The following is a 57,318-nucleotide window of genomic DNA, read 5'->3' as shown; positions in this document are numbered from 1 at the left end:
ATACGATTTTTATTTTCAAAATCCCCCCCCCCGTAAGAAAATTCCTATATTCTTGTCTTGCATAACTTCCGCCCCCTGACACAAGTATATCGAACTTGGGTGTTAGGGTATAAATGAAAGTTTGAGTTAAAAACACTTGCTTTGTATCATTCCAAATTTTAGGATCTCCACCTACAATGATGTTAGGATAAAGTGTATAAGAATTTGCATTTCCTGTACTAAGCAAAGAAAAGCTTGTGATACTTCTTAAGCCTATTTGCTTTTTAAATAAACTGTCTATACTTAGTTCATCACTAGCAAAAACACAACTAAGTAAAACCATAAAAGTTAAGAAAATCTTTTTCATTGTTACCTTTCTAAATATTTTTAGATTTTTTCCATTAAAACAATAAATGTTTCAAATAACAAATTGATTTTAATATGTAATAAGTGATAATTCTCAAGGGGTTAAAGCTCTTAATTTAGATGAAATGAAACAAGTTAAGGGTGGGTATAGAGTTAGTTTTAAGCTAGTTGCAAATGATGAGCTTTTAGCTTTTGCCAAAACTACACCGAGTGAAATAGGATACTATGCAGATAACAATGGCGATACATATTATTGGGATAGCCAGGGATTAAGGCAATTTGGTGGAATGTGTGGTATAGAAGTCACAAATTGTATGGTAAATAATAAACATACATATGCTAACCAAAAAAGACTTTGGGAAACTATGAGCATAGTGGGCGATGATCCATACCACTATTATCTTGGTTATACAGTAAAAAGAAATATAGGTGTATCAAATTTAGGACAAAGATTTGTATATTTTTCCTATGGCATAGCTGTTATTAATGAGCAATTAGGTTCTTGGTATAGGGTGAATTCAAGTGCTGTTTTAAATAATTACCAAGTTATTAAAGAAATTAGTTCCAAATATAAAAATGATATGGAAATGGCTCTTAGTGGTAATTATTCGAGATATAGGAATAAGCCATGATAAATAGTATAAATTCAAATTTAAACTATAACTATAATACTTCAAAATTTAAGCAAGATAAAAATATTGACTTTAAAATAAACAAGCATGGAGTAGCTGTTGTAACAGGAGAAGGTGCTTTGCCTTATCGTGGAAAAAATTTGAGTATAATCCTAAAATATTCAGACTTGATGAAAATATTAGCAAAAAAGATATGCAAGAATTTAATAACTTTATGAAGTCAAATGCTTTAAAAGATCCAAATAAAATAGAAAAGTCTTCACTTAAAAATCTTGGTAAAGATGATAATTGGGATATAAAAGATGAAGATATTAAATTGATGAACTTTTCTTCTTACTCTCAAATGTTTAATCTTGGATCTGATATTACTATAAAAGCATCTAATTTTAGGAATGAATTTAATAAACTTTTACAAGAAGATTTAACCCTAGAAGAATGTAAAACTAAATATCTTGACTTCAAACAAAGACACGATGAGTTTGTAAAAGAATTTGAAATGACTATGGGCGATAAAATGCTACTTGCTAATAATAATGATATTAGTATGCAAGAAGACAAAGAAAAACCCTTTAAACCTATACAAGCAGAAAGTAAAAACAAAGAAACTTACAAAGATGATAATATAAGAAATGATCTTGTAAAAAACTATTAGAAGGTAAATTTAGTACAAGCGATGAGTTGAAAATTCTTTTTGGTGTTAAAATAGATGTAAAGATTTAAATAATAACGAATTTATTAAAATCTTTTTATAATTAAGTGTGCATAATATATAAAAGTGTGAATTTGAAAGTTTAGAAATTTAAAAAAATCTAATTTAATGCAGTTTGCAAAAGAAAATTATTTAAAAATTACATAAAAGATTATTATAAAAATTTAGCTAGAATGGAATTTATTTTAACTAAAGGTTATAAAATGAATGAAAAAATAATCCAAGATTTAGAAAAATTTGCTAACATGCCAAACCTAAAAAATGCTATAACTTTTTTTGGTTCTGCAAGATTAAAAGAAGACAATGAGTATTGTATTTTGGCTTCAAAATTAGCTCAAAAGTTAGCTGATGAGGGTTATAGCATCATCAGTGGTGGTGGCGGTGGTATTATGCAAGCTGCTAATCATGGCGCTATGCAAAGTCAAACTTCCCACTTAAAATCTTTTGGATTTAATATACATTTACCATTTGAGCAAAAAGCAAATGACTTTTTAGAGTATAATATCACTTTTAAGAGCTTAGCCATTCGCAAAATGGCTCTTATCCAAAAGAGTCTAGCTTTTGTGATTTTCCCAGGCGGCTTTGGAACATTAGATGAATTTTTTGAAATTCTTACTCTTAAGCAACTTAGTTTTAAAAAAGATGTTCCTATTATTTTAGTTGGGCAAAAATTTTGGCAACCTCTTGATGAATTTATCAAAACTTCTTTACTAGAACTTGGAACTATATCTAAAAATGATGAGTTAAAGTATAGTATAAGTGATGATTTAGATGAAATTATAAGAATGATAAAGGAAAAAGATGAAAATTCTTGTTGCAATGAGTGGGGGTGTAGATAGCACTGTAACTGCTTATAAGTTAAAGCAAGCAGGACATGAGATTATAGGTTGTTATATGAAGCTTCATGGAAAAGCTAATTATCATGAAGAAAATATACAAAAAGTTGAAAAAGTTGCTAAATTTTTAGACATCAAATATCATATTTTAGACTTACAAGAAGATTTTAAAAATCAAGTTTATATGCCTTTTGTTAATACCTACAAAGAAGGAAAGACGCCAAATCCTTGTGCTTTGTGTAATCGCTTTATTAAGCTTGGCAAGCTTTTAGAATTTGCTAAGAGTTTGGGTTGTGAGAAATTAGCCACAGGTCATTATGCAAGGATAGAAAATGGTTTGATTAAAATTGCAGTTGATGAGAGTAAGGATCAAAGCTATTTTTTAGCAAATGCAGAGAAAGAGGCTTTGGAATATTTGATTTTCCCTCTTGGAGAGATGAGAAAAGAAGATGTGAAAAAATTTGCTTCTACAATTGATGTTTTAAAATCTTTTGCAACACAAAAGGAAAGTTCTGAAATTTGTTTTGTGGAAGATACTTATGTGCAAGTTTTAGATCAGTTTATGGATACTAAAATTCCAGGTATTGTAAGAGATAGTAGTGGTAAAGAAGTAGGAAAACACGAAGGTTATATGCACTATACCATAGGTAAAAGAAGAGGTTTTGAGGTACGCGGGGCTCATGAGCCACATTTTGTGTTAAAAATTGATCCTAAAAAAAATGAAATCATAGTAGGTAAAAAAGAAGAACTTAAGATAAGTGAATTTAATCTTGATAATATTAATTTATTTGTTGATGCTAAAGAGCTAGATTGTGAAGTAAAAATACGCTATAGATCAAGATCGACCCCATGTAAAGTTTTGATTAATGAAGATAAAAGTGCAAAAATCATTTTACAAGAGCCTGTTTATGGGCTTGCTAGCGGACAAATGGCGGTATTTTACGATAAAGATTTGGTTCTTGCAAGCGGATTTATTAAATAAAAAAGCTAAAGGGTTGCACCCTTTATACTAACTTTTTTTAAAAATTAAAATTATTTTATTGTAATAAAAAATAAGAAAATTGCGGTTGAGGTTTTTCTAAGATAGATTAAGCAAATCTTGTCTTAGAAAAATTATATTGCATTTGATAAGTTGATCTTATTCAGTCATATCAACAATTGCTCCACGATCTTCACATCTTTCTTGTTTTACCTATTTTCGGTATGTTTATAGTTACTTTAGACTGTGTTTTTAAAGCTAAAATATCTCCATAATGCTTATATCAAACCATAAAAGATCAAATTTAAGTAAAATTCCATAAATTACTGCACTAAATAATCCTGCGAAAATTCCTGCTAAAACATCATCTAGCATTACGCCTAAACCACCTTTAGTTTTTTTGTCAATTTTACCTATGATAGAAGGTTTTGTGATATCAAAAAATCTAAATAAAACAAAAGAAAGCAAAAAAGTAAAAACACTCTGTCCGCAAATTGCCAAGGCTAAAAATACCCCAACAACTTCATCTATTACAATATGCTTATCATCGTGTATGCCTGTTTGTTTTTCATATTGATCGATGATTTTTATAGAGATTAAAAAAAGTAAAATTGCAAGCAAGATTAAAGTTCCTATACCCAAATACCTTAAAATAAAAAAAGCAGGGATTAGCGCTGCTATTGTACCAAAGGTTCCTGGAGCTTTATTAACACTACCTGAATAAAAAAAAGTTAAAAATAATTTTTGCATGATTACACCATATATGACATTTGATGAAGTTTTATAAGTTGCTCATAAAATTCTTTATCGCTTCGATACTCTAAAATACCATGTGTAGGGAAAAGATTACTATAGATATTTTGTTTATTATGAAAGCGATTTGGGAAAAGCTCAGATAAAATCAAAGCTGAAATTTCTCTTCTTATAAAAACTGCTGGTGGAATGATACCAAGTCTAAGTAAATTTTTTAAAGAATCACCATGGTATTTCATATGATGATGAGCTCCATGGGGACATGATTTGGTACTTACTACCATTTTACATTCATCACAAAATACAAATTCAGGAAGTATGGTAACTTCTATATTATAATCTTTTGCAAAATCATCAAGCACGGTAAAGGTTCTGTTTTGATTAAAATACATTCCAAGTCCTGCATGATTTTGTCCTACAAAAAGTTTATTGCAATCAAAACTTTTAGCCAAAGCGCACTCAAGCACAGGGTTTAAATGCGAGGCAAAAATTTTGATATTATGTAAAGGTATGAGTAAAACCCTAGAAGATGGTAAGTAATTTTGCGCAAAAACATCAAAACAACGCTTTTTGAGTTTTAAGCTCAATCCGTTGTTTTCATAGGATTCTATAAGGAAAATAATCACTAAATCAGATTGTTCTATAGCCCATCTTAAAATTCTCTCATGTGCTCTATGAAAAGGATCAAAACTTGAAACAATGGCTGTGATATTAGAAGGATTTAATCTTTTTTTGATTTTTTCAAAATCTTCTTTAATGGCTTTGATATTATTGTGATAAATTTCAAATTCACCACTTATACAAATTTTTCCAAAATCTTGGATCAAGCAAGCATTAGGTCTAAAAATATCATTGCTATTTTTATCATTTTCAAATTTGCTTTCTAAAATGATATGTCCTATGGGTTTATCATTGCAAATAAAGTCTATTTTATCGCCAACTTTTGCATTTTCTAAAGCAGTATTATTTTCTTTTGTACTTGCAGGTGCAAAGGTAAGAGTATAAGGAATTTTTTGTTTATGTATCATTCCTGTGGCTATAACTTCATCTCTTTCTTTTTGATTCATTAATTTTGTAAAAGAACCAAAAACTCCTTCTTTGATAAAACATAAAACTTCGTATTCTTCTTCTGAGATTGTAATACTATTTTTTCTTTGTAATGCCATATTTTTTCCTTTTTTCCCATAAAGATTTTCTAGAAATTCCTAATTTTTTTGACAAATCTGTATCAGGAAAGACATTTTGATAACTAATGATAATATGTTTAACATAATTATCAATAGTTAAAATTCCATTACTTTCGAAGTTTTTCTCATCCTCACCCAGTTCTAAAATTTGAAAATCACTATGTTCAACATTTGTACTTGTATGTATAATAACAGCTTTTTTTAAAGCAAGGTTTAACACTTTTTCTTTGTCTGATGATTTTAGAGTTTGGAAATTTACAAGATAGTATAAACAATTATCTTTAAAGATTTTATCTAAATTTTGTTGATGTGAAAGATCTATGTAAATATTTGCGACATTATGCTCATTGGTATAGTTAAATACAAAATGATCTGCAAAATTTTGATTATTAGTTTTTAAAATCAAAGGCAATTTGAATTTTTTATAATCAAAAGTTGGTAATTTAGCTGTCTCAAATTTATGTTTTAAATAAGACTGATAAGTATGATTTAAAATATTTATTTTCTTAAATTCTTGAAAATGTTTGATTTTTCGCGTTAATTCTTCTATCATAAAAGGCTTTTGTATATAATCACTCGCACCGGCTTTTAGTGGCGCTAAAACTGTATCTGAGCTTATATAAGATATGAGTAAAATAATAATTTTATGCTTAAAAATTTCTACAATATGTTCAAAATTAGCCATACTAGTAGAAAGCAAAATGATTTCATAATCATGATGAGCAAGCTCATTAACATTTGCAATAATATCACAATCATAACCTATAGAATTAAGTTTTGAACCTATGCTTTGAGCTAAATAAAATTCATTTTCTACTATTAAAACTTTCATAATTTCATCCAATCAAAATATTTTAAATTCGCACTTACTAAAACAGCAATTCCTTCTTTTCTTCCTACAAAACCTAAATGCTCTGTGGTGGTGGCTTTGATATTGATTTTATTTGGTGTTACTTTTAATATTTTGGCTATATTAAAAGCAATATCTTCTTTAAAATCTTTCATCTTGGGCGTTTGTGCAATGATTGTAATATCAGCATTCACAAGCTCAAATCCATAATTTTGCACCAAAGTATAAGCATTTTGCAATAAAAGCATAGAATCTGCGTTTTTATATTGTATATCATTATCTGGAAAAAGTTCTCCAATATCTCCAAGTCCTGCTGCACCTAAAAGCGCATCAATTAGTGCATGAGCTAGCACATCTCCATCAGAATGAGCTTTCAAGCCCATATTTTCATGTACTTTTACTCCGCCTAAAAGTAAGGCTCTTTGCTCTCCAAATTCATGCACATCAAAACCATTTCCATTAAAAATTTCCCAAGATGGTTTTGGTAAATTTAAGCTTTTTAAATCTTCTTTAAAGGTAATTTTTTTAGCTAACTCATCACCTTGTACATACCAAATCTTACCACCAATAGCTTGTATTGCTGTGCTATCATCGGTAAAATTTGCATTTTGCTCTAAAGCTTTTTTGAGCATACTTGTGCGCGAAAGTTGAGGGGTTTGTATGAGTTTTATTTTATCTCTGTCGATAACTTCTTGAGCATAAATTGCTGTATCGCTTACTTTTAAAACAGGTGTAATACAATCTGCTTTATCGTAATTTTCTATAATATTATTAAAAAGGTTTTTAGAAATCAAAACCCTTGCGACATCGCTAACTAAAACATATTCACTTTGTACTAAATTTAAAGCATTAAGTAATGATTGTGCTCTTGTATTACCGCCTTTAACAAAATGATACTCAGGTGCAAATCTTTTCATATAAGAAATATTACCAGAAGTAACAATTACTTGTTTAAAAGGGTAAAAAGAACTTAAATTTTTAGTTGCATAAAGCCATAATGGATGTTCACCTAGTCTTAAAAACTGCTTTTTTACTGGAGCATTAAATCTTGATGACTCCCCTGCTGATAGCATAATCAAGGAAATATCTAACATTTGTTACACCTTAATTTTTTATTAATGTTACGATATTATACACCATAAAAGCCAAAATTTATATTTAAGTTAGTAGAATTAATCATTTTAAACAACAAGGAGAAAAATTGAAGGAAAAAATCGAAGAAAGACTAAAACAAGTTATATATCCGGGATTTAAAAAAGATATAGTAAGTTTTGGTTTTGTAAAAAAGATTGATTTGAATGAAAAACAAGCTCATATTGTAGTCGAAATTGTTTCGGCTAATGCTCAAATTGCACAAGAACTTAGACTAAACATTGCAAATGTTTTAAAAGATTTAAATTTAGAGCTTAATTTAGAAATCATACAGCCAAAAATTCCTGAAGAAAAAAGCAATTCAAGAAGTGGTAAAAATATCGCTCCGCAAATTAAAAATTTTCTTATGATTTCAAGTGGAAAAGGTGGGGTAGGTAAAAGTACTACAACTTTAAATTTAGCGATTTCTTTGGCTAAAATGGGTAAAAGGGTAGGGCTTTTGGACGCAGATATTTATGGGCCAAATATACCAAGAATGCTAGGTGAGAGTAAAAGCAAACCTGAAATTGTAGGTCAAAAAATTCGTCCTATTTTATCTCATGGGGTTTATATGATGAGTATGGGTGTGTTGATAGAAGAAGGTAAGGGTTTAATGTGGCGTGGCTCTATGATCATGAAAGCGATTGAACAACTTTTAGCTGATGTGCTTTGGCCTGAACTTGATGTATTATTGCTTGATATGCCTCCAGGAACAGGTGATGCACAAATTACCCTAGCTCAAAGCGTGCCAGTGAGTGCAGGTGTGTGTGTAAGTACTCCTCAAGTAGTGTCTTTAGATGATAGCAAAAGAGCGCTAGATATGTTTGAAAAATTGCACATTCCTGTTGCAGGTATTATAGAAAATATGAGTGGCTTTTTATGTCCTGATAATGGTAAAGAATATGATATCTTTGGTAAAGGCACCACAGAAGAAATGGCAAAAGCTTATAAGTGTGAAGTTTTAGCTCAAATTCCTATCGAAATGAGTGTAAGAGAAGGTGGAGATAGCGGTAAGCCTGTAAGTTTTTATATGCCTGAGAGTGTAAGTTCAAAAAGATATTTACAAGCTGCTGAAAAAATCTGGGAATTTATAGAAAAGGTTAATCAAGAAGGTAAAGTAGATAATTCAGCTATTCAACCTATAATGAATGGCAAAAGCGCGTGCTCGCAATAAGGAGGAAAATATGCCAATAGAAAGTAAAGAAGAATTTTTAAATTTAATCAAGCAAATCGAACAAAGGATTAATTATAAAAAGCCTAAAGCTTTTGCTATAGCAAGACTTGATCTAAGTCAAGTTGATCCTAGTAAAAAACTTCAAGCTAATTTTGGTGTGATTAATTTTGAGCAAAATTATGCCGCTGCAGCTGTTATGTTTGAAGCTTTTTTTAGAAGAGGGGTTGATGTTGATTTTAATGAAAGTGAGTTTGTGGCTACTTTGATTAAAGAAGATTTGGATTTTGCACTTGAATGCTTTGCGCCATTTTTACAAGAGCAAGGTCATAAAAATATAGAAGCAATCAAAGCAGCAAAGGAAAATTTTAGAGAAAATGCTTTTTCTTTTGTTTGTATTTTTGAAGATGAAGCACCAAAAAGCTTAGAAAGTGTGTATTTAAAACTTTATTTGCTTTCAAATAAAAAAGTACCTTTAAGAAGCTTAAATTTAACAGGTGCTTTTGGGATTTTACCAAATGTTGCATGGAGTGATAATAAGCCTATTGATTTGGACTTTTTAAGAGAAAATGAGATTGATTTAAAAATGAGTGGAAGGTATCCAAGGATTGATTATGTAGATAAATTTCCAAGATTTTTAGCTCATGTTATTCCTGAGGATAATACTAGAATTTTAGAAAGTTCTAAAGTAAGAATGGGGGCGGTTTTAGCTGCAGGTACTACTATCATGCCAGGGGCTGCTTATGTGAATTTTAATGCAGGTACAACTGGAGCTTGTATGGTAGAAGGGCGTATTAGTTCTTCAGCTGTTGTGGGTGAAGGTAGCGATGTAGGAGGCGGTGCTTCTATACTTGGTGTTTTAAGTGGTACAAGTGGTAATGCTATTAGCATTGGTAAAGCTTGTCTTTTGGGTGCAAATTCGGTTACGGGAATTCCTTTAGGGGATAATTGTATCGTTGATGCAGGCATTGCTGTTTTAGAAGGGACTAAATTTGCTTTAAAAAATAAAGAAGAACTTCAAAAAATCAATCCTGATTTTAAATTTGACAAAGATATATACAAAGGTTTAGAATTAGCAGGGCTAAATGGCTTGCATTTTAGACAAGACTCTCAAAGTGGAGTGATGATAGCAGCTTTAAATAAAAAAGCTGTAAAACTTAATGAAGATCTACATTAAATTCTTAGCCCTTATGGGTTAAGAATTTTAAAACTCATGTTGTAGATTTTAAATTAAACTATAGATATTGTAAAAATGATTTTTAGTATTTAGCTTTTTTAGTGAAAATTCCTACATAAAAGCTTGGGCTGAATACTTATCTAAATAATATTTTGTGATGATCATTTTTCAATGATATATTTTTGTTTAAAAATACATTGAGTTGCTATAAACTATAATTATTAAATAGTACTTAAGCGAACTTGGAATTTTATAAGAGTAGTTTCTCTTGGGAAGTTAAATTTGTTTTTTGACTTAAAGCAATAAAGCTTTGCAAGTCAAAAAACATTATAAATTCTTACATAGAGCAAGTATTTTGGATAGTTGAATTAAGCATCCAAAGAACTTTTTCATATTTTGCGATATTTTCTTGAGCAAATGCTGCAGTTGTAGTATCGCTTGCTTTTTCAGCTTCTTCATTTAATTTTTTAAATTCAGCTAAAAGATATTTATAATCTTCTCTAATAAATTCTAAAACTTCTACAGGAGTAAAGCAATCTTTACCATTTTCTAGTTTTGGGCTTTTTGCATTTTCCATTAAAACTTTTTGGCAAGTAATAGCTTTTTCTCCAAGTTGTAAAACTCTTTCGGCGCAATCATCAAAAAGTTCTGCCATTTCTTCATAAGCTTTTTCTGTATATTCATGAATTGAAAAAAACTGTAAACCTTTTACATTCCAATGATAATTATGAAATTTAACCCATAAATGATGAGCATCTGCTTGTAATTGTAATAATTGTTTTGTTACTGACATGTTATCTCCTTTTTTTATTTTTAAAATTATAACATAAAATTCTTAAATAATAATAATTATTATCTAATAAATTTTAATGTTAATAATTATTATATTTTCATTATACTCTTTTTTTACAATAAAGCAAATTTATTTACTTAATATATTTTTGAGTATTAATTTTCCTACCTCTACGCCAGGTTGATCATAAGTGTTAATTCCAAGCATAATGCCACATGCAGAAGTAAATAACTCATAATAATACATCAAATACCCACAGTGATAAGCATCTAATTTCTCAAGTTCTATTACATCAACACTTAAATTTTCAGCAATTAATGCATGCATGGTTGCATCGCATTGCGCGTTTAAAAGATTATGTAAATTAACTTCATTAGTAAAATCACAATTTTGTAAATGATTAAAGCTTATATTCGGGATACTAGGAGATTTTTGACTATCTTTGATTTTTAAAAAAGTAACAGTTTTATCTTTGGGTCCATCCATGATAAGTTGTAAAAAGCTATGCTGATCTCTAGCACCAATTAAAGCAATAGGAGTTAAACCTATGCGTTTAAAGCCTTGTTTTTTACCTAGACTTTCAGCAATTAGTTGAATATACCATTCATTAAAACCTTTAAAAGCATCTCCATAAGAAAAAAGCACATTAATATGTGCACTTTTATGTGTGCAGTAATGATAAGCCTTTTGCAAAATTTGATCACATTTTTTCTCAAAAAAATCCACATAACAAGCTTTTGCACCTTCTAATAAGGCTTTAGTATCATAGCCACAAAAGCTCAAAGGAACAATACCAATAGCAGATAAAACACTAAATCTACCACCGACATTTTTAGGTATAAAAAAGCATTTTATGTTTAATTCTTCTCCTAGTTTGTGAAGTTTTGACTCAAAATCAGTAATAAACACAAAATTTTTGTGTAAATTTTCATTTTTAAAATCAAAATGAGCAATGATGAGTTTAAATAAAGAAATCACTTCTATAGTTGTACCTGATTTGCTTGCTATGATGAAAAGTGTTTTTTTTGGATTTATTTTTTGCATAGTTTGGGTAAAAGTATGTGAGGAAGTATTATCTATGATGAAAAGTTTTTTTTCTTCTACTTGATCAAATAAAAGCTCTTTTAAAGCTTTAACCCCACAACTTGATCCACCCATGCCCACTAAAACGATATTTTCTATATGAGTTTTAGTTGCGATAAATTCTTTACTTTCTTTGATTAAATCAAAGCTTGTATCTACTAAGTGATAATACCCTATATCGCCACTTTCTAACTCATCATTCATTCTATTTGCATAAGCGGTAATTTTTTTAAAATCTTGGGTTTTAAAAAATAAAGTATTATTTAGCATTTTTACTTTTCTCATAAAAATAATTTGTCGCCTCAACAAAGCCTTCTACGCTTCCACAATCAAACCTTTTTCCTTTAAATTTATAAGCTAAAACCATATTATTAGTTGCTTGTGAAAGTAATGCATCAGTTAGTTGAATTTCTCCGTTTTTACCTGCTTTAGTATTTTCTAAAATACCAAAAATATCAGGCGTTAGAATGTATCTTCCTATGATAGCTAAGTTGCTTGGAGCATCTTTTGGATCAGGTTTTTCTACCATAGAATTTACCATGATCAAATCCTCTTCCACAGCATTTCCTGCTATAACCCCATAGTTTGAAACTTGATCAGCTTCAACTTCCATCACAGCTATAACAGAGCAGCGGTATTTTTCATAAATTTTTACCATTTGAGCTAAGACATTTATCCCATCTTCATTTACACATAAATCATCTGCTAAAATAACTCCAAAAGCTTCATCTTGCACTAAAGGCTTTGCTTTTAAAACCGCATCTCCTAAGCCTTTCATTTCATTTTGTCTTGTAAAAGTAAAAGTGCAGCGATCTATGAGTGTTCTTATTTCACTTAAAAGATATTCTTTTTTAGTACCTGCGATTTGGTGTTCAAGTTCATAAGAAATATCAAAATAATCCTCCAAAGCCCTTTTTCCACGCCCTGTAACAAAGCCCATGGTTTCCATACCAGCTTCTAAAGCCTCATCCACACCATAATGAATTAAAGGCTTAGTTAGTATAGGTAGCATTTCTTTAGGTAGGGTTTTTGTAGCAGGTAAAAATCTAGTACCATAACCTGCTGCAGGAAAAATACAAGTTTGAAGCATAGTTTATCCTTAAATTTTTATAAGTTGTTTTGATTATAATTTTATTTAAATATTATAACTAATTTAAGGAAAAAATGAAAACTATTGATCAAATTTATCAAGCAAAAATAGAAATCAAAAAATCAACTTTTTTGTCTTTTTTATGTCCTTTTGAAGATTTTCAAACTTTAATGCAAAAGCTAAGAAATGAGCATTTAAAAGCCGTGCATTTTGTATATGCTTATAGGTATTTAAATGAATTTGATCAAATCATAGAAGATAAAAGCGATGATGGTGAGCCAAAAGGAACTTCTGCTATGCCTTGTTTGAATGTATTAAGAGGGGCTTTGCTTGTTAATTGTGCGGTGATTGTGGTGCGTTATTTTGGAGGGATTAAACTTGGTACAGGTGGTCTTGTAAGAGCTTATAGTGAAGCTACAAATGAAGCTATTTTAAATGCAATGCTTTTAGAATTTGAAGCTAAAAATATTTTAAGTTTAAACATTCCTTTTTATCTTTATGCAAGATTTGAGCATTTTTTAAATAAAAATAACATTTCTTATGAAAAAAAATTTCAAGAAAATGTTGAATTGATTTTAAGTGTTAATGCAAAAGAAGAAGAGGAATTTAAAAAATTTGCAAAAGAGTTTGAATTTAGTGGACTTATTTGGAAGTAAGCGTTTGCTTACTTCATTTTCATAAAGAATTTAAAAGATCTTTTACCATATCTTTTTGTGGCTCTTGTTTTTCTTCTATATTAACTTGCATAGGAGTTTCGTTTTGTCCTCTAAAACGATAATTGTAAATATTTGACATATTTGAGCTAAAAATTCCTGTGCTAAATTGATCTTGACTCATGGCTTTTGAAAAAAGCTCATCAAGTTTTATACTTTGCTCGTTTAAATTTTCGCTATTGTTTTGACTAAGTAAAGACATAAAGTCTTCATTAGCTCCTTGAGTGCTTTTATAGGCACTACTTTGACCATATCCATACTCTTTAACCGATAAATTATCATGGTTAACTTGCATGTTTTCTCCTTTCAAAATATTACAAGGAAAAAACAAGCAAAAATCATTCCTTAATCACCATGAGTTGGGTAGTATTCAGCTTCTATTTCATTGTTTTTGATAAACTCTTCTCTAGCTTTATTACAGCGCTCATCTCTTAGTTTTCTATAAGCATTTCTACTTTCTAATTCTTGAGAAGTTAAAGGGCGATCTTCTAAAAATGAAATGTGAAAATAAGTATCATCTTCTTTGCTGAATTTTTCATAAAATTCAACATAGTCAAAATAATCTTTTTCACTTTGAAAATCAATACTTTCTTCTACATAAATAGTTGGGCCAAAACCTCTGTGATTTTGAGTAAAATGTCCAAAACCAGCTGCATATTTTATCTTAAACGAATTCATTCTAAACCTCCTAAAAATTCGTCATAATTTCCTTTAAAGTCTGTTAATTTCCCATCTTCTAAAAACCATATACGATTAGCAAAAGCACTAATTAGCTCTCTATCGTGGCTTATGCATATCACACAACCTTTGAAATTATACAAGGCTTCACCTAATGCAATGATACTTTCAAGATCTAAATGATTATCCGGTTCATCTAAAAGCAAGAAATTTCCGCGTTCTAACATTAATCTTGAAAGCATTAAGCGGTGTTTTTCACCTCCACTTAAGCTAGAAGCCATTTTTTCTTGATCACTTCCGCTAAAGAGCATTCTACCAAGACATTTGCGAATTTCATCTAAATCTTTGAATTTTTCACTCATTAACCATTCATAAAGTTTCAAATTTTCATTGATTAAATTTGTCGTATCTTGTGAAAAATATCCCATTTCTATGGTAGCACCAAGGTGGATGTGGCCACTATCAGGTTCTAATTTTGATGCAATGATTTTAGCTAAAGTGCTTTTTCCAACACCATTTGCTCCGATTAAGGCTATTTTATCACCTTTTTCTAATTTTAATTCTAAATTCTCAAATAAAGTTTTATCATAAGCTTTGCTAATACCTTTTAATTCTAAAACTTCATTTCCTATTTCTCTATTTGTTCTAAAAACTATACTAGGATCACGCCTACTTGAAGTTTTAATCTCTTCAAGCTCAAGTTTTTCTAAAGCTTTAGCTCTACTTGTAGCTTGTTTGGCTTTTGAAGCATTAGCACTAAAACGGCGTATGAAATTTTCTAATTCTTCTCTTTCTTTTAAGGTTTTATCGCGTTTGAGTTCAGCTTGTTTAGCAAGCAAGGTTGAAGCCATATACCAATCATCATAATTTCCAGCAAAATCGCGTATTTGTTTAAAATCCACATCTAAAATTCTTGTACAAACTTTATTTAGAAAATGTCTATCATGGCTAATTACTACTAAAGTTCCCTCATGTCTTAAAAGTTCATTTTCAAGCCAAGAAATAGCTTCTAAGTCAAGGTTGTTTGTAGGTTCATCTAAAAATAATACATCAGCACCTAAAAATAATACTTGAGCTAATAAAACTTTAAATTTATCCGCACTTTGTAAAGTACTCATGAGAGCATTAAAATCTTTAATATTTAAAGAGCTAAGAATTTTTTCACATCTAAGTTCGCAATCATAGTTTGGATCTTCTTCTGCTGTTATGATTTCAAGCTCGCTTAATCTATCATTGATTTCATCGGTAAATTCTTCACTCATATAAAGTTTTTCTTTTTCTTTTAGTGCATCATATAATCTTTTATTTGCACACATTACCGCATCTTTGATAGTGTAGTTTTCAAAAGCAAATTGATCTTGTCCTAACACTGCGATTTTTAAATTTGGATCTATGCAAATTTCTCCACTGCTTGATTCTATTTCACCTGAGAGAATTTTTAAAAAGGTTGATTTTCCTGCGCCATTTGCACCTATAAGTCCATATCTTTCACCACGGTTTAATTTTAAATTTACATCTTCAAATAAAAGTTGATTTGCAAAACGCATAGTGAGATTTTTTATTTCTACCATAATTTTCCTTAAGAATTTTCTAGATATTGTAGCGAAAAACTTTTGAATGAAGAAGGGCTTGAATCAAGTCAAACCTAAAATATCATACTAAAGAAAAGATTTAATCGTTTTGTAAAGCTCTTCAGAACACTGCTCTACATATTTCTCCATTTTTGTCTGTAAAAATTTCCCATTTTCCTCATAAAACTCACTCTTAATTAGGCTTTTAAACTCTTTAACTCTCGCTTGAGTATTTTGCTCTAAGTATTGTTTTATAATTTCACAAGTTTTACCCCTTGTGCGATATGCAACTATAAAAACATCGAAGCACTTTACACCTTGCTCCAAAGCTTCCTTATTTAAGAGCTCAAATTTATTTACAAGTTCCAAATCATCACCAGCTGAGCAAAAAGACACATATTGATCTTTAAATTCTACTATGGCTATAAAATCTCCTTTTTCATAATATTTAAAATATCTTATCAAAGGCTTCTTTTCTAAGGTACGTAAAAATGCACGAGAAATGCTTGCAGTTTTTCCTGTGTTAGCTGCACCTTGAAGTGTAATTAACGCGTTAAAATTCATCATTATTTATTCTTGTTTATCTTCATTTTCTATATTTTGTATCAAATCCATAATTTGATAAAAATTATAACTATAAGCCAAATCATCAGCTCTTGTAATATCCCAAATCCATAAAATTATAATTAAGATTTTTAAACCGATTAAAATTGCACCTCCAAATACAAATGCAATCCCTGCGAATTCACTTTGGAGTCCATTAAACACAATCCGTGGAAGAATAAGTATAACAACCAAAAGAAATATTCTTATCCAACCTGCAACTTTTCGCCCAGTCATAAATCTAGCAATTCCAAAAGCACCGAAAAAAAATGTTAAAAATCGTAATTTTGGTGCTTCTTTTAAATTTAGTTTATCTATCCTACTATCAAATTGCTTTAATTGTTCGCTAGAAAATTTTCCAAGCTTTTGTTCAATTAAATCTAATTCATAATCACCACCAATAGCCCACGCAATGTTTGCTATCGAATCCACTTTATCCATAAAAAACTCCTTTTTAAAAAATGATATTAAATTATTCCACAATTTAGCTTAATTAATATTGAAATAATCAATATTAATTAAATAAAACATAGAATATTTCAATTGTTTTTAATAAAGAATTTTTAATGTAAAATCAGCCCATAAGTATTTAAAAATTTAGGGTAGCTTATGGCAAAAAAGAGCAAACGCGATATGGCATATGAATTAGATATTGATGTTAGCACTTTGTATAATTGGAGAAAATACAAACCTAATTTATATCGCATCGTTATGCTTGGCTTTAAATTTGATGAACTTTTGGAAAAAAATAAAAAAAATTATGAAGAGCTACTTGAGATAAATCAAACCATACAAGATGAAATTGCAAAATTTAAATAAAAACAATTTAATGATTTTAATATATTTATTAGCTTTTTAATTTCATAAAGTTTTATTTTAAAAGTTTTTTCGTGTTATTATTTGTTGCTTTGAAATTTAACTATCTAAGATAAATTACATTATTTTTTACTAAGCATATTTCAGGCATATTTATTTTAATTTCTATTTTTATTTTACTTATAATATGTATTAAAAAAATAATTTAAAATTGTTGTATAATTTTTAAAATTATTTTTAAATTAAGGTTATTTGATTGAGTTTAGTTTTATTATCTTTTTTACCTTCTTTTAGTTTTGTTTTGGAATTTTTAGCTTTATTTTTAGCTTATTTTTTTAAGCAAAATAAGATTTTTTTCTTGCTTTTGTTGATTTTATGTGCTAGGGCTTTATCTTTAGTGGCAAGTGAATATCAAGCGCATTTGTTTATCTCGGTATTTTTACCTTTTTCTTTTGTGCTTTTTGTTTTTTTGCAAGATAGTAAGCTTGTTTTTGAAAGAATTAATTTTATTAAATTTGCGTATTTAGCCTTTATGGGTTTTGTAGCGTTAATACTTAGCACAAGTACTAATTTTAATGCAAGCATTACAAGTGAAATTTTTGGCCTTTCAACGCAATTTTTTAAGCCTATTAGTGAGTTAAGCTTTTGTGTGTTTTGGGTAGGAATGATATTTTTATTATTTTCATATTTTAAAAATAATGATTTTCATTTTTTGCTAGCTTATATGGGCTTGAGCGTGCAATTTTTATTTTACAATAGTGTTGATTTGGGTTATTATGAATTTGCTTCTTTGGTGTTGATAGGATTTTTAGTGTATAAAGCTTATAAAATAGCCTTTTTTGACACTTTAACCAATTTGCCAAATTTAAAGGCCTTAAGAAGATATGCTCAAGGACTTGAAAATTTTCATTTAGCCTTGATTGAAGTAAAAAATATCAATGAAATTTATCATCAAAAAGACTCAAAAATGGGTGAGTTTATAATGCATGAATTTGCTAGGATTTTAAAAAAAGCTTTACATGCTAGGGTTTTTAAAGATGATAAGGATTATTTTATTATTGTATTTGAAAATGAAAATATAGCCTTTGTGCAAAGCAAGCTTCAAATGCTTGAAAATTTTATGCAAAAATATTGTTTTGAATTTAAAGAACAAAATGTAAAGTTAGAAATTAAACTTTGTTTATCAAGTAAAAATGAAAACATAGAAGAAAGTTTAAAACAAGCAAAATTAGAACTTAGAAGACAAAAGGATTAAAATGTTAGATTTGATTTTTAGAGAGTATGATATAAGAGGGCTTTACCCAAGTGAGTTAAATGAAAAAAGTGTAAAAGCTATAGGCTATGCTTTGGGTTTAGAAATGAAATCAAGGGGTTGTGAGAAAGTAAGCGTAGGCTATGATGCAAGATATAGTGCAAATGAACTTTTTAACTATTTAATCAGCGGTTTAAATAAAGCTAATATGCAAGTTTTCAATATAGGCTTAGCACCAACTCCTATGGGGTATTTTAGTCTATTTTTTGATGAAATTTTTGATGCAAATATCATGATAACAGGTTCGCATAATCCAAAAGAATACAATGGCTTTAAAATAACGATTAATAAAGAAAGTTTTTTTGGTGCTGATTTGAAAAAGCTTTCTTTAAAAGTGCAAGAGTATTTAGAACTTGAAATCAATGATGATTTAAGATATGAAAATTATGATATTAAAAGCTTATATATAGACTTTTTAGCTAAACATTTTTCACATCTTAAGGGCTATAAAGAAAAAATCATTATTGATTGTGCAAATGGAGCTACTGGAGTGATTATAAAGCCTTTGGTGGAAAAATTAAATCTTAATGCACAAATTTTATTTGAAAATCCTGATGGAAATTTCCCAAATCACGCGCCCGATCCAACAGAGCTTGAAAATTTACACGCATTGCAAGTTGCGCTAAAAGAAAATGAAAATGCAAAAATGGGCTTTGCTTTTGACGGAGATGGAGATCGCTTGGTGGTTGCAAGTAAAGATTATGTATTTAAGGGCGATGAGCTTTGCTATTTATTTGCTAAAAATATAAAAAATCCTAGAGTTTTAGGTGAAGTAAAATGTTCTAAAAATCTTTTCGATGAGGTAGCTAAATTTGGTTTTATCATGATGGGTAAGACCGGGCATTCTAATATTAAAAAAATGATGAAAGAGCAAAATATCGACATAGCAGCAGAGCTTAGTGGGCATATTTTCTTTAAAGATAGATATTTTGGTTATGATGATGGAATTTATGCATTTTTAAGAACTTTAGAGCTTTTAGTAAATGGTTTTGATATAGAAAAATTAGTTAAAGAATTACCAAAACTTTATGCAAGTGAAGAGATTAAGCTTAAGGTTAGTGAAGAAAATAAATTTCAAATCATAGAAAAATTTAAAGAAAAAGTAAAAGCAAATGCTTTTGAAAATGTGCTTGATTGTAATGAAATTGACGGAGTTAGAATTACCTTTAAAGAAGGCTGGGCGCTTTTGCGTGCTTCTAATACAAGTCCATATCTTATCATGCGTGCTGAAGCTACAAGTGCTGAATTTAAAGACTTTTTAGAAACAAGATTAAAAGAACTTTTTGAAGAAATCATAAAAGAGCTTGCATAAGTTCTTTTACATCAATATTTTTTGTGTATAAATATGCTCTTAAGAGTTTAGGGATTTTTGCTTTTCTATAAATTTCTTTAAATTCTTTTGGCATTTTCTCACAACTTACAAAAGGAAAAATCAAAACTTTTTCTTGTATGTAAACAATGCCTATTTTATGCGAAATTACTCCATCGCCTTTTAAAGTTTCTTGTCTTTGTTTAGCACTTAAAAGTACTCCAAGTTTTTTAAAACATTTTGCGATTAAACTTTCATCTTTATGAGTAATGTAAATATTTTTAAATTCACAAATATTTTCTTCTTTTAAGTCTTTTTCTAGGTATTTAAAGCTCTTTTTTACTCCATTTGGATAAAGCTTTAAAAACTCATTGGCAAAATTTTTGCGTATGAAATTTCTAAAATATTTTTCATCATCATTACTCTCATCATGAAAATAAGCGATATTGTTGTTTTTTAGGTAGTTTGAAATTTCTTCTTTTGGAATTTCAAGCAAGGGTCTTATGATGGTAAAATATTTTCTTTTTTCAATATCTTTAAAACCAAGTAATTCTCTAAGTCCTGCGCCTTTGGAAAATTGCATTAAAAACCATTCTAGTTTATCATTTAAATGATGAGCTAGTAAAAGATTATCATAAGAGTGGTTTTTGCAAAGTTCTTCAAAAAATTCATAACGCAAAGCTCTTGCACAAGCTTCGAAATTTTTTGTTATCTTGGGTGCAGTTTTGATGTAAATTTTTTTATGAAAATGCTTGGCTAATTCTTTGGCACTTTGCTCTTCTTTATCGCTATTTTTGCGAGTTTTGTAGTTTATAAAAGCAAGGTCAAAATCTACATTTTTTTCTAAAAGTATGAAAAATAAAGCACTAGAATCACTCCCATGTGAAAATGCTAAAAGATTTTTCCCTTGCTTTAAATGATTTAAATATTTGCTATCAATCATTAAACTTTCTTAAGGCTTTTGCAATGAGTTTTTTATCTAAACTTTGTGTGATTTCACACTCATAAAGCTCACCCATTTCTAAATCGCCACAATCACTTTCATTGATGAGAATTTCTCCATCAATATTTCTATCCCAACGCAAATCTTTTGCACCGATGAAAAATTCTCCTTCAGAGCTTTGACCTTCACAAAATGCTAAGGTTTTTTTGCCAACTTGTTGATTAAAGCTTTTTTCTATGCAATCATCAACAATTTTTTCTATCACTTTTAATCTTGCATTGATGATTTTACTAGGAATTTGTTCCATTTCAAAAGCTGCGGTATCTTCTTCTTTAGAATAAGCAAAAACACTAATTCTATCAAAACCAAATTCTTTTATAAAAGTGCATAATTCTTCAAAGTCCTCATCACTTTCTCTAGGATGTCCTACTATAAAACCTGTGCGTAAAAATGAATTTGGAGCTTGTTTCATTAAATTTAAAAGCTCGATTAATTTAGCTTTGTTAGCTCCGCGTTTCATGATTTTAAGCATATTATCACTGATGTGTTGTAAAGGCATATCAAAATAATTTACAAAAACTTTTGACTGAATGATTTTTTCTATCACTTCTTTACTAATGCTTGTTGGATATAGATATAAAATTCTAGCAGCCTTTACACCTTGGATATTTTCTATAGCTTCAATAAGCTTTAAAAGTCCATCTTTTTGACCTTGATCAAACAAATACGAGCTTGTATCTTGAGCAATAAAAGAAAAGTCTTTATAGCCTTTTTTAACAAGTTCTTTTACTTCATTTATAATACTTTCTAAGCTTCTTGATTTAAGTTTGCCTTTAAAACTTGGTATAGCGCAAAATGAACATTTTTGATTGCACCCTTCAGCTATTTTGATAAAAGCATGATAGTTTGATCCTGTGATCACACGATTAGTATTTTTATCTTGCAAGTAAGTAGAATTTGAAAATAGATTAGTTTTTTTAAGTATCATTTCATCAATTTTTTCATAATCTCCCACACCGGTAAAAAGATCAACTTCAGGTAGTTCTTTCATTAATTCTTCGCGGTAGCGCTGCATTAAACATCCTGTTACAACCAGCAACGAGTCCTTTTTTCTTTGCTCGTGTAAGTCTAAAATCGCATTTATGCTTTCTTTTTTAGCACTATCTATAAAACCACAGGTATTTACAATCAAAACATCAGCTAAGCTTGGCTCATCACAAATTTCATAATTACTTAATCTTCCAAGCATGATTTCACTATCAACTAAATTTTTATTACAACCTAAAGACATTAAAAAAAGTTTTGGCATATTTCTCACTTTAAATGTTTTATTTTTTGCTAAAATTATAAGATTAAATTATATCAAAATTAGAAAGAAAATTTTTATGGATAATTACGAATACAGCGAACTTTTAAAAAAATTAAAAAACAAAGTTGGAAATATCGCTTCTATCATTAAGCCTGAAGAGATAAAAGCAAGATTAAAAGAAATAGAAAATTTAGAAAATTCCCCTTCTTTTTGGAGTGATGTAAAACAAGCAGGCGTTATAGGTAAAGAAAAAACTAAAATTTCAAATTTACTTAAAAATTATGAAAATGCAAATAATGCTTTAAATGATGCAAGCGAGCTTTTTGATCTTGCTAATAGTGAAAATGATTTAGACACCATAGAAGCTTTATTTGAAGATGCAAATAAGCTAGAAGATCTTATTGTAAATCTTGAAATTTCTATGCTTTTAAGCGGGGAGAATGATGGTAAAAATGCCATAGTTTCCATTCACCCAGGAGCAGGCGGAACGGAGAGTAATGACTGGACTAGCATGCTTTATAGGATGTATTTGAGATTTTGTGAAAGAGAAGGTTTTAAAGTAGAAACGCTTGACTTTCAAGAAGGCGAAGAAGCAGGGCTTAAAGATGTTAGCTTTTTAGTAAAAGGTGAAAATGCTTATGGGTATTTAAAAGCTGAAAATGGCATTCATCGTTTAGTAAGAACTTCTCCTTTTGATAGTGCAGGGCGTCGCCATACGAGTTTTTCTAGCGTGATGGTTTCGCCTGAACTTGATGATGATATTGAAATAGAAATTGAAGAAAAAGATATAAGGATTGATTATTATAGAGCAAGCGGAGCGGGTGGACAGCATATTAATAAAACTGAATCAGCAGTGCGCATAACTCATATGCCAAGTGGTATAGTAGTGCAATGTCAAAATGATAGAAGCCAACACAAAAACAAAGCAACTGCTTTTAAAATGCTAAAATCACGCCTTTATGAGCTTGAGCTTATGAAACAACAAGATGAAGCAAATTCAAGCGAAAAAAGTGAGATAGGTTGGGGTCATCAAATCCGCTCTTATGTGCTTTTTCCTTATCAACAGGTCAAAGACACGCGCTCAAATGAAGCTTTTTCACAGGTTGATAATATCTTAGATGGGGATATTAAAAAAATCATAGAAGGTGTTTTAATAGCGCAAAAAGCACAAGATTAATACTACAAAAGGATATTAAATGGAAAAAATTCTAGTTTGTGTAGATGTTTTAGAGCCTTGTAGGGAAAGTTTGCATTATGGGGTGTATTTAGCTAAAAAGCTAGATTTACCTTTAATGTTTTTATATACTATAGAACCAAATTTTACTAATGCTGAATTAGCTTGTAGTTTTGGCATAGGTGCTAGTGGGTGTGTGATTGAAGATTTAGTAGAAGAGCAAAGCCAAAAAAATGAAAATCTTTGCAAAAAAGGGCAAAGAATTTTAGAAGAATTTTGTGCTTATGCAAAAGAACAAGGCGTAAAAGAATGCTTTAGTGTGCAAAGAGATGGAGACTTAGAAGAGGTTTTAAAAGAATATAATGATCAAATAAGATTAGCCATAGCAGGTTTAAAAGGCGGGGGTAAGAAAAATAAAATAGGTATTCATACAGAAGAATTAGTAAGAGCTTTAAATGTGCCTATTTTGCTTGTAAATTCTGCTTTTAAAGAGATTAAAAGTGTAATGATGGCTTATGATGGGAGTAATTTAGCTAAAAAGGCCATAGAGCAAGCCATTAAAAGACCTATTTTTAAAGAAGCAAAGCGTTATGTAGTAAATGTTTCTAAAGATGAAAAAGCTTCTTGTGAGTTATTAGCTCAAGTAGGTCAAATTTTTAAAGAAGCAAATTTAAATGTACAAACTCAATATTTAAATGGAGAGATTACTCAAGCTTTATTTGATTTTGGTGAGCAAAATGATATAGATTTATTGATCATGGGAGCTTATTCACATCATTGGGTAAAAAGTATTTTATTTGGTAGTTTGACAAATGATATTTTAACTAAGGCTAAAAAACCTTTATTGTTGATTCGCTAACATTAATCTATTTTGATTAAAGATTATAAAATAAATACATGAAGAATTTTCATGTATTTATAAATTTAATAATAAAATAAAACTAATTGATATAAAGATTAACCATATAAAAAGAAAAAATGCCATTAAAAATGGTTTAAAACCTGCATTTTTTAAAACATTTTTATGGATATTTACTCCTAAAGCTACCATAGCCATAGAAAGCAAAAGTGTGTCTATAGTTTGTATGCTTGGTTTTATATAGTTAAGCGCAAAATCTGTATTTAATATTTCAAGTGAGCTAATACCGCATGCAAATAAAAACCACAAAGCAAAATAAGGAATATTTGCTTTAATGGAGATTTTTTCATTATTTTTACTTAGAAATTTCAATGAAAAAAGACTTAAGAAAATCAAAAAAGGCACTAGCATTAAAACACGCATCATTTTTTCTATGACAGCACTATCTCCTGCTTTTACAGCTTCACCTGCTGCAACAGCATGTGCAACTTCATGCAAGCTTGCTCCCATGAAATACCCTATTTGCTTTAAATTAAAAAAATCAAACCAACCTAAATTCCAAGCCAAAGGATATAAAAACATCCCTAAAGTTCCAAACACAACCACAGTGCAAACTGCTACGCCAACTTTAGCAGAGCCACCTTTAACAATGCTTTCACTAGCCATCACAGCAGCTGCTCCACAAATGCTTGAGCCACTACTTATAAGTATGCTTTCTTTAAGATCAAGTTTGAATAATTTTCCTAGTAAAAGCCCTATAAAAAAGGTAGAAAACACCACTAAAAATGCTAGCAAAATCCCATTTAATCCAACTTTTTCCAAATCATTAAAAGTAATTCTAAAACCATAAAGTATAATTCCAAGTCTTAAAATTTCTTTTGTTGCTATGCTTAAAACTCCTGATTTTTTAAGTAAATTTGTATTTTGATGTGCTAAATTTCCTATTAAAGCTCCCAAAATCACGGCTATGATTAAAGCTGAAATTCCAAGATTTTTAAAAAAATTAAGCTCAGAAATAGCAAAAGCACAAAAAGCAAGAGTAAAAAGCAGTAAAAAAGCTTCAAATTTTCTATTTTTATATATATTTTTATGCATGAATTTTTCCTTTTTTTGTTTTTTGTAATCTTAATGATTTTTTTATGATAAGTAAAATTAATTTTATTTGATATAATAATTAAAAATATTTATCAAAAGAGTGCTTATGACTTTTAAACAAATAAAATATTTTCAAGCCTTGTGTAGAAATTTAAATTTAAGAGCTTGTGCTAAAGAATTAAATATAACTCAATCTGCTTTGTCTTTAGCTATATTTGAACTTGAAAAAAGTTTAAACACCAAGCTTTTTGATAGAAATGCTAAATTTTTAAGCTTAAATGAAAAAGGAAAGGTTTTTTTAAAACAAATCACTCCTTTGATTTTAGAATTTGAACGCATAGAAAAAGCAATGCAAGATGATCAAAGCTATGAAATAAGTATGAAAGTTAGTCAAAATGTAGGCACTTATTTACTAGGAACTTTTTTAGATCAAAAGGCAGAAAATATCAAGTTAAATTTGTCTTTGGATAATAGTCAAAATATCATCAAAGATATTTTAGATAAAGAAATCGATATAGGTTTAATTGAAGGTATTTGCAAAGATAAGGATATAAAAAAGATTAAAATTTGTGATGATGAGCTTATTGTGGTGAGTAAAAATGACTTCAAAAAAGAATTTTTCATAGATGAATTAAAGGATTTTAAATGGCTAAGTCGTGAGCAAGGTTCAGGTGCAAAAGAAGTGTTTTTAAATGCTTTACCTAAAGATGTAAAGCTTAATTTGGTTTATGAGTTAAACTCAACTGCTATGATAAAAGAGTTAGTTAAAAAAGGTAAATTTTTAGCAGTTTTACCTAAATTTAGTGTTAAAGAAGAGCTTGAAGCTAAAAGTTTATTTGAAGTAAGATTAAAAAATTTTAAAATTTCAAGAGAGCTTTGCTTGATTTATCATAAAAATAAAGAACCAAGCAATAAGTTTATAAATTTATGTGAGTTTTTAAAATTTTGCATTCAAAAAGATTTAGCTTAATTCTTGAATACATTTTTTAAAAAGCTCTCCTCTTTCTTCATAAGACTTAAACTGATCTAAGCTTGCACAAGCAGGGCTTAGTAGGGCTACTTCATCATTAGTTAAGTTTTGATTGATTTTTTCTACCGCTTTAGGTAAAAACTCGCAAAAATGTGCTTTTAAATTAGCATTTTTAGCATATTCAAGCATTTTATTGGTGCTTTTTCCTATGGCATAAAGCTCTATATCAAGCTCTTTCATAAAAGCAAATAAAGCACTTAAATTCACTCCCTTATCATCCCCACCTATGATAAGATGAATTTTTTTATCCTTATAGCGTTTAAGAGCAGCTAAACTAGCATCAAGATTAGTCGCTTTAGTATCATTTACCCAAAGTCTATTTTTATGATCAAATATTTCTTCAAGTTTATTTTTTTCTATTTTAAACTCATTTAAAAGCTCATAAGAGCAACGATCTAGTATGATTTTTTCTATACTTAAGGCAATAAGAGCATCAAGCAAAAAAGGGGTTTTAAAATGAATTTTTTCTAAATCAATTTGCATTTTTTTAGCTAAATCTTGCTCATCTTCATAGCTTATAACATAAGCATGGGTTGGATAAGCCTCATACTTTTTAGGTAAAATTACCACATCATTTTCATTCATTCTTTCAAGCACGCTAAGCTTTGCTTGCTCGTAGTTTTCAAAGCTTTTGTGCCAAGAAAGATGATCAAGTGTGATAGGTAAAAGTGCATAAATTTCAGGTTTAGCTACTTTGGTGTAAAAAAGCGAAAAAGATGAGCTTTCTAAAATCCATAATTTAGCACTAATATCCATTTGTGCTAAAGGAGTTCCTATGTTTGCTCCCATTTGTGCATTGATATGTTTTAAAAGATGATGTGTCATTTGGGTGGTGGTGGTTTTGCCATTTGTTCCGCTTATCCAAACACTTTTTGGCATGCCATCATAAAAAAAATCATACTCACTGCTTAAATTTTTTGCTTGCTGTATGAGAGAATGATCATTTGGAAAGCCAGGACTTGGAATTTCTAAGTCACTTTTTAAAGGATCAAATTCACAAGGCGGTAAAAGTGTATTGTTAAATTCATCTTTACTTATACTTGCAAAATGATCATCATAAATATCGCAATTTCCAAAACGCTGTGCAAAAGCTTTAGTTGTTTTTCCGTATCCAAAAAGTGAAATTTTCATTATCTTAACTTTATACTAATTAATGCAATAATATTTGCAAGTAAGGCTATCATCCAAAAACGCACAATGATTTTATTTTCCACCCAACCTATTTTTTCAAAATGATGATGAATAGGTGCCATTTTAAATACTCTTTTGTTAAAGATTTTAAAACTTCCTACTTGTAAAATCACTGAAATAGTTTCTAAAACAAATACAAAGCCTATCAGTAAAAGTAAAATTTCATTTTTACTTACTATACCAAGATAGCCTAAAAACGCCCCTATGCTTAAACTCCCACTATCTCCCATAAAAACTTGTGCAGGATAGCAGTTATACCACAAAAATCCCATAAGCGCACCAACTAAAGCCGCGCTTAATACCACAAGTTCTCCTAGACCTTGAATTTTAGGTAAAAATAAATAAGAACTATAAATAGCATTTCCACTTAAATACAAAAAAGCTCCAAGGCTTAAAAGAGAAAATATAGAAGGCACGGTTGCAAGACCATCAAGTCCATCGGTTAAATTTACAGCATTAGAGCTTGATACAATAACTAAAATCCATAAAAACAACATAAACATACCGCCATCAAAAATAGCATGTTTGTAAAAAGGTAAATAAAATTCAGTATTTATATCAAATAAATATAATAATCCAACACAAATAAAAGCAGCGCTAAATTGCCCTAGTAGTTTCATTTTTGGGCTTAATCCTGCGTGATTGTCTTTTTTTAAAATTTTCCCCAAATCATCAACTAAGCCTATAGTACAAAATAGTACTAAACATAATAATCCAACGATTGCAAAACTATTATTTAAATCAGCGCTTAAAACACTTGCTATGATAGTAGCAAAGATAAAAACAAGCCCACCCATAGTAGGGGTATGAGATTTAGCTTGGTGTGATTGTGGAGCGTATTCATAAATAGGTTGATTTGCTTTTTTATTTTGAGCCCATTTGATAAATTTTGGCATTAAATACAAACTCAAAAATAAAGCAATAAAAAATGCAAAACCAGCACGCACGCTAATATAAGAAAAAAACATATAATTTGTATATTCTGTAAGATAAAGCAAAATTTTAACCTTGTATTTGTTTTTTAAAAGCATAATTTTAGTAAAATCACATAAATAAATTATAAAAAAGAGTAAAAAATGAGTCAAAAATGTATTTTGATAATCACAGATGGTATAGGATATAATACAAATTCAAACTATAATGCTTTTTTTCATGCTAAAAAGCCAACTTATGATAAGCTTTTTGAAAATACCCCTAATGTTTTGATAAAAACAAGTGGCTTGGCAGTTGGTTTACCTGAAGGTCAAATGGGTAATAGCGAAGTAGGGCATATGTGTATAGGTAGTGGACGCATAATCTATCAAAATTTAGTCAAGATAAATAAAGCCATAGAAAATGACACTTTAAAAGACAATAAGGCTTTAAAAGAATTATTGCAAAAATGCAAAAGAGTGCATATTATAGGGCTTTATAGTGATGGCGGGGTGCATTCTATGCATACACATTTTAATGCACTTTTAAAAATTTGTAGGCAAGAAAATAAAGAAGTTTTTGCGCATGCAATTAGTGATGGTAGGGATTGTCCTCCAAATTCAGGTTTAGAATTTATAAAATCTTTACAGGAATTTTGCGAAAAAGAAGGGGTTAATTTTGCTTCTTTATCGGGAAGATTTTATGCTATGGATAGAGATAAGCGCTATGATAGGGTTAAGTCTTATTATGATGCTTTATTTGCTAAGGCACCAAAGTGTGATGATTTTATGCAATTTATACAAAAAAACTATGATGAAAATATCACAGATGAGTTTTTAACCCCAGTTATTAGTCAAAACTTTGATGGAATTAAGGCTGAAGATGGTGTGATTTTTATCAATTTTAGAAATGATAGAATGCGTCAATTAGTCGCTTCTTTAACCCAAGAAAGTTTTAATGAATTTCCAAAAGAAGTGCTTATAAAAAATGCCATTACTATGAGTTTGTATGATGAGAGTTTTAAACTACCTGTGATGTTTGAAAAAGAAGAGTTAAATAATACTTTAGCTTCTGTGATAGCTAATGCAAATTTAAGCCAACTTCACACAGCTGAAACAGAAAAATACGCTCATGTAACCTTTTTCTTTAATGGGGGAAAAGAAGAATTAGAATGCAATGAAACAAGAATTTTAATTCCAAGTCCTAAAGTAAAAACATACGATGAAAAACCTCAAATGAGTGCTAAAGAAGTCACAGATGAGGTGCTTAAGGGTATAGAAAGTGGTATGGATTTTATCGTAGTAAATTTTGCAAATGGTGATATGGTAGGACATACGGGTGATTTTGAAGCTGCGATTAGTGCGGTTGAATGTGTAGATGAGTGTTTAGGTAGGGTTATTGCTAAAGCAAGAGAGCATGATTATGCTTTTATTATTACTTCAGATCATGGAAACTGTGAAGCGATGAGGGATGAAAAAGAAAATATGCTCACTAATCACACAACCTTTGATGTTTTTGCTTTTGTCGAAGCTAAAGGAGTAGAAAAGCTTAAAGAAGGCATGGGGCTTAGTAATATAGCACCAAGTGTGCTTAAAATTTTAAACTTACCTATCCCAAAAGAAATGGATGAGGCTTTATTTTAATTTAAAGGAGAACAATGAAATTTAGTGGAAAAAATGTTTTAATAACAGGTGCAAGTAAAGGTATAGGTGCAGCAATAGCCAAAGAATTAGCAAGTTATGGCTTAAAAGTTTGGATTAATTATAGAAGTAAGCCTGAACTTGCTGATGCACTAAAAGAAGAGATAGAAAAAAGTGGTGGTTGTGCGGCTGTGATTAAATTTGATGCAAGTGTTGAAGAAGAATTTACAAGCGCTATTGCAACTATAGTAGAAAGTGATGGTGAGCTTAGTTATTTAGTTAATAATGCAGGTATTACTAATGATAAATTAGCACTTAGAATGAGTATGGATGATTTTTCTTCAGTGATTAATGCTAATTTAAATTCAAGTTTTTTAGGTTGTAGAGAGGCATTAAAAACTATGAGTAAAAAGCGTTTTGGTGCGGTTGTAAATATTGCTTCTATAGTTGGAGAAATGGGAAATGCAGGCCAAACTAATTATAGTGCTAGTAAAGGCGGTATGATAGCTCTAACAAAATCTTTTGCTAAAGAAGGCGCAGCAAGAAATATAAGATATAACTGCATTACCCCAGGTTTTATAAAAAGTGATATGACTGAAGTTTTAAGTGATGAGATTAAACAAAATTATATTAACAATATCCCTTTAAAGCGTTTTGCAGATGCTAGTGAAGTAGCTCAAGCTGTGGCATTTTTATTAAGTGATCATTCTTCTTATATCACAGGAGAGATTTTAAAAGTCAATGGCGGGCTTTATATGTAAGCAAGGTTTTAACCTTGCTTAGTTTCTATAGCTACTACTGCTATAGCAAAACCCCCATCATGTGCTACGCTTACACTTGCTGATTTAATTTTGAATTCTTGCATGACTTTTTGAGAAAAACTAATGTGTGGAGCATTTTTATCATCCTTAGAGATGATGATGTCAAAAAAAGAACATTCTTTAGAAATTCCAACCCCCAAAGCCTTAGAGGCAGCTTCTTTAATAGCCCAAAATCCGGCTAAAGTGTTGGTATTTTTTATATAACTTTGCTCTTTCTTGGACAAAAATTTATCCAAGAAAAGTGTTTTATGTCTTTCATAAATTTTTTCTATGCGAGAGCATACGACTATGTCACAGCCTATCATTAAGATACTACAAAGTCGGTAAAATAAATATTTTTGATAAAACCATCAGTTAAAACTTCATTGATCTTGCCGGTTAATTCATCTTTTAATCTTTCTTTACCCTTTGTAGTGCTTACTTCTTCAAAGGTTTTTGATGTTAAAGTTCTAATGATAATATCTCTAATAATAGCAACTTTTTTATCAAGTTCAGGAGTTAATGTTTCAACATTTTGTTCAAGTTGAATGGTGCATTTTACATATCTTGATCCACCATCACTTAATAAATTTAGCGTAAAAGGTGCTAAAGGATACATCACGCCAATATTTGCATAATCACTCCCTCTAGCTGCTACTGCATTTGTTTTTTTAGGAGCTTGTGCAACTTGTGCGCTTTCTTCGGTTTGCGGGGTAGGATTTTCTTCAGAGCCGCCACTAAACATTAGATAAGCAATTGCTCCTACAATAACAAGTAAAAATACAAATAAAAATACAACGATAATGATTACTAAAGTATTCCCGCCTTTTTTCTTTGATTCACCTTGTTCATCCATCATATCATCAGCCATATTTTTCCTTTTATAAAATTTTAAAATGTTATTGTATCAAAAATTATATTTTTTTTAAATTATGATTATTTAATCTTTTGTAAATGTCTATAAACACTAGGTTCTGAAATATTTAAAAGCTCCGCAACTTTAGGAATAACACCTTTTACATTAAATACGCCTTTTTCATATAAACTAGCTATCATTTTTTGTTTTTCCTTCGGTTTTAAACTTTTATTTTTAAAACTTTCAATATCTATCCCCGTAATATCTTCAACGATTTCTTCTAAATCAAGTTTTATGTATTCTTTATTTTCTTGTTCAGGACTTTCATAAGAATTATCATAAATATTTCCAAGATTTAAAATTTCATCAGAGATTTTTTTAAATGCTGAAGTATCATGATTAATACAAAGCAAACCTTCAAGTTTTTCATCTTTTTTAATAAAAAAAGTAGAGCCTGACATTACTTGTGAGCTTTTAGCTGAAGTTTTATAATGTGTTATATAATCACGCTCTAAATAGATTTTGTTTTTAATCATTTCAATAGCAAAGCCTGTTAGAGGTGAATTTATAGTTCTTTTGCTAATATGATTATTAGCTATTTCTGCTATATTAGTACCATCTTCACTTACATCATGCAAAACTATTTCATAATTTCTTCCCAAAGCATCAGCAAGAAATTTCACTAATTTAATATAGTAAGTTCTTGTTTCTTTATCCATTAAACTCTCCTTGTTTTATTAATTTTGTAGTAAAAATATTTAAAATAAGAGTACTTATTCTTATTTTTCAACAATTTTAATACAAAATAAAAATAATTATGCTTAAAAAAAGATTATTTTTTCAAAAATAATAATTTTTATTGTTTAATTTTATTTTAATAATATAGGGATATAATTTATCAAATAATAAAAATTATTATTTATAAAAAGGAGAAAAGATGAAAAAACTAACCAATGATTTCGGAAATATCATAGCCGATAATCAAAATTCATTAAGCGCAGGTGCTAAGGGTCCACTTTTAATGCAAGATTATATTTTGTTAGAAAAACTTGCCCATCAAAATAGAGAAAGAATTCCAGAAAGAACTGTTCATGCAAAAGGGAGCGGTGCTTATGGGGAGCTTAAAATCACTAAAGATATTTCTCAATACACCAAGGCAAAAGTTTTACAGCTTGGAGAAAATACACCTTTATTTATAAGATTTTCAACCGTTGCAGGCGAAGCAGGTGCAGCTGATGCAGAAAGAGATGTAAGAGGTTTTGCTATTAAATTTTATACTAAAGAAGGAAATTGGGATTTAGTAGGTAATAATACTCCGACATTTTTTATAAGAGATGCATATAAATTTCCTGATTTTATCCACACTCAAAAAAGAGATCCAAGAACTCATTTAAGAAGCAATAATGCTGCATGGGATTTTTGGAGCCTTTGTCCTGAAAGCTTACATCAAGTTACTATTTTAATGAGTGATAGAGGAATTCCTGCAAGCTATCGTCATATGCATGGTTTTGGAAGTCACACTTATAGTTTGATTAATGATAAAAACGAAAGATTTTGGGTGAAATTTCATTTTAAAACCAAGCAAGGTATTAAAAATTTAACCAACGAAGAAGCGGCAAATTTAATAGCAAATGATAGAGAAAGTCATCAAAGAGATTTATATGAAGCTATTGAAAAAGGAGATTTTCCAAAATGGACTTTCCAAATTCAAGTTTTAAAAGAAGATGAAGCAGAAAAATTAGGTTTTAATCCTTTTGATTTAACTAAAGTTTGGCCACATAGTATTGTGCCTTTAATTGAAGTAGGCGAATTAGTACTTAATAAAAATGTACAAAATTACTTTAATGAAGTAGAACAAGCTGCATTTAGTCCAAGCAATATTGTTCCTGGTATTAGTTTTAGTCCTGATAAAATGTTGCAAGCTAGAATTTTTTCTTATCCTGACGCACACAGATATCGCATAGGGACAAATTATCATTTATTACCAGTTAATCGTGCAAAAAGTGAAGTAAATACTTATAATGTAGCAGGTGCTATGAATTTTGACACTTACAAAAATGGCCTTGCTTATTATGAACCAAATAGTTATGATGATAGTCCAAAAGAAGATAAAAATTACCTAGAGCCTGACTTAGCACTTGAAGGTAATGCGCAAAGATATGCTCCACTTGATAATGATTTTTACACCCAACCAAGAGCCTTGTTTGATATAATGAATCAAGATCAAAAAGAGCAATTATTTAAAAATATCGCTGCTTCTATGAGTGGGGTTGATAAAAAAATTATTGCTAGAGCATTAAGTCATTTTGAAAAAATTTCAAGTGAATATGCAAATGGCGTTAAAAAAGCTTTGAAAATGTAATTTTTACTTGCCACTTTAAAAGTGGCAAACTAAAGATTATAAAGGAAAAATATGTTTAGTAATGAAGAAGAAAAAAGAATTCAAGAGCTTTGCACTATGGCTTTTGATTACGCAAGACAAAATGATTTACAAAATTTAAAGATTATGATAGAAGCAGGTTTGAGTGTGAATTTAAAAAATCATAAAGGCGATAGTCTTTTAATGCTTGCAAGTTATCATAATGCTTATGAATGTGCTAAGTTTTTACTAGAAAATAATGCTAGGGTAGATGAGAAAAATGATAGAGGGCAAACTCCATTAGCAGGGGTGTGTTTTAAAGGATATTTACCTATGTGTAAGCTTTTGGTAGAACATGGAGCAAATATTGATGAAAACAATGGTCTTGGTATGACACCTTTTACTTTTGCGTTGATGTTTGGGCATAGAGATATAGTAGAATTTTTAACAAAGAATTCTAAAAAAAGTTTTCTTAAAAAAATAGCTTTTAGTGTATTAAAAATTTTCAAAAAATAGTTAATAATTTATAATATATTAAAAATATATTTTATTTATTTAAAATTATCAAAAAATTCTATTATTAAATTATAAATTTTTAAAATTTTTTATTATAGAAATAAAAAATTTAAGCTAAATTAAAATAAATTCAAATAAAATTACCCCTAATTTTTTAATGAAAGGATAACAAATGTCTAACAAAACAGAAAAATTATGGGGTGGGCGTTTTGATTTACCTACAAATAAATTAGTTGAAGAATATACTGCTTCACTACCAGTTGAGCCAAGACTTGCTCCTTTTGATATACAAGGTAGTATAATTCACTGCATCATGCTTGCAAAACAAGGTATTATAAAAGACGATGAAGCAAAAACTATCATTAAGGGCTTAGAACAAGTTAGAGAAGAAATTCAAAATGGAACCTTTGTTTTTGATATAGCTGATGAGGATATTCATATGGCTGTAGAAAAAAGAATGACACAAATCGTAGGTCCAGTAGGTGGAAAACTTCACACCGCAAGAAGTAGAAATGACCAAACTACTCTTGATTCAAAAATTCATATGAGAGCAGTTATTAAAGAAGTATTAACTCAAATTACTACTTTGCAAGAAGAAATCGTCCATCAAGCTCAAAAAAATATCAAAGCTATTATGCCAGGTTATACGCATTTGCAAACGGGCCAGCCAGTGCTTTTTTCACATTGGATTATGGCGTATTTTTGGATGTTAAGTAGGGATTATTCTCGTTTTGAGGATTTATATAAAAGAATGAATGAGTGTCCTTTGGGAGCAGCTGCACTTGGTGGAACTACATTTAATATAGACAGACATTTTTGTGCCAAAGAACTAGGCTTTACTAAACCAACAGAAAATAGCATTGATAGTGTAAGTGATAGAGATCATATGGTTGAATTTACTGCTATTGCTGCAATGTGTTTCATGCACCTTAGTCGTTTTTGTGAAGAGCTTATACTTTTTTCAAGTCAAGATTTTAAATTTATAGAATTAAGTGATGATTTTTGTACCGGTTCAAGCATAATGCCTCAAAAGAAAAATCCTGATGTAGCTGAAAAAATGCGTGGTAAGACAGGTAGAATGTATGGTAATGTTATGGCAATGCTAACTATTATGAAAGGTATTCCATTAGCTTATAATACTGATATGAGTGAAGATAAGGCTCAAGTTTATGATTCTATGGATACTTTAATGGCAAGTTTAAAAATTATAACTCCTATGATAGAAAAAATGCAAGTAAATGCTAATAATACAAGAGCAGCAGCTGCAAAAGGATTTTCAAATGCTACAGATATGGCTGATTATTTAGTAAGAAAAAATATACCATTTAGAGAAGCTCATAGTATAGTTGGTGGTGCTGTGAACTATTGTATTAAACATGGAAAAATGCTTGAAGAGCTTAGCATGGAAGAATTCCATCAATTTAATGAAAATATCCAAGAAGATATTTATGAAGCAATTGCTTTAGAAACTTGTATAGACGCAAGACTTTCTTATGGTGGTACAGGAACAAAAGTGGTATTAGAGCAAATTGAACATGCAAAAGAATTGTTGGATAAATGTAAAAAATAAACAATAAGGGCGAAGATTAGATGGATATTATTTTTATACTTCAACTTTTTATTATTTTTTCTATGATAGCCATAGGTGGTAGATATGGTGGTATAGGACTTGGGGTTGCAGGTGGGCTTGGTATGTGTATTTTGGTGTTAGTTTTTGGTATGCAACCAGCTTCACTTCCTGTGAGTGTTGTGTTTATTATACTTGCTGTGATTACTTGCGTGAGTGTTTTGCAAAGCGCAGGCGGGCTTGATTTGCTAGTAAAAATAGCTGAAAAAGCATTAAAGAAAAAACCTCAAGCTATTGTTTTTATGGGCCCATTAATCACATCCACATTTACAATATTTTGTGGTACTACTTATGTAGCTTTTTCTATTTATCCAGTGATTGCTGAAGTAGCTGCTCAAGCTAAAATTCGTCCTGAAAGACCACTTTCAGTTTCAGTTATAGCAGCAGGTATTGCAGTGGTAGCTTCTCCTATGAGTGCAGCCACTGCAGGTATGGTAGCCATTTTAGCCATTAGTGGTGTAGGACTTGTTCAAATATTAGCTGTGGTAATGCCAGCATTTTTAATTGGTGTTATATGTGCTTGTTTGAGCGTTTTTAAAAGAGGAAAAGAGCTTGAGCAAGATGAGGAATTTCAAAGAAGAGTAAGAGCAGGGGAATATCAGTTTTTAACTCAAGATAAACAAGAAGATAAACAAGAAACAGATCCTAAAGTAAAAAGAGCTTTATTAATATTTGCTTTGGGGATTTTAACCATTATTTTCTTTGGGACTTTTACAAATTTGTTACCTCACTATGAGCTTGCAAATGGTAAAATAGAAAGACTTTCTACCCCAAATTTAATTCAAATGATCATGCTTGCAACAGCTTGTTTAATTATGCTTTTTGCTAAAGTTCCTGCTAATAAACTTGGTGAAGCTTCTGTATTTAAATCAGGACTTATAGGCGTTGTAGGGGTTTTTGGTATAGCTTGGATGACAGGGACATTTTTTGAAGCTTACAAGCCTTTATTTAGTGATTCTTTATCACATATTGTAGAAGATTATCCGTATTTATTTGGCGTGGCTTTATTTGCCTTTTCTATGGTGATTTTTTCTCCAGCTGCAACAGTAGCTGCTTTGATGCCCTTGGGTGTGAGTTTGGGAATTCCTCCTCAAATTCTTATCGTGCTTTATCCTTGTGTGAGTGGAGATTTTATAGTTCCAGGAGCTAATCAAATAGCTTGTGTGGCTTTTGATAGAGCAGGCACAACAAAAATAGGAAAATTTGTGATCAATCACTCTTATTTAAGACCAGGTTTTGCTTTAATCATTGGTGCTGTTGTGAGTGCTTATTTTATATCGCAAATAGTTTTTTAGCTATTAAAGGCTATTTTTAAATTTTTGCAAATATCTATAGACGCTAGGTTCTGATATATTAAGTGACTTAGCAACTATAGGTATACTTCCTTTTATATTAAAAATTCCCTTTGAATGAAGCTTTTTAATAATCTCATCTTTTTGTTCAGTGCTTAAGCTATATCCTGAATTTAAATATTTTAAGTCTATGTTTTCAGCTAGAATATCTTCTATAGAATGACTAAGTGTTTCTATATTACTCACATTGTGTAAATTTACATTGTTTTGATTGTGAATATCTAATAAATCACTAAAATCATTAATTTTTTCTAGTTCTATGATTTTACTAATAGCATTTCTAAGTTCTGTGGTGTCGTGATTTATACATAAAATTCCTACAATTTTATTTTGGTTTTTTATAAAAAAGGTTGATCCAGTAACGATCTTAGACTTTCCAACCTTTGCTTTGTAATCACATAAAAAATCTTTATTTAAATATTCTTTTTCTTGTACAAGCTCACTCGCAAAAGAGGTTAATGGAGAATTGATTGTCCTTCCGCTAATATGATTATTTGCAATGGCTGCTATGTATGAACCCTCAGGTGAAATCACATGAAAAACTATTTCATACTGATCTCCAAGAACTTGCCCTAAAAATTGAGTGAGTTTGATAAATAATTCTTTTTGTTGTTCATCCATGATCTAGACCTTTTTGTTGTTTTTTGTTATTTTACAAAATATTTTCATCAAAGTTGTTAATATTTACAACAATAAAAAAAATTATTATTATGATAAAAAAATATTGACAATTTATTATTATGATGATAATATTATATTATGATTTCATTTAAACACAAGGAGTATACATGGCAAATTATCCAAAGGCTATAGGACCATATTCAGCTTATAGAGAAGCTAATGGTTTGTTATTTATTTCAGGACAACTTCCTATTAATCCACAAAGTGGAAACATAGAAAGTGAAGATGTAAAAGAACAAACAAGACAATCATTGTTAAATATCAAGGCTATATTAGAAGAAAATAATCTTTATTTTAATAATGTAGTTAAAACGACTTGCTTTTTGGCAAATATTGATGATTTTTTGGCTTTCAATGAGGTTTATTCTGAATTTTTCGCAGCTCCATATCCTGCAAGAAGTGCTTTTGCGGTAAAAGATCTTCCTAAAGGAGCAAAAGTGGAGATAGAGGTTATTGCTCATAAAGGATAGAGCATGTTGGGTTTATTTTTTGCAGGATGTTCTGTATTTTTACTTGTTTTTATGCTCTATAAAAAAATCAACGCCCACATAGCGTTGCTTTTAAGTGGTTTATTCTTGTTAGCTTTAGCAGGAATTTTTGGACTTTCTCCAATTATTAATGAAAAACAATCTTTACATTTAGGTCTTTTTGATATTTTCCAAGTAGTAAATACTAAAATGTCAAGTACTCTAGCAGGTCTTGGACTTACTTTAATGTGTATAGCAGGATTTTCTGCTTATATGGATCATGTAGGTGCAAGTTATGCTTTATTTAAAGTATTTGAAAGACCTTTAAAAGCTGTGAAATCACCTTATGTTTTATTGTTGGTTTCATATTTTGTGATCCAGTTTTTAGTGCTTTTTATACCTTCACATGCAGGTTTAGCACTTTTGCTTATGGTTACAATGTACCCTATTTTAGTGCGCTCAGGTGTTTCTAAGCTTTCTGCGCTTTCGATTATTGCTATTTGTCAATACATTGACCATGGCCCAGGAAGTGGTAATGTAATTTTAGCTGCAAAAACAGCTGAAATTGATCCTGCGGTATATTTTGTGCATTATCAGCTTCCTACAACTGTGCCTATTATCATAGCAGTGGGTATTGCGATTTATTTTTGCTCAAAATATTTTGATAAAAAAGAAAATTTCACATTTAACCGTGATGATGTTGAAAAAGAATTAGCAGAACATGATGGCAAAAGTGAAGAGCTTAAAAAACCACCTAGAATTTATGCGATTTTACCTATTATACCTTTAGTGTTAATTTTGGGCTTTAGTAGTGTTTTAGATAGCATTATGGTGTTAATAGGATTTACTACCATGGAAGAAGTTAAAGCAGCTTCATCTACTGCAATTAGGATGAATGTGCCAGTTGCTATGATGATTTCAACTTTTATAGCAATTATTTTTGAAATCATTCGTTATAAAAGTTTAATTGATACTTTAAATTCTATCATGGTATTTTTCAAAGGTATGGGACATTTGTTTGTAATCACAGTTTCTTTGATCGTTTGTGGCCAAGTTTTTGCAAGTGGCCTTTTATCGGTTGGTTTTGTAGATACTTTAATAGACTTTGCAAAAGATGCAGGTTTTGGAGTACTTGCTATCATCATAGCAGTTTCTATTTTACTTGCTGTGTGCGCATTTTTAATGGGTTCAGGAAATGCAGCATTTTTTTCTTTTGCACCACTCATTCCAAATATAGCAAAATCTTTTGGAGTTGAAACTATAACTATGATAGCACCTATCCAAATCATGACAGGTTTTGGTAGATGTGTTTCACCTATTGCACCAGCTATTTTGGCAATTTCAGCTATGGCTAAAGTAAATCCATTGCAAGTTGTAAAAAGAACAGCTATTCCTATGCTTGTAGCTGCTATTGTTAATGTGATTATGACTTATGTTTATTTGTAAAAAAGGACTTAAAATGAATAATAAAACTAAATTAATCCACCTAGGAAGAGGCGATCAAAGCGCTGAAGCAAGATCAGTTAATCCAACCTTAATGCGTGCATCAACCATACTTTTTAAAGATCATGCTACTTGGCAAAAATACCGCGAGCTAAGAAAAAATGAGCGTGTTTTGAGTTATGGTGCTAGAGGAACAGCTACAAATTTTGAACTTGAAAAACTTATTTGTGAGCTTGAGGGTGGTTATAGAGCACAACTTTTCCCAACAGGGCTTGCAGCATTAGCTATGGTGCTTTTAAATTATGCTAGTAAAGATGCTCATTTTTTAATCACTGATGCTATTTATGGACCTGTTAGAACAATTTGTGATTTATTTTTAACTAAAATGGGTGTAGAAATTGACTTTTTAAAAGCTGATGCTTCTGATGTAGAGGAAAAAATCAAACCAAACACAAAATTAATCCTTTGTGAAAGCCCAGGTTCTATACTTTATGAAATCATAGACTTACCAAAACTTTGCGAAATTGCGCACAAACATAACATACCAGTAGCGATTGATAATACTTATTCAAGCGGGTATTTTTTAAATCCGCTTGAGCTTGGAGCAGATATTTCAGTAATTGCAGCGACTAAGTACTTAAGCGGGCATTCAGATGTTACTATGGGTATAGTAGTGATTAATGAAAAAGAATGGAAAAATTTTGATAAATTACCAGAAGCTTTAGGATTTACTACAAGTCCTGATGATGCTTATTTAGTGCTTCGTGGTATGAGAACTTTAGATGTAAGAATGAAAGCACATGAAAAAAGTGCAGATGAGGTGGTAGAGTTTTTACAAAGTAGAAAAGAAGTTAAAACAATTTTTTATCCAAAATTAAAAACTCACCCAAACCATGAAGTTTTTATGCGTGATCATAAAGGCGCTAATGGTATGGTAACGATTGAATTTGCAGATGGTATTTCAAAAGAACAAGCTATTAAGTTTGTAGATAATTTAGAGTATTTTTCAATCGGTGCAAGCTGGGGTGGATATGAGAGTTTAGCTACTGTTACTACTCCACCAAGAACGGCAACAGATTGGAGCGCTAGAGGGCCTTTTGTGAGATTTCATATAGGTCTTGAAGATAGTAAGGATTTGATTGCTGATTTAAAACAAGCATTTGAAAAAATAAATTTTAAAGGATAAAACATGGGTGTGAGTGTATTTGATATGAGGTTGCTTCAAGATTCTTGGAGCACTCCTGCAATGAGAGCTATTTTTAGTGAAGAAAATAGAATTCAAAAATGGCTTGATGTAGAAGCTGCCCTGGCAAAAGCTCAAGCAAAACTTGGTATTATCCCTAATGAAGCAGCTATAGAAATAGCTAAAAAGGCTCATTATAAATTTATGGATATGGATTTTATTTTTGCTGAGTTTAAAAAGACTAAACACCCTTTAGTGCCTACTGTGCGTGGCTTGGAAAAAGCTTGTGAAAATGGTCTTGGTGAATATGTACATTTTGGTGTAACAACGCAAGATATCATTGACACAGGCATAGTTTTACAATTTAAAGAAGCTATGACTTTAATCAAGCAAGATTTAAAAGATATAGCTAAAAATTTAGCAAAAATCGCAAAAGAGCATAAGAACACTGCAATGATGGGAAGAACCTTAGCTTTACAAGCTTTACCTATAACTTTTGGACACAAAGTTGCAATTTGGCTAAGTGAGCTTAATCGCCACTATGAAAGAATTATCGAACTTGAAAAAAGATTATATGTAGGATTAATCGTAGGTGCAGTGGGAACTAAAGCAAGCTTAAGTGACAAGGCTGATGAAGTAGAAAAACTTACTTTAGAAAGTTTAGGTTTAGAAGTTCCTGACATCTCATGGCAACCAGCAAGAGATCGTTTTATTGAACTTGGTTATGTTTTAGGTAATATCAACGCAACCTTTAACAAAATAGCACATCAACTTTTAATTTTAGCTCATAATGAAATCGATGAAATTGCTGAGCCTTTTGGAAAAGGTCAAGTAGGAAGTTCTACTATGCCTCATAAAAGAAATCCCGCAGTAAGTGAAAACGCAGTGACTGTAAGTAATGCCCTAAGAGCTAATATTGCAATTTTAAGTGATATAGAAAGACATGAGCATGAAAGAGATGGTCAAGTTTGGAAAATGGAATGGAAGCTTTTACCAGAAGCATTTTTAATGCTTTCAGTGGTATTAGCAAATATGAAATTTGTCTTTGATGATTTAGAAGTTAAAAAAGACAAAATGTTAAAAAATCTTGATACGCTTAATGGCTTTGTATTGGCAGAACGCGTGATGTTTGCTTTGAGTGATCATTATGGTAAGCAACATGCACATGAAATTGTTTATGAAAATGCTATGAGAGGTATAGAAAATCATAAAACTTTTAAAGTTGTTTTGCTTGAAGATGAGCGTGTAAGTAAGGTTTTAAGTGAAAAAGACATTGATGTTTTAATGGATGCTACAACTTATGTAGGTTATGCACCAAAATTAGTTGATGAGTTCTTAGAAAAAATCGCTAATGCACCAATTCTAAAGTAGGAAAAAATGTATTTAAGTGAAAAACTAGCCGAATTTATCGTAAATTTAGACTATGAAGCTATTCCTAGTGAAGTAAAGCAAAGAGCAAAAGAGCTTATGCTTGATGCACTAGGAACAGCCCTAGCTGCTAAAAATGAAGCTTGTGTTTTAAATGCAACTAAGACTTTTGAAACTTTAAGTGTAAATCCTAGTGAAAAAATTTGGAGTGGGGATAAAAAGCTTGATGTAATTTATACTGCGATGGTAAATGCTATTGCAGCGCATGCCCTTGATTTTGATGATACTCATACTGAAGCTATTCTGCACGCTAGTGCTATTTTAACTCCACTTTGTTTAACTTATGGATTTAGTGTAAGTAAAGATGGAAAGAAAGTTTTAAAAGCCTTTATTATTGGTTGGGAAATTGCTGCTAGAGTGGGTATAGCAAGCAAAGGAAGTTTCCACAAATGCGGCTTTCATACTACAGCTATAGCAGGAATTTTTGGTAGTGTGGCTGCAAGTTGTGTTTTGCTTGATTTAAACAAAGAACAAATCATCAATGCGCTAGGTTTAGCAGGAAGTTTTGCAAGCGGGGTAAATGAATTTTTATCTAATGGGTCTAATTCTAAAGTTTTACACATAGCTAATGCTTTGAAAAATGGAATTTTAGTAGCAAATTTCGCAAAAGCTAATATGAGCGGTCCTTTGAGTATATTTGAAGGAAGGGATAATGTCTTTAGAACTTTTGGCTTAGAAGATGAATGTGATAAAAATGAACTTTGTAAGGGTTTAAATGAAATTTGGCAAGTAATGCAAGTTTCGTTAAAACCTTATCCAAGTTGTCATTTTGCACATGGGCTTATTGATTGTGCTATGAGTTTAAGGAACGATGGCTTAAAAGCGCAAGATATCAAAAGTTTGCATTGCTTTGTAGATGAAGTGCCAATTTCATTTATCTGTGATCCAATAGAAGCAAAATACACTCCACAAAGTGCTTATGCGGCCAAATTTTCCATGCCTTTTTTAATGGCTTTAGCGTTTTTTGATGGCAAAATTACTTTAAAATCTTATGAAAATTTAAATAGAGCTGAACTAATAGAATTTGCTAAAAAAATTAGCTATGAGAAGAAAAAATCTAGCTGTTTCCCTAAATACTTTCCAGGACATTTAGAAGCTGTTTTAAATGATGGAAGAGTAATTAAAAAAGATGTGTTTATAAATAAAGGAAATTTTGATAATCCTTTAAGTTTTGATGAATTAAAAGATAAATTTCTTTCTAATGCTAGCATAGCACTTTCTTTAGAAAAGGCTGAGGAATTAGTCAAAAAGCTTCAAAATTTAGAAAATCTAAATGATTTTGATTTCTAGCAATCTCATTTTTTGAGATTGCTTATTATTTTAAAAAATAAATAATTGAATTTTTTATATAATGTCTTATCTTAGTTTTTGTAAGGAAAAACATGACTTTAGATACATTAAAAGACAATGAAGAAGCCTTTATAGTAGGCTTTGAAGCAGATAAACAACTCCAAGCAAGACTTTTTAGTTTTGGTTTTGCAAAAAACAAAAAAGTTAAAAAAATTCGCTCTTCTATAGCAAATTCTACTATTATGGTAGAACTTGATACAACTTGCGTGATTTTACGCTCAAGTGAAGCAAAAATAATACAAATTTCAAAAGAGTTTTAATGAAAGAAATCATCGTTGCTTTAGTAGGTCAGCCAAATGTTGGTAAAAGTTTATTAATTAACGCACTATGCAAAGCTAATATGAAAGTTGGAAATTTTAGCGGTGTTACGGTTGAAAAGGCTGAGGCTAGATTAGTTTATAAAAATTATGAGTTTAAATTTATAGATTTACCAGGAACTTATGCATTAGATGGTTATAGCGAAGAAGAAAAAATTACAAAAGATTTTTTAAAAAAGGGTAAATTTGATCTTGTAGTAAATGTGCTTGATTCTACAAATTTAGAGCGTAATTTGATTTTGAGTGCATCTTTAATAGAAGCTAAAATCAAAATGATTATGGCTTTAAATATGCAAGATGAAGCTAAAAATGAAGGTTTTAGTATAGATTTTAAAATTTTATCCCAACTTCTAAATACACCTTGTCTTGGCGTGTGCGCTAAAACTAAAGAAAATCTAAATGCACTTTTGGATTTAATCATTTCAACCTATGAAGCTAAATTTGAAGCCAAAGAGCGTGTTTATAGTGATATTATAGAAGAAGAACTTGCAAAAATAAGTGAATTTTTAAATCAAAATGAAATTACTTATTTAGATTTTTCTACAAAAGATTTAGCGATAGCTTTGCTTAAAAATGAAGTTAATATAGTCATTTCGCACGCTTTGAGGAAAATACTTGATGAAGCTTTAGAAAAAATTTATATGGCATATCATAGCAAAGATATGGAAAGTATTTTTAAAGAAGAGCTGATTGCTTTTGCAAATGGTATATGTGTTAAGGTTTTAAGCAAGAGTGTTAAGTATAAAAATCATACTAAAGAAATAGATTCTATTTTAATTAATAAATTTTTAGGAATTCCTATATTTTTGTTTTTTATGTGGGCTTTATTTCAACTAACCTTTACTTTAGGTCAAATCCCTATGGATTATATAGAAATGTTTTTTGCTAATTTAGGTGATATGGTAAAAAATAATATTAGCAATGAATTTATCGCTTCAGCCTTAGCTGATGGTGTTTTAGGTGGGGTTGGTGCGGTTATAACTTTTTTACCAAATATTATGATTTTATTTTTTGGTATAGCCTTGCTTGAAACAACTGGATATATGGCTAGGGTTGCATTTTTATTAGATGGAATTTTATACAAATTTGGCTTACATGGTAAAAGTTTTATCCCTTTAATCACGGGTTTTGGCTGTTCAGTACCTGCATTTATGGCTACAAGAACTTTAAAAAATAAAAAAGATAGATTATTAACTCTTTTTATTATTAATTTTATGAGTTGTGGCGCAAGACTTCCTGTATATGTGCTTTTTGTTGGAGTGTTTTTTTCTACTGATGTGGCGGGAAATTATCTTTTTGGGATTTATCTTTTGGGTGCGTTTTTGGGTTTGATTGCAGCTAAGATTTTAAGAATGAGCGCTTTTAGAGGGCAAGATGAACCTTTTGTAATGGAAATGCCAAAATATAGAATGCCAAATTGGAATTTGGTATGGTTTATGGTGTTTAATAAAGCCAAAATGTATTTAAAAAAAGCAGGAACATTTATTTTGATAGCTTCTTTGCTTATTTGGTTTGCGAGTAATTTTCCTGCACAAAAAAATAATACTCAAGATGCTTTAACTCAAGAACTTCAGATAGAAAATAGTTATCTTGGACAATTTGGCAAAGCAATAGAGCCCATTTTTGCACCACTTGGCTTTGATTGGAAACTTAGTGTATCTTTGGTAAGTGGTTTGGCGGCTAAAGAAGTGATGATTTCTACTATGGGTGTGCTTTATTCTTTAGGTGATGAAGTTGATGAGACAAGTTTAAATTTACAAGAGGCTATAAAAGAAAACATCCCTTTTAGCACAGCAGTAGCTTTTATACTTTTTGTTATGATTTATAATCCTTGCTTTGCAGCAACTATAGTTTTTGCTAAAGAAGCAGGAAATAAAAAATATGCATGGTATCTTTTTATATTTACATCTTTATGTGCGTATTTGATCGCTTTTTTTGGGATTAATATTGCTAAATTGATAATTTAATCATCTTTATGATGATTAAATTTCCATTTTTTGCTCTAAAGAGTGTTGCCAAAAGGCCGTTTCAAGTCTTATAGTAGTATAAAAAATTTCGTTTAATTTTTTAAATTTTTCTTCACTAATGCTATTTGCATAAGAATTAAAAAAGTCTTTAAATTCTTTAATTTCATCTTGAAATTCTTTACCTGCATAGGTTAAAATCCACTCTTTGTAAGGATGATTTTCTAAGCTTTTTTCACTAAGTCCTTTATAAATTTCTTCCCCTATATATGCATAACCTATAGCGCAAGCACTCAAAGCACACAGCATATCCAAATAATCTCCATTTTGTCCCACACTTAGTAAGTATCTTGTATAAGCAATATTAGTTAAACTTTCATCTTTATAGTCAAGTTTTTCTACATCAATGCCTAGTTTTAAAATACTTCTGTGAAGTTCCAATTCTCCTTCTAAAGTGTAGTTTTGATTTTTAATAGCAAATTGAATTTCTTTAGCGTTATTTGCATTTAAAGCAAGCAGGGCATAGCATTTTGCATAATTATTTAAAAAGATATAATCTTGTTTAAGATAAAACAAAAATGTATCTTTTTCTAAAGTACCATTTTGAAGTTTTTTTACAAATTCATGATGGATGTATTGTTCCCAAGTTTTTTTATTTTCTTTTGCAAGTTTATCCAAAAGCATAAATTTCCTTTGCTAAAATTTAAGCTTTTATTTAAACACAGATAATTAAATTTTTCGTAATAATCTTTAATTTTTAACTTTTTAAACAAGAAATTTATTTTTTTATTGTAAAATGCGTTTTAATTTTTTAAACTAGGAGATAAAAATGGCAATTTTTGATGATGTAAAAAAAGTAGTTGTTGAGCAACTTAGTGTTGATGAAGATGCAGTTAAAATGGAATCTAAAATCATTGAAGATTTGGGTGCTGACTCTTTGGATGTTGTTGAATTAGTTATGGCTTTAGAAGAAAAATTTGATGTAGAAATTCCAGACAGTGATGCTGAAAAACTAGTAAAAATTGAAGATGTTGTTAATTATATAGAAAATCTTCAAAAATAATTTTAATTTTTAATAAGGAGTGCGGTTTGAAACGCGTTGTAGTAACAGGTATAGGAATGATCAATGCTCTTGGCTTAGACAAAGATAGCTCATTTAAAGCAATTTGTGATGGCAAAAGTGGCGTTGATAAAATCACCCTTTTTGATACCACTGATTTTCCAGTGCAAATTGCTGCTGAAGTAAAAAATTTTGATCCTTTAAGTGTCTGCGATGCTAAAGAGGTTAAAAAAATAGATCGTTTTATACAACTTGGTATTAAAGCAGCAAGAGAAGCTATGGAAGATGCTAAATTTGATGAAACTTTAAACAAAGAAGAATTTGGTGTAGTTTCAGCAGCTGGTATAGGTGGTTTACCAAATATAGAAAAAAATTCCGTTACTTGCGCACAGCGTGGACCACGCAAAATAACTCCTTTTTTCATACCATCAGCTTTGGTTAATATGCTTGGTGGAATTATATCAATCGAGCATGGATTACAAGGACCAAATATCTCATGCGTGACTGCTTGTGCAGCAGGAACTCATGCTATAGGCGAAGCATATAAAAGCATAGCTTTAGGCAATGCAGATAAAATGCTTGTAGTGGGAGCTGAAGCAGCTATTTGTGCTGTAGGTATAGGTGGCTTTGCTGCTATGAAAGCTCTTTCTACTAGAAATGATGATCCAGCTAAAGCTTCAAGGCCATTTGATAAAGAAAGAGATGGTTTTGTGATGGGTGAAGGTGCTGGTGCTTTGGTTTTTGAAGAGTATGAGGCTGCTAAAAAGCGTGGAGCTAAAATTTATGCTGAGTTGGTAGGTTTTGGCGAAAGTGCAGATGCACATCATATCACTTCACCTACTTTAGAAGGGCCATTGCGTGCTATGAAAAAAGCCTTAAAAATGGCAGGAAATCCAAAAGTAGATTATATTAATGCACACGGAACTTCTACTCCAGTAAATGATAAAAATGAAACAGCAGCTATTAAAGAACTTTTCAAAGATCAAATTCCTTTAGTTAGTTCTACAAAAGGTCAAACAGGACATTGTTTAGGTGCTGCTGGTGCTATTGAAGCTGTTATTTCTTTAATGGCACTTGATCAAGGTGTATTACCGCCAACTATCAATCAAATCGTAGCAGATGAAAATTGCGATCTTGACTATATACCAAATACTGCAAGAAAAAGCGAAGTTAATGTTGTAATGAGCAATTCTTTTGGTTTTGGTGGAACAAATGGTTGTGTGATTTTCAAAAAAGTAGATTAATATGGCTTCTTATTTAGATTTTGAAAAAAATATTCAGCAAATTGATGAAGATTTAGCAAATGCTAAAATCAAAGGTGATGATGAAGCAGTAAAAATTTTAGAAAAAAACCTTGAAAAAGAAACTCAAAAAGTTTATAAAAATTTAAGCGATTACCAACGCTTACAGCTTGCAAGACATCCTGATCGTCCTTATGCGCTTGATTATATTCAAGCTATACTAAGTGATGCTTATGAAATTCATGGTGATCGTGCTTTTAGAGATGATCCTGCTATTGTGTGTTATGCAGGTTATATAGGTGGGAAAAAAATTATTGTTATAGGTGAGCAAAAAGGTAGAGGTACTAAAGATAAACTTCATAGAAATTTTGGTATGCCTCATCCTGAAGGTTATAGAAAAGCTCTAAGAGTAGCAAAAATGGCTGAAAAATTTGACATACCGGTGTTATTTTTAGTGGATACTCCAGGTGCTTACCCAGGAGTGGGTGCTGAAGAGCGTGGTCAAAGTGAGGCTATAGCTAGAAATTTATACGAGTTAAGCGCCCTTAAAACAATCACTATAGCAGTAGTTATAGGTGAAGGTGGAAGTGGTGGTGCTTTGGCTATAGGAGTAGCTGATAAACTTGCTATGATGAAAAATTCAGTTTTTTCTGTGATTTCACCTGAGGGTTGTGCTGCTATTTTATGGAATGATCCATCAAAAAGTGAAGCTGCTACTAAGGCGATGAAAGTAACTGCTGATGATTTAAAAACTCAAGGTTTAATAGATGATGTTATCGAAGAGCCAATGAGTGGAGCTCATAGAGATAAAGAAAATGCGATTAAAAATTTAAGTGATTATATCTTAAAAGCTATAGAAGAGTTAGAACAATACGATAAACGCGAATTAGCCGCATTAAGAATGCAAAAAATCTTTAAATTTGGTGCTTTTGCTGAATGATTTGCATTTTTATGCAAATTTCAACTTTTTTTAAAAAAACTATTGTATAATTACAACTTCAATTCAGTGGTTGGATAGCTCAGTCGGTAGAGCAGCAGACTGAAAATCTGCGTGTCGGCAGTTCGATTCTGCCTCTAACCACCATCTTCATTTTCTATTATAAAAATCATCTAATTTTTGAAGTTCATTTTCACTAAATCCTGCTTGTATTCTAGCTGTTTTATTATATACTTTTCCTAAAAGATTAAATTCTTTATATTTGGCACAAAGATCAAGGTAATCATCATTTTCATTTTTTGCATAATTCCACCAAAAATCTCCTTTATTTACATGTTTAATCTCATCATTTAATATAATGGTAAAAATTTCATTGAATAAACTTTTTATAGGATGATTAGTTGTGTTTAATTTTTCTAAGACAAAAGGATTGGCATCAAGTCCTTTTGCTTCAAGTCCTCTATGCACTATGCCCATTCTGTGAGCAAGATTATCTTTGGTTAAAAATAAGGCTTTTTCAAGATTATCATGGGCATAGAAATCTCCATATTTAAAACCAAGTTCATTTAAAGTTTTTTCTAAAAGCAAAAAATGCTTAATTTCCTCATCAGCTACCTCAAGCCAATCTTGATAAAATTTCAATGGCAAATTTTTAAATCTATAACTAGCATCTAAGGCCAAATTTATAGCACTATATTCTATATGTGCAACTGAATGTAATATTTTAGCTAAAGATGAAGTACTATTTGCCTCTTTTGGACGCCTTATTTTCATAGGATGAAGGATTTTAACTTGTGAGTTTTCATAAATGATCGCTTCATGTGAATGATTAAAATCATATAAATTAGTTTTAAAATTTTCATAAAATTCATTAAATAATTCAATCTTTTTAAAAATATCTTTGTGATATAAAATTTTTTCTAATTCTTCAAAAAAATTTCTTTTCATTTTTAAACCTTGTTAAATATTATATAAGATAAAAAAGTATAATATAAAAATTTTGAAAATTTAAAAAGGTTTGCTAAAAATATGTTTAATGTCATACATGCTCTTTTTTTTAGAGAGTTAAAGACAAGATTTGGTATTAATAAATATTTGGGCTATTTTTGGGTAATCGGAGAGCCTATGATGGTAGTTTTGGTAATCACTTCTATTATAACAGCTATTAGAGAATTTCATCATCAAATCATGCCTGAAGGTGTTTCTATCTTTTTATTTTTAGCAGTAGGGATTATACCTTTTTTTATGTTTAGAAGCATTATTAATCAGCTTTTAAATGGTATTAGTTCTAATCTAACTTTATTTGCTTATAAACCTATTCGCCCTATACATGTATTTATTGCTAGGGCTATGCTTGAATTTTGTATTTATTTTACTATTTTTATTTGTGTAATGTTTTTAGCAGGTTGGTTTTTGCATATGCAAGTTATACCTAAGCATTTTCTAGAAGTGATGTTTTCGTTTTTTTTGCTTGTGGTATTTGGCTTTGCTATGGGGATGTGTTTTGCTATAGCAGGACATTTTGCAGAGCCTTTAAAAATGGCTTTAAATTATTTAAATATAGTTTTATACTGGACAGCTTTGGTGGTATTTCCTATATGGATAGTTCCAAAACCTATTTTAGACATTTTATATTACAATCCACTTTTACATATTATGGAACTTTTAAAATATAATTTTTTTCAAAATTATCCATTACTTGATGATTATAATTACTATTATCCTATTGCATGTTTGAGTGTGATTTTGTTTTTGGGATTGTTTTTTTATTATTTTACTAGAGAAAAGTTGATAGCGGTGCGATGATAAAATTAGTTAATTTAACAAAATCTTTTCCTTTACGTAATGGTGAAAGGCATTATGTTTTTAAAAACTTAAGTTTTGAATTTCCTGAAAATTGCAGTATAGGTTTAATGGGACGCAATGGTGCTGGAAAATCAACCTTAATGAAACTTTTAAGCGGCTCCTTGCTTCCTGATAGAGGTAAGATTATAACTAATAAAAAACTATCTTGGCCATTAGGTTTGGCAGGCGCATTTCAACACAGACTTTCAGCAAGAGATAATGCACGCTTTGTAGCTAGAGTATATGGTTATAAAGGAAAGGCTTTAGAGGAAAAGATTAAATTTGTTGAAGATTTTGCCGAGCTTGGAAAATTTTTCGATGAGCCTATGAATACTTACTCAGCTGGTATGAGCGCTAGAATATCTTTTGGCTTAAGTATGGCTTTTGATTTTGATTATTATTTAATTGACGAAGCAGGTGCTGTGGGAGATCCTAAATTTAGAGAAAAAAGCTCTAAAATCTATAAAGAAAAATTAAGTAGGTCAAAAGTTATTATGGTTTCGCATAATGTAGCTGAAATTAAACAATGGTGTGATAAAATTATATTCATGCAAGATGGACAAGCTACTATATATGATGATGTAGATGAGGGTATAGCGGTATATCAAGGAAAAGTAAATGCAAAATGACTTATTAAAAAAACTTAAAAATTTAAAGATACTTAATTCTTTTAAAATAGTGTTGATTTTGACAGCATTTGTTGTATTTTATTATGTTTTTATAGCAGCAAATCGCTATGTGAGTGAAAGTGTTTTAAGTGTGAAATCAACGACAGGAGATAGCGGAGCTATTACTGGAATTGCTGCATTTTTGACTAATAATTCTTTTTCAAGCGAGGATATTAATTATTTAAAATCTTATATTCATTCTTTAGATATGTTAAATATCTTAGAAGAAAAAGTTCAAATTCGTGAGTTATATCAAAAACAAAAACTTGATTTTTTTTATAGTATTTCCTCATCAGCCAATCAGGAAGAGTTTTTAAAGTATTATCAAAACCGTGTTAAAATTACTCAAGAAAACTCAGCTAATGGGCTTTTGCGTGTAGAAGTTGAAGGTTTTGATCCACAAAGTGCACATTTGATAGCTTCAACTATAGTTAAAGAAAGTGAAAAATTTATCAATGAAATTTCACACAAAGCCGCAAGAGATCAAATGCAATTTGCTGAAGAAGAACTTTTGCAGTTTAAAAAAAGATATCAAAAGGCTAAAGATGAGCTTTTAGCTTTTCAAAATAAATATGGGGTATTTGATCCACTCAAACAAGCAGAGGGCACTCTAAAACTCATAGCTGAACTTGAATCAAAAATAGCAGCCAAAGAAGCTGAGCTTTTAATGATGCAAAGTTATATAAATGATAATGCACCACAAATTGTTACTATAAAAAGTGAAATCACAGCCTTAAAAAAACAACTTCAAAAAGAAAAATCCAAAGTTTCATCCCCAAAATCCTCTCAAAAACTTAACGATCTTGCAGCTAAATTCCAAGATCTAACCATAGAGGCAGGTTTTGCAGAAAGTGCTTACACAGCTGCATTAAAAGCTTATGAGAGTGCTAGGATAGAGGCCTTAAGAAAGATAAAGCAGGTGGTTATAGTTCAAAGTCCAAGCTTACCTCAAAGTGCTAAATATCCAGAAGCTTTGTATAATATACTCACAGCTTTTATGGTTTTATCTTTGATTTATGGAATTGTTAAATTTATTAAAATGATTATAGAGGAGCATAGATACTAATGAGAAAGATATTTTTACTTTTACTTTTACCTTTGTTTTTATTTTCAGCAGTAGATGTTTCTCAAATTGCAAAAACACAAGCAGATAGTATAAAGCAAATTCAAGATAAAAAATTTTTACAAAGTGATTTAAATAAAACAGTAATTATAAATACTAAAGTTTTTGGTGCGCATTTGTTTAATGGAAACTTTACTAAATTTACTCAACATGTTTATAATCCTGATTATAAACTAGCAGTAGGCGATAGGATTAATGTAAAAATTTGGGGTGCGGTAGAGTTTATACAAACCTTAACAGTAGACTCTCAAGGAAATATTTTTATACCAAAAGTAGGTGCGATTAATCTTTTGGGTGTGAAAAATAGTGCTTTGGTACAAGTTATTACAAAAGCTATTAATAAAATTTATAAAAGCAATGTCTATGTATATGCGGATATGGATATTTATCAAAATGTATCGGTATTTGTTACAGGAAATGTAAATCAACCAGGCCTTTATCAAGGATTAAGTTCAGATTCTATTATACAGTATTTAGATAAAGCAAGCGGTATTAATCTAGAATATGGTAGTTTTAGAGATATTCAAATTTTAAGAGATAATAAAGTCATTAAAAAAGTAGACTTGTATGATTTTTTACTTAAGGGTCAGCTTGATCTTTTTCCTTTTAGAATGGGTGATGTGATCTTAGTGGGTAGTGTGCAAAAGTATGTTTTTGTTGAAGGAGATGTGCAAAAGCCTTTTAGATTTGAGTTAAGTAATGATATTTTAAATTTAGAAGATATAGCCAAAGTTGCAGGAGCTAAACCTATAGTAACTAATGCTGTGGTAAAAAGCTATAGAGATGATCATAAATTACATGTGGATGCTTACAGCAAAAAGCAGTTTTTAGGTGTGAAGTTATACAATGGCGATGAGATAGAATTTAGACCTGATTATACTGCGCAAAATATTAGTATTAGTATAGAAGGTGAGCATAGTGGTTTGCACTCAGTAGTGATAAAAAAGGGTACAACCTTGGCTGAACTTGCTAAAATGATTACAGTTAATGATCAATCAAACATTAATGCTTTACAAGTTTTTAGAAAAAGTGTAGCAGCTACCCAAAAACAACTTATTGAAGCCCAACTTAAAGAGCTTGAAACACTAGCTCTAACAAGTTCTTCAGTTAATGCTGAGCAAGCTAGCATTAGAGCTACTCAAGCTAAAACGATTTTAGAATTTATTGCGCGTGCAAAACAAGCTCAACCAAAAGGACAAATCGTTATAGACAATGTCAAAGCGTATAATTCTATAGTATTAGAAGAAGGTGATGTGGTAAATGTACCTAGTAAAAATAATCTTGTTTTGGTTCAAGGTGAAGTTTCTATACCAGGTGCATTTGTATATATGGATAAAGAAAAATTAAGATATTATATTAACCTAGCGGGTGGTTTTAGCGATAGGGCTGATATATCAAGAGTTTTAGTAATTAATGCTAATGGTAAAGCAACTAAATACAGCGGTAGAAGTTCAGCAGATATAAAAGCGGGAGATTCTATTTTAGTTTTACCAAAAGTAGATAGTCAAAATCTCCAAATTTTTAGCATGCTAACACAAATTTTATATCAAATAGCTATTGCAACTAATGTAGTGTTAAATATATAGGAATTTAGATGAGCCAAATAGATGCGATTAAAATAGCCAAAGAAGTTTTTGAGATAGAGTCAAAAACGATTTTAGATTTATGTGATAATTTAGATGAAGGTTTTAATAAAGCCATTGAGTTGATTTTATCTATCAAAGGTAGATGTGTAGTAAGCGGTATGGGTAAATCAGGTCATATAGGGGCTAAGATAGCTGCAACCTTAGCTAGTACAGGTACCCCGAGCTTTTTTATGCATCCGGGCGAAGCATTGCATGGAGATCTTGGTATGCTTACAAGCGAGGATGTGCTTTTGGCTATTTCAAATTCAGGAGAAACTGAAGAGGTTTTAAAACTTATACCTGTGATTAAAAAAAGAAAAATTCCTTTGATCGTCATGGCAGGAAATCAAAATTCTACTTTAGCTAAACAAGCAGATATTTTTATAAACATAGCAGTAAAAAAAGAAGCTTGCCCACTTCAGCTTGCTCCAACTTCTTCTACTACGGCCACTTTAGCTATGGGTGATGCTATAGCAGTAGCTTTGATGAGAGCAAGGAATTTTAGACCTGATGATTTTGCTTTATTTCACCCAGGAGGAAGCTTGGGTAGAAAGCTTTTGACTAGGGTGGGTGATTTGATGGTGTCAAATAATCTACCTATGGTAAGCCCTGAGAGTGAATTTAATGAGTTGGTTGATGTGATGACTAGTGGTAAGTTAGGGCTTTGTATAGTACTTGAGAATGAAAAACTAGTTGGAATCATCACAGATGGGGACTTAAGAAGAGCTTTAAGGGCAAACGGTAAGCCAAGATTTGATTTTAAAGCTAAAGAAATCATGAGCGATAGTCCAAAAACCATAGAAGCAAGTGCTATGGCAAGCGAGGCAGAAGAGCTTATGCTAAAACATAAAATTAAAGAAATAGTTGTCACTCAAGATGAAAAAATAGTAGGCATTATACAACTTTATGCGATAGGTAATGTGTGAAGCTTTCCATTGTTATACCTTTTGGTTTAAGTAAGGAAAGAATTTATATAAAAGATCGTGTTATTCAAAAAGCATGTGAGTTTAAAAGTGATGATAGAGTTGAATATATTTTTGTTGAAGGGTATTCTTCTTTAGAAAATGATTTAAAGTGTATTATCAAAGAAAATGGGCATATTTATCATAAAGATGAAAGTCAAAAAGATTTTTTCTCCCAAGGAAAATGCCGCAACCTTGGTGCATCTTTTGCAAATTCAGATGTTGTGATGTTTTTAGATGTGGATTATTATTTATCACAACAATTTTTAGAGTATATTTTAGATCTTATTGATATCAAAGAAATATCCTTAAAACCAAATCATATTTTGTCTTTACCAGTTGTATTTTTAAATCAAAAGGGTAACGAGTTTATTTATACTCAAGATAAAAAATTATGGGATGGTTTGATAAAAAATGATTTAATTAGCGGAAAAAAAGAGTGGATCAAATTTTTTGCTCCAAGTTCTACTTCTAGTATAGTGATTAATAGGCATAAATTTTTAACACTTGGTGGAAATGATGAGCAATTTATAGGCCACGGATATGAGGATTTTGATCTTTTAGCAAGAATTTTATACTCTTGTATTGATTTAGAGCAAATACCAGCTAATTTAAACTATGATGCAAGAAATTGGAATTTTAAAAATTTTGAAGGATTTAGAGCTTGGTTTGCTTTACTTGGATATGAAGCAAGTTTTCATGGGGTGTATTTATATCATTTTCATCATGATGAACCAAATCAAAATGGTTACATGGATAATAAACATAAAAATCATCAAAGATTTTATAAACATATATCAAATATTAAATCACATTCTATAAAGCATTTATGCGATAAAAGTGTTTACCGAGATAATGTTTTATTTATTCATTCCAAGGAAACATTATATTCCATAAAAGAAATACTACCTTATATAGGTAATATTATATATATAAATGAAGATAATTTAATTTACAAAAGCCAAAAAGAACTCGAAAGTATAATCACGGAAAAACAAATTCATAAAGTTTTGCTTTTCAATGGACACATTAAAAATGAAAATCTATTAGATTTTTTTCAAAAGCTAGATTTAGAGATTTTTTATTTTGAAAAAGGAATTTTACCCGAGTCATATTTGATAACTAGTAACAAAAATAAAATGTTAGAATTTGATAAAACTTTATATCAAGATGAAATAACGCAAACAAGATTGTATTTAAAAAGTTTATCAAAAGAAGACAATGATAAAATTTTAAATTTTATGGTAGAAAAAAATATAGATAAAAATGATTTAGATTTTTTTGTAAATTTTTTAATTAATGATTTATACTGTTTTGGTAAAAAAGAACAAGAAATTATAAAATTTTATAAGATAAATCTAGAAAATAAAAAAATATTTTTTAAAGATATTCAAAAAAGCAAATATAGTCTAAATTCTTTGATTTATAAGCCTTTTATATACGAAATTTCATCATTTTCATTTATAAAAATGTTTAATAAATATATAGGTTTAAAGCTTGTGCAAACTAAAATTTCTCATACGAAGTTTTATCGTTTACTTCGAAAGTTTTTTTATAATCCGAATAATTTTTTTAGTGATTCTAAATTTTTTAAAAAGTTTAAAAATGCAAACTAAAACCATT

57 protein-coding genes, 1 tRNA gene and 2 pseudogenes (1 of these 60 only partly in view) are annotated in these 57,318 nt (G+C 30.1%); 36 read left to right on the top strand and 24 right to left on the bottom strand.

Going from position 1 to position 57,318, the window contains the following annotated elements:
- A pseudogene (locus L8W57_RS02225) lies at positions 1 to 346 on the bottom strand (hypothetical protein) (it extends 525 nt beyond the left edge of the window).
- 124 nt (positions 347 to 470) lie between these two features.
- Between L8W57_RS02225 and L8W57_RS02220 the strand changes: the two are divergent.
- The 4 genes and pseudogenes from L8W57_RS02220 to mnmA all read left to right on the top strand — a co-directional run bounded on the left by L8W57_RS02220 (position 471) and on the right by mnmA (position 3,504).
- Positions 471 to 977 (top strand): hypothetical protein, encoded by a 507-nt coding sequence (locus L8W57_RS02220; protein WP_263661918.1) that lies wholly within the window; start codon positions 471 to 473, stop codon positions 975 to 977.
- Positions 974 to 1,697: pseudogene (locus L8W57_RS02215) on the top strand (hypothetical protein). The gene L8W57_RS02220 and the pseudogene L8W57_RS02215 overlap by 4 nt, the downstream one beginning before the upstream one ends.
- A 192-nt stretch (positions 1,698 to 1,889) precedes the next feature.
- A complete protein-coding gene (locus L8W57_RS02210; RefSeq protein ID WP_133319622.1) occupies positions 1,890 to 2,525 on the top strand; it encodes a TIGR00730 family Rossman fold protein in 636 nt (211 codons plus the stop codon).
- A complete protein-coding gene (mnmA, locus tag L8W57_RS02205) occupies positions 2,488 to 3,504 on the top strand; it encodes a tRNA 2-thiouridine(34) synthase MnmA (protein ID WP_133319621.1) in 1,017 nt (338 codons plus the stop codon). The genes L8W57_RS02210 and mnmA overlap by 38 nt, the downstream gene beginning before the upstream one ends.
- A 255-nt stretch (positions 3,505 to 3,759) precedes the next feature.
- Here mnmA and L8W57_RS02200 read toward each other — a convergent pair whose 3' ends face one another.
- Genes L8W57_RS02200 through L8W57_RS02185 form a run of 4 tightly spaced genes read right to left on the bottom strand, consistent with a single transcriptional unit; the run spans position 3,760 to position 7,385 of the window.
- The gene (locus tag L8W57_RS02200; RefSeq protein WP_133319620.1) at positions 3,760 to 4,251 is read right to left on the bottom strand and encodes a phosphatidylglycerophosphatase A; all 492 of its coding nucleotides are present in this window, start codon (positions 4,249 to 4,251) and stop codon (positions 3,760 to 3,762) included.
- Between the two features lie 2 nt (positions 4,252 to 4,253).
- Positions 4,254 to 5,420 (bottom strand): sulfate adenylyltransferase, encoded by a 1,167-nt coding sequence (locus L8W57_RS02195; RefSeq protein WP_133319619.1) that lies wholly within the window; start codon positions 5,418 to 5,420, stop codon positions 4,254 to 4,256.
- Positions 5,398 to 6,273, bottom strand: a complete 876-nt coding sequence (locus L8W57_RS02190; RefSeq protein ID WP_133319618.1) for a response regulator transcription factor — start codon at positions 6,271 to 6,273, stop codon at positions 5,398 to 5,400. The genes L8W57_RS02195 and L8W57_RS02190 overlap by 23 nt, the downstream gene beginning before the upstream one ends.
- On the bottom strand, positions 6,270 to 7,385 hold the full coding sequence (locus L8W57_RS02185) for a bifunctional 2-C-methyl-D-erythritol 4-phosphate cytidylyltransferase/2-C-methyl-D-erythritol 2,4-cyclodiphosphate synthase (RefSeq protein WP_133319617.1): 1,116 nt from the start codon (positions 7,383 to 7,385) through the stop codon (positions 6,270 to 6,272). Before L8W57_RS02185 ends, L8W57_RS02190 begins: the two co-directional genes overlap by 4 nt.
- A 107-nt stretch (positions 7,386 to 7,492) precedes the next feature.
- Between L8W57_RS02185 and L8W57_RS02180 the strand changes: the two genes are divergently transcribed.
- Positions 7,493 to 8,596: an Mrp/NBP35 family ATP-binding protein gene (locus tag L8W57_RS02180; RefSeq protein ID WP_133319616.1), complete on the top strand. Its 1,104-nt coding sequence runs from the start codon at positions 7,493 to 7,495 to the stop codon at positions 8,594 to 8,596.
- Positions 8,597 to 8,606: 10 nt separating this feature from the next.
- Positions 8,607 to 9,770, top strand: a complete 1,164-nt coding sequence (locus L8W57_RS02175; protein ID WP_114640023.1) for a tetrahydrodipicolinate N-succinyltransferase N-terminal domain-containing protein — start codon at positions 8,607 to 8,609, stop codon at positions 9,768 to 9,770.
- Between the two features lie 337 nt (positions 9,771 to 10,107).
- Here the strand turns inward: L8W57_RS02175 and L8W57_RS02170 are convergent, their stop codons facing one another.
- The 3 genes from L8W57_RS02170 to galU form a co-directional block, all read right to left on the bottom strand.
- Complete coding sequence (locus tag L8W57_RS02170; protein WP_133319614.1) at positions 10,108 to 10,563, bottom strand: Dps family protein; 456 nt, start codon at positions 10,561 to 10,563, stop codon at positions 10,108 to 10,110.
- 129 nt (positions 10,564 to 10,692) lie between these two features.
- On the bottom strand, positions 10,693 to 11,916 hold the full coding sequence (locus tag L8W57_RS02165) for a glucose-6-phosphate isomerase (RefSeq protein ID WP_133319690.1): 1,224 nt from the start codon (positions 11,914 to 11,916) through the stop codon (positions 10,693 to 10,695).
- Positions 11,906 to 12,736, bottom strand: coding sequence for a UTP--glucose-1-phosphate uridylyltransferase GalU (gene galU / locus L8W57_RS02160; protein WP_133319613.1), 831 nt, complete (start codon positions 12,734 to 12,736; stop codon positions 11,906 to 11,908). Before galU ends, L8W57_RS02165 begins: the two co-directional genes overlap by 11 nt.
- Before the next feature lie 74 nt (positions 12,737 to 12,810).
- Here galU and L8W57_RS02155 point away from each other — a divergent pair, with 74 nt between their 5' ends.
- Positions 12,811 to 13,392, top strand: coding sequence for an IMPACT family protein (locus L8W57_RS02155; protein WP_133319612.1), 582 nt, complete (start codon positions 12,811 to 12,813; stop codon positions 13,390 to 13,392).
- A gap of 19 nt (positions 13,393 to 13,411) precedes the next feature.
- On the opposite strand, the gene L8W57_RS02150 is transcribed toward L8W57_RS02155, so the two are convergent.
- The 5 genes from L8W57_RS02150 to L8W57_RS02130 all read right to left on the bottom strand — a co-directional run bounded on the left by L8W57_RS02150 (position 13,412) and on the right by L8W57_RS02130 (position 16,742).
- Positions 13,412 to 13,744, bottom strand: coding sequence for a hypothetical protein (locus L8W57_RS02150; protein WP_133319611.1), 333 nt, complete (start codon positions 13,742 to 13,744; stop codon positions 13,412 to 13,414).
- 50 nt (positions 13,745 to 13,794) lie between these two features.
- A complete protein-coding gene (locus L8W57_RS02145) occupies positions 13,795 to 14,127 on the bottom strand; it encodes a hypothetical protein (protein WP_039617462.1) in 333 nt (110 codons plus the stop codon).
- The gene (locus tag L8W57_RS02140; protein ID WP_133319610.1) at positions 14,124 to 15,698 is read right to left on the bottom strand and encodes an ABC-F family ATP-binding cassette domain-containing protein; all 1,575 of its coding nucleotides are present in this window, start codon (positions 15,696 to 15,698) and stop codon (positions 14,124 to 14,126) included. Before L8W57_RS02140 ends, L8W57_RS02145 begins: the two co-directional genes overlap by 4 nt.
- A gap of 87 nt (positions 15,699 to 15,785) precedes the next feature.
- Positions 15,786 to 16,265, bottom strand: a complete 480-nt coding sequence (locus L8W57_RS02135) for a hypothetical protein (protein WP_133319609.1) — start codon at positions 16,263 to 16,265, stop codon at positions 15,786 to 15,788.
- Between the two features lie 3 nt (positions 16,266 to 16,268).
- Positions 16,269 to 16,742: a hypothetical protein gene (locus L8W57_RS02130; RefSeq protein ID WP_263661141.1), complete on the bottom strand. Its 474-nt coding sequence runs from the start codon at positions 16,740 to 16,742 to the stop codon at positions 16,269 to 16,271.
- 168 nt (positions 16,743 to 16,910) lie between these two features.
- On the opposite strand from L8W57_RS02130, the gene L8W57_RS02125 reads away from it, so the two are divergent.
- From L8W57_RS02125 to L8W57_RS02115, 3 genes are all read left to right on the top strand, one after another.
- A complete protein-coding gene (locus L8W57_RS02125) occupies positions 16,911 to 17,120 on the top strand; it encodes a hypothetical protein (RefSeq protein WP_039662706.1) in 210 nt (69 codons plus the stop codon).
- A 253-nt stretch (positions 17,121 to 17,373) separates the two neighbouring features.
- On the top strand, positions 17,374 to 18,372 hold the full coding sequence (locus tag L8W57_RS02120; RefSeq protein WP_133319607.1) for a hypothetical protein: 999 nt from the start codon (positions 17,374 to 17,376) through the stop codon (positions 18,370 to 18,372).
- A 1-nt stretch (position 18,373) separates the two neighbouring features.
- Positions 18,374 to 19,741 carry a phosphomannomutase/phosphoglucomutase gene (locus tag L8W57_RS02115; protein WP_263661916.1) on the top strand — a complete coding sequence of 456 codons (1,368 nt, stop codon included), beginning with the start codon at positions 18,374 to 18,376 and terminating at the stop codon, positions 19,739 to 19,741.
- Here L8W57_RS02115 and tilS read toward each other — a convergent pair.
- Both tilS and rimO read right to left on the bottom strand, forming a co-directional pair.
- Positions 19,722 to 20,681 (bottom strand): tRNA lysidine(34) synthetase TilS, encoded by a 960-nt coding sequence (gene tilS, locus L8W57_RS02110; RefSeq protein WP_263661915.1) that lies wholly within the window; start codon positions 20,679 to 20,681, stop codon positions 19,722 to 19,724. The genes L8W57_RS02115 and tilS overlap by 20 nt on opposite strands.
- Entirely contained in the window at positions 20,674 to 21,990 is a 1,317-nt protein-coding gene (rimO, locus tag L8W57_RS02105) for a 30S ribosomal protein S12 methylthiotransferase RimO (RefSeq protein ID WP_263661914.1), read from the bottom strand. The genes tilS and rimO overlap by 8 nt, the downstream gene beginning before the upstream one ends.
- A 76-nt stretch (positions 21,991 to 22,066) precedes the next feature.
- Here rimO and prfB point away from each other — a divergent pair, with 76 nt between their 5' ends.
- Positions 22,067 to 23,167, top strand: a complete 1,101-nt coding sequence (prfB, locus tag L8W57_RS02100) for a peptide chain release factor 2 (RefSeq protein WP_263661913.1) — start codon at positions 22,067 to 22,069, stop codon at positions 23,165 to 23,167.
- Positions 23,168 to 23,186: 19 nt separating this feature from the next.
- A complete protein-coding gene (locus L8W57_RS02095; RefSeq protein WP_263661911.1) occupies positions 23,187 to 24,023 on the top strand; it encodes a universal stress protein in 837 nt (278 codons plus the stop codon).
- Positions 24,024 to 24,080: 57 nt separating this feature from the next.
- On the opposite strand, the gene L8W57_RS02090 is transcribed toward L8W57_RS02095, so the two are convergent.
- Positions 24,081 to 25,118 (bottom strand): YeiH family protein, encoded by a 1,038-nt coding sequence (locus tag L8W57_RS02090; protein ID WP_263661910.1) that lies wholly within the window; start codon positions 25,116 to 25,118, stop codon positions 24,081 to 24,083.
- 106 nt (positions 25,119 to 25,224) lie between these two features.
- Between L8W57_RS02090 and L8W57_RS02085 the strand changes: the two genes are divergently transcribed.
- Positions 25,225 to 26,088 carry a LysR family transcriptional regulator gene (locus L8W57_RS02085; protein ID WP_263661909.1) on the top strand — a complete coding sequence of 288 codons (864 nt, stop codon included), beginning with the start codon at positions 25,225 to 25,227 and terminating at the stop codon, positions 26,086 to 26,088.
- On the opposite strand, the gene murD is transcribed toward L8W57_RS02085, so the two are convergent.
- Positions 26,080 to 27,279, bottom strand: coding sequence for a UDP-N-acetylmuramoyl-L-alanine--D-glutamate ligase (gene murD, locus L8W57_RS02080; protein ID WP_263661908.1), 1,200 nt, complete (start codon positions 27,277 to 27,279; stop codon positions 26,080 to 26,082). The two genes, L8W57_RS02085 and murD, sit on opposite strands and share 9 nt — an antisense overlap.
- Positions 27,279 to 28,337: a phospho-N-acetylmuramoyl-pentapeptide-transferase gene (gene mraY / locus L8W57_RS02075; protein WP_263661906.1), complete on the bottom strand. Its 1,059-nt coding sequence runs from the start codon at positions 28,335 to 28,337 to the stop codon at positions 27,279 to 27,281. Before mraY ends, murD begins: the two co-directional genes overlap by 1 nt.
- A 78-nt stretch (positions 28,338 to 28,415) precedes the next feature.
- Here mraY and gpmI point away from each other — a divergent pair, with 78 nt between their 5' ends.
- Together gpmI and fabG are read left to right on the top strand one after the other, a co-directional pair.
- Positions 28,416 to 29,894 (top strand): 2,3-bisphosphoglycerate-independent phosphoglycerate mutase, encoded by a 1,479-nt coding sequence (gene gpmI, locus L8W57_RS02070; protein WP_263661905.1) that lies wholly within the window; start codon positions 28,416 to 28,418, stop codon positions 29,892 to 29,894.
- A 14-nt stretch (positions 29,895 to 29,908) separates the two neighbouring features.
- Positions 29,909 to 30,652 (top strand): 3-oxoacyl-ACP reductase FabG, encoded by a 744-nt coding sequence (gene fabG / locus L8W57_RS02065; RefSeq protein WP_220566803.1) that lies wholly within the window; start codon positions 29,909 to 29,911, stop codon positions 30,650 to 30,652.
- 8 nt (positions 30,653 to 30,660) lie between these two features.
- Here the strand turns inward: fabG and acpS are convergent, their stop codons facing one another.
- The 3 genes from acpS to L8W57_RS02050 all read right to left on the bottom strand — a co-directional run bounded on the left by acpS (position 30,661) and on the right by L8W57_RS02050 (position 32,266).
- Positions 30,661 to 31,017, bottom strand: coding sequence for a holo-ACP synthase (acpS, locus tag L8W57_RS02060; protein ID WP_220566804.1), 357 nt, complete (start codon positions 31,015 to 31,017; stop codon positions 30,661 to 30,663).
- Positions 31,017 to 31,562, bottom strand: coding sequence for a flagellar basal body-associated protein FliL (gene fliL / locus L8W57_RS02055; protein WP_133319594.1), 546 nt, complete (start codon positions 31,560 to 31,562; stop codon positions 31,017 to 31,019). Before fliL ends, acpS begins: the two co-directional genes overlap by 1 nt.
- Before the next feature lie 65 nt (positions 31,563 to 31,627).
- Positions 31,628 to 32,266, bottom strand: coding sequence for a transcriptional regulator (locus tag L8W57_RS02050; RefSeq protein ID WP_220566805.1), 639 nt, complete (start codon positions 32,264 to 32,266; stop codon positions 31,628 to 31,630).
- Between the two features lie 218 nt (positions 32,267 to 32,484).
- Between L8W57_RS02050 and L8W57_RS02045 the strand changes: the two genes are divergently transcribed.
- From L8W57_RS02045 to L8W57_RS02030, 4 genes are all read left to right on the top strand, one after another.
- The gene (locus L8W57_RS02045; RefSeq protein ID WP_263661904.1) at positions 32,485 to 33,909 is read left to right on the top strand and encodes a catalase; all 1,425 of its coding nucleotides are present in this window, start codon (positions 32,485 to 32,487) and stop codon (positions 33,907 to 33,909) included.
- Between the two features lie 51 nt (positions 33,910 to 33,960).
- A complete protein-coding gene (locus L8W57_RS02040; RefSeq protein ID WP_220566807.1) occupies positions 33,961 to 34,422 on the top strand; it encodes an ankyrin repeat domain-containing protein in 462 nt (153 codons plus the stop codon).
- Between the two features lie 172 nt (positions 34,423 to 34,594).
- Positions 34,595 to 35,992 (top strand): argininosuccinate lyase, encoded by a 1,398-nt coding sequence (gene argH, locus L8W57_RS02035; RefSeq protein WP_263661903.1) that lies wholly within the window; start codon positions 34,595 to 34,597, stop codon positions 35,990 to 35,992.
- Positions 35,993 to 36,012: 20 nt separating this feature from the next.
- On the top strand, positions 36,013 to 37,344 hold the full coding sequence (locus L8W57_RS02030) for an anaerobic C4-dicarboxylate transporter family protein (RefSeq protein WP_263661902.1): 1,332 nt from the start codon (positions 36,013 to 36,015) through the stop codon (positions 37,342 to 37,344).
- Between the two features lie 3 nt (positions 37,345 to 37,347).
- Here L8W57_RS02030 and L8W57_RS02025 read toward each other — a convergent pair whose 3' ends face one another.
- Positions 37,348 to 38,022 carry a transcriptional regulator gene (locus tag L8W57_RS02025; RefSeq protein WP_133319588.1) on the bottom strand — a complete coding sequence of 225 codons (675 nt, stop codon included), beginning with the start codon at positions 38,020 to 38,022 and terminating at the stop codon, positions 37,348 to 37,350.
- 167 nt (positions 38,023 to 38,189) lie between these two features.
- On the opposite strand from L8W57_RS02025, the gene L8W57_RS02020 reads away from it, so the two are divergent.
- The 7 genes from L8W57_RS02020 to feoB all read left to right on the top strand — a co-directional run bounded on the left by L8W57_RS02020 (position 38,190) and on the right by feoB (position 46,237).
- The gene (locus tag L8W57_RS02020; protein ID WP_044598311.1) at positions 38,190 to 38,552 is read left to right on the top strand and encodes a Rid family detoxifying hydrolase; all 363 of its coding nucleotides are present in this window, start codon (positions 38,190 to 38,192) and stop codon (positions 38,550 to 38,552) included.
- 3 nt (positions 38,553 to 38,555) lie between these two features.
- Positions 38,556 to 39,995, top strand: a complete 1,440-nt coding sequence (gene dcuC, locus L8W57_RS02015) for a C4-dicarboxylate transporter DcuC (RefSeq protein WP_263661901.1) — start codon at positions 38,556 to 38,558, stop codon at positions 39,993 to 39,995.
- Positions 39,996 to 40,008: 13 nt separating this feature from the next.
- On the top strand, positions 40,009 to 41,178 hold the full coding sequence (locus tag L8W57_RS02010) for a trans-sulfuration enzyme family protein (protein WP_263661900.1): 1,170 nt from the start codon (positions 40,009 to 40,011) through the stop codon (positions 41,176 to 41,178).
- A 3-nt stretch (positions 41,179 to 41,181) separates the two neighbouring features.
- Positions 41,182 to 42,546: an adenylosuccinate lyase gene (purB, locus tag L8W57_RS02005; protein WP_263661899.1), complete on the top strand. Its 1,365-nt coding sequence runs from the start codon at positions 41,182 to 41,184 to the stop codon at positions 42,544 to 42,546.
- A gap of 6 nt (positions 42,547 to 42,552) precedes the next feature.
- Complete coding sequence (locus L8W57_RS02000; RefSeq protein WP_263661898.1) at positions 42,553 to 43,893, top strand: MmgE/PrpD family protein; 1,341 nt, start codon at positions 42,553 to 42,555, stop codon at positions 43,891 to 43,893.
- A gap of 92 nt (positions 43,894 to 43,985) precedes the next feature.
- A complete protein-coding gene (locus L8W57_RS01995) occupies positions 43,986 to 44,213 on the top strand; it encodes a FeoA family protein (RefSeq protein WP_039627920.1) in 228 nt (75 codons plus the stop codon).
- A complete protein-coding gene (gene feoB / locus L8W57_RS01990; protein ID WP_263661897.1) occupies positions 44,213 to 46,237 on the top strand; it encodes a ferrous iron transport protein B in 2,025 nt (674 codons plus the stop codon). The genes L8W57_RS01995 and feoB overlap by 1 nt, the downstream gene beginning before the upstream one ends.
- Before the next feature lie 15 nt (positions 46,238 to 46,252).
- Here feoB and tenA read toward each other — a convergent pair whose 3' ends face one another.
- Entirely contained in the window at positions 46,253 to 46,918 is a 666-nt protein-coding gene (gene tenA, locus L8W57_RS01985) for a thiaminase II (protein ID WP_263661896.1), read from the bottom strand.
- Positions 46,919 to 47,063: 145 nt separating this feature from the next.
- On the opposite strand from tenA, the gene acpP reads away from it, so the two are divergent.
- The 4 genes from acpP (at position 47,064) to L8W57_RS01965 (ending at position 49,619) form a co-directional block, all read left to right on the top strand.
- Complete coding sequence (gene acpP, locus L8W57_RS01980) at positions 47,064 to 47,297, top strand: acyl carrier protein (protein ID WP_039617517.1); 234 nt, start codon at positions 47,064 to 47,066, stop codon at positions 47,295 to 47,297.
- A 26-nt stretch (positions 47,298 to 47,323) separates the two neighbouring features.
- A complete protein-coding gene (locus L8W57_RS01975; RefSeq protein WP_263661895.1) occupies positions 47,324 to 48,538 on the top strand; it encodes a beta-ketoacyl-ACP synthase II in 1,215 nt (404 codons plus the stop codon).
- Position 48,539: 1 nt separating this feature from the next.
- Entirely contained in the window at positions 48,540 to 49,475 is a 936-nt protein-coding gene (locus L8W57_RS01970) for an acetyl-CoA carboxylase carboxyltransferase subunit alpha (RefSeq protein ID WP_133319580.1), read from the top strand.
- A gap of 68 nt (positions 49,476 to 49,543) precedes the next feature.
- Positions 49,544 to 49,619 (top strand) — tRNA-Phe (locus L8W57_RS01965).
- Between the two features lie 3 nt (positions 49,620 to 49,622).
- Here the strand turns inward: L8W57_RS01965 and L8W57_RS01960 are convergent.
- Positions 49,623 to 50,420 carry a ferritin-like domain-containing protein gene (locus L8W57_RS01960; RefSeq protein ID WP_133319579.1) on the bottom strand — a complete coding sequence of 266 codons (798 nt, stop codon included), beginning with the start codon at positions 50,418 to 50,420 and terminating at the stop codon, positions 49,623 to 49,625.
- Positions 50,421 to 50,501: 81 nt separating this feature from the next.
- On the opposite strand from L8W57_RS01960, the gene L8W57_RS01955 reads away from it, so the two are divergent.
- Genes L8W57_RS01955 through L8W57_RS01930 form a run of 6 tightly spaced genes read left to right on the top strand, consistent with a single transcriptional unit; the run spans position 50,502 to position 57,311 of the window.
- On the top strand, positions 50,502 to 51,278 hold the full coding sequence (locus tag L8W57_RS01955) for an ABC transporter permease (protein ID WP_133319578.1): 777 nt from the start codon (positions 50,502 to 50,504) through the stop codon (positions 51,276 to 51,278).
- On the top strand, positions 51,275 to 51,946 hold the full coding sequence (locus L8W57_RS01950; protein WP_133319577.1) for an ABC transporter ATP-binding protein: 672 nt from the start codon (positions 51,275 to 51,277) through the stop codon (positions 51,944 to 51,946). The genes L8W57_RS01955 and L8W57_RS01950 overlap by 4 nt, the downstream gene beginning before the upstream one ends.
- Positions 51,936 to 53,051 carry a capsule biosynthesis protein gene (locus L8W57_RS01945; protein ID WP_133319576.1) on the top strand — a complete coding sequence of 372 codons (1,116 nt, stop codon included), beginning with the start codon at positions 51,936 to 51,938 and terminating at the stop codon, positions 53,049 to 53,051. Before L8W57_RS01950 ends, L8W57_RS01945 begins: the two co-directional genes overlap by 11 nt.
- Complete coding sequence (locus tag L8W57_RS01940) at positions 53,051 to 54,694, top strand: polysaccharide biosynthesis/export family protein (protein ID WP_133319575.1); 1,644 nt, start codon at positions 53,051 to 53,053, stop codon at positions 54,692 to 54,694. The genes L8W57_RS01945 and L8W57_RS01940 overlap by 1 nt, the downstream gene beginning before the upstream one ends.
- A gap of 8 nt (positions 54,695 to 54,702) precedes the next feature.
- On the top strand, positions 54,703 to 55,659 hold the full coding sequence (locus L8W57_RS01935; protein WP_412175278.1) for a KpsF/GutQ family sugar-phosphate isomerase: 957 nt from the start codon (positions 54,703 to 54,705) through the stop codon (positions 55,657 to 55,659).
- Complete coding sequence (locus L8W57_RS01930) at positions 55,656 to 57,311, top strand: galactosyltransferase-related protein (RefSeq protein WP_133319574.1); 1,656 nt, start codon at positions 55,656 to 55,658, stop codon at positions 57,309 to 57,311. The genes L8W57_RS01935 and L8W57_RS01930 overlap by 4 nt, the downstream gene beginning before the upstream one ends.
- Positions 57,312 to 57,318 lie beyond the last annotated feature (7 nt).

The sequence above is a fragment of the Campylobacter sp. IFREMER_LSEM_CL1890 genome (assembly GCF_025772045.1).
Taxonomy (GTDB): domain Bacteria; phylum Campylobacterota; class Campylobacteria; order Campylobacterales; family Campylobacteraceae; genus Campylobacter_D; species Campylobacter_D lari_D.
Note: the sequence above shows the minus strand (reverse complement) of the source record. Positions and strands in the feature narration are given on the sequence as shown.

Bases quoted from the DNA above. Each gene is read 5' to 3' on its own strand.
- L8W57_RS02220 (WP_263661918.1), top strand. From the start codon at position 471: ATGAAACAAGTTAAGGGTGGGTATAGAGTTAGTTTTAAGCTAGTTGCA.
- L8W57_RS02210 (WP_133319622.1), top strand. From the start codon at position 1,890: ATGAATGAAAAAATAATCCAAGATTTAGAAAAATTTGCTAACATGCCA.
- mnmA (WP_133319621.1), top strand. From the start codon at position 2,488: ATGAAAATTCTTGTTGCAATGAGTGGGGGTGTAGATAGCACTGTAACT.
- L8W57_RS02200 (WP_133319620.1), bottom strand. From the start codon at position 4,251: ATGCAAAAATTATTTTTAACTTTTTTTTATTCAGGTAGTGTTAATAAA.
- L8W57_RS02195 (WP_133319619.1), bottom strand. From the start codon at position 5,420: ATGGCATTACAAAGAAAAAATAGTATTACAATCTCAGAAGAAGAATAC.
- L8W57_RS02190 (WP_133319618.1), bottom strand. From the start codon at position 6,273: ATGAAAGTTTTAATAGTAGAAAATGAATTTTATTTAGCTCAAAGCATA.
- L8W57_RS02185 (WP_133319617.1), bottom strand. From the start codon at position 7,385: ATGTTAGATATTTCCTTGATTATGCTATCAGCAGGGGAGTCATCAAGA.
- L8W57_RS02175 (WP_114640023.1), top strand. From the start codon at position 8,607: ATGCCAATAGAAAGTAAAGAAGAATTTTTAAATTTAATCAAGCAAATC.
- L8W57_RS02170 (WP_133319614.1), bottom strand. From the start codon at position 10,563: ATGTCAGTAACAAAACAATTATTACAATTACAAGCAGATGCTCATCAT.
- L8W57_RS02165 (WP_133319690.1), bottom strand. From the start codon at position 11,916: ATGCTAAATAATACTTTATTTTTTAAAACCCAAGATTTTAAAAAAATT.
- galU (WP_133319613.1), bottom strand. From the start codon at position 12,736: ATGCTTCAAACTTGTATTTTTCCTGCAGCAGGTTATGGTACTAGATTT.
- L8W57_RS02155 (WP_133319612.1), top strand. From the start codon at position 12,811: ATGAAAACTATTGATCAAATTTATCAAGCAAAAATAGAAATCAAAAAA.
- L8W57_RS02150 (WP_133319611.1), bottom strand. From the start codon at position 13,744: ATGCAAGTTAACCATGATAATTTATCGGTTAAAGAGTATGGATATGGT.
- L8W57_RS02145 (WP_039617462.1), bottom strand. From the start codon at position 14,127: ATGAATTCGTTTAAGATAAAATATGCAGCTGGTTTTGGACATTTTACT.
- L8W57_RS02140 (WP_133319610.1), bottom strand. From the start codon at position 15,698: ATGGTAGAAATAAAAAATCTCACTATGCGTTTTGCAAATCAACTTTTA.
- L8W57_RS02135 (WP_133319609.1), bottom strand. From the start codon at position 16,265: ATGATGAATTTTAACGCGTTAATTACACTTCAAGGTGCAGCTAACACA.
- L8W57_RS02130 (WP_263661141.1), bottom strand. From the start codon at position 16,742: ATGGATAAAGTGGATTCGATAGCAAACATTGCGTGGGCTATTGGTGGT.
- L8W57_RS02125 (WP_039662706.1), top strand. From the start codon at position 16,911: ATGGCAAAAAAGAGCAAACGCGATATGGCATATGAATTAGATATTGAT.
- L8W57_RS02115 (WP_263661916.1), top strand. From the start codon at position 18,374: ATGTTAGATTTGATTTTTAGAGAGTATGATATAAGAGGGCTTTACCCA.
- tilS (WP_263661915.1), bottom strand. From the start codon at position 20,681: ATGATTGATAGCAAATATTTAAATCATTTAAAGCAAGGGAAAAATCTT.
- rimO (WP_263661914.1), bottom strand. From the start codon at position 21,990: ATGCCAAAACTTTTTTTAATGTCTTTAGGTTGTAATAAAAATTTAGTT.
- prfB (WP_263661913.1), top strand. From the start codon at position 22,067: ATGGATAATTACGAATACAGCGAACTTTTAAAAAAATTAAAAAACAAA.
- L8W57_RS02095 (WP_263661911.1), top strand. From the start codon at position 23,187: ATGGAAAAAATTCTAGTTTGTGTAGATGTTTTAGAGCCTTGTAGGGAA.
- L8W57_RS02090 (WP_263661910.1), bottom strand. From the start codon at position 25,118: ATGCATAAAAATATATATAAAAATAGAAAATTTGAAGCTTTTTTACTG.
- L8W57_RS02085 (WP_263661909.1), top strand. From the start codon at position 25,225: ATGACTTTTAAACAAATAAAATATTTTCAAGCCTTGTGTAGAAATTTA.
- murD (WP_263661908.1), bottom strand. From the start codon at position 27,279: ATGAAAATTTCACTTTTTGGATACGGAAAAACAACTAAAGCTTTTGCA.
- gpmI (WP_263661905.1), top strand. From the start codon at position 28,416: ATGAGTCAAAAATGTATTTTGATAATCACAGATGGTATAGGATATAAT.
- fabG (WP_220566803.1), top strand. From the start codon at position 29,909: ATGAAATTTAGTGGAAAAAATGTTTTAATAACAGGTGCAAGTAAAGGT.
- acpS (WP_220566804.1), bottom strand. From the start codon at position 31,017: ATGATAGGCTGTGACATAGTCGTATGCTCTCGCATAGAAAAAATTTAT.
- fliL (WP_133319594.1), bottom strand. From the start codon at position 31,562: ATGGCTGATGATATGATGGATGAACAAGGTGAATCAAAGAAAAAAGGC.
- L8W57_RS02050 (WP_220566805.1), bottom strand. From the start codon at position 32,266: ATGGATAAAGAAACAAGAACTTACTATATTAAATTAGTGAAATTTCTT.
- L8W57_RS02045 (WP_263661904.1), top strand. From the start codon at position 32,485: ATGAAAAAACTAACCAATGATTTCGGAAATATCATAGCCGATAATCAA.
- L8W57_RS02040 (WP_220566807.1), top strand. From the start codon at position 33,961: ATGTTTAGTAATGAAGAAGAAAAAAGAATTCAAGAGCTTTGCACTATG.
- argH (WP_263661903.1), top strand. From the start codon at position 34,595: ATGTCTAACAAAACAGAAAAATTATGGGGTGGGCGTTTTGATTTACCT.
- L8W57_RS02030 (WP_263661902.1), top strand. From the start codon at position 36,013: ATGGATATTATTTTTATACTTCAACTTTTTATTATTTTTTCTATGATA.
- L8W57_RS02025 (WP_133319588.1), bottom strand. From the start codon at position 38,022: ATGGATGAACAACAAAAAGAATTATTTATCAAACTCACTCAATTTTTA.
- L8W57_RS02020 (WP_044598311.1), top strand. From the start codon at position 38,190: ATGGCAAATTATCCAAAGGCTATAGGACCATATTCAGCTTATAGAGAA.
- dcuC (WP_263661901.1), top strand. From the start codon at position 38,556: ATGTTGGGTTTATTTTTTGCAGGATGTTCTGTATTTTTACTTGTTTTT.
- L8W57_RS02010 (WP_263661900.1), top strand. From the start codon at position 40,009: ATGAATAATAAAACTAAATTAATCCACCTAGGAAGAGGCGATCAAAGC.
- purB (WP_263661899.1), top strand. From the start codon at position 41,182: ATGGGTGTGAGTGTATTTGATATGAGGTTGCTTCAAGATTCTTGGAGC.
- L8W57_RS02000 (WP_263661898.1), top strand. From the start codon at position 42,553: ATGTATTTAAGTGAAAAACTAGCCGAATTTATCGTAAATTTAGACTAT.
- L8W57_RS01995 (WP_039627920.1), top strand. From the start codon at position 43,986: ATGACTTTAGATACATTAAAAGACAATGAAGAAGCCTTTATAGTAGGC.
- feoB (WP_263661897.1), top strand. From the start codon at position 44,213: ATGAAAGAAATCATCGTTGCTTTAGTAGGTCAGCCAAATGTTGGTAAA.
- tenA (WP_263661896.1), bottom strand. From the start codon at position 46,918: ATGCTTTTGGATAAACTTGCAAAAGAAAATAAAAAAACTTGGGAACAA.
- acpP (WP_039617517.1), top strand. From the start codon at position 47,064: ATGGCAATTTTTGATGATGTAAAAAAAGTAGTTGTTGAGCAACTTAGT.
- L8W57_RS01970 (WP_133319580.1), top strand. From the start codon at position 48,540: ATGGCTTCTTATTTAGATTTTGAAAAAAATATTCAGCAAATTGATGAA.
- L8W57_RS01960 (WP_133319579.1), bottom strand. From the start codon at position 50,420: ATGAAAAGAAATTTTTTTGAAGAATTAGAAAAAATTTTATATCACAAA.
- L8W57_RS01955 (WP_133319578.1), top strand. From the start codon at position 50,502: ATGTTTAATGTCATACATGCTCTTTTTTTTAGAGAGTTAAAGACAAGA.
- L8W57_RS01950 (WP_133319577.1), top strand. From the start codon at position 51,275: ATGATAAAATTAGTTAATTTAACAAAATCTTTTCCTTTACGTAATGGT.
- L8W57_RS01945 (WP_133319576.1), top strand. From the start codon at position 51,936: ATGCAAAATGACTTATTAAAAAAACTTAAAAATTTAAAGATACTTAAT.
- L8W57_RS01940 (WP_133319575.1), top strand. From the start codon at position 53,051: ATGAGAAAGATATTTTTACTTTTACTTTTACCTTTGTTTTTATTTTCA.
- L8W57_RS01935 (WP_412175278.1), top strand. From the start codon at position 54,703: ATGAGCCAAATAGATGCGATTAAAATAGCCAAAGAAGTTTTTGAGATA.